Here is a 57,447-nt window from a genome sequence, read left to right as displayed (position 1 = left end):
CGCTCACCGGAGCGAACGACCGAGACGCCGTGGCGCACCGGCGCCGCGGACCAACCCCGGGCCGAGGGCACCGGTCGTTCCCGGGTGGTGAACACATACCCGTGTCCCTGCGGCAGTTGTGTTGCCATGCCGCGGGATTGGGCCCGCAGCCGTTGTTCGACGAGCAGGAACTCGCCACCGGTGTAGTCGGTGTCGGGATTGCTCAGATTGATGACCACCTGGAGCGGAAAAACCAACTCACCGTACAGATCCCGATGCAACGCATTCCAGTCGCCCGCACCGTATTTCAGCATCAGCGCGGTTGATCTACCCTGGCCGGCCGCGTGACAGGTCGCCAGCCAGTCGTCGAGGCTGTCCGGCCAAGGTGCTTCCCGGCCGAGCTTGCCCCACCAGTCGCGCGCTATCGGCAGCAGCCGGGGGTAGAGCGCCTGTTTGAGCCGTTCGATCGGTTCGGGATAGGGCGCGCGGAAATAGCGGTATTGGCCTGCGCCATAGCGTTTGGGCGCCATGTCGATGGTCGAGCGGAACAGGTCGTCGTGGGCGTAGAGCCTGCGCAGCCGGGCCGCTTCGGCGGGCGTGACCAGCCGCGGCAACAGCGCGCCGCCGTATTCGTCGGCCGCGGTGGCGATGGCGTCCCAATCGCCTGTGTCGACGCGCTTTTTCCACTGGTCCATCTGGTCCACCATAGAGCCGCGCCAGCGGTTGTTGCTGGCACCGGCATGCCGCAGGTAGTACCGTGGTTCGTCGCGGACGAGTTGGCCGGGCGGCCGCGGACCGCGCAAGCGGTTCGAGGAAAGTCCGGACTTCACAGAGCAGGGTGATTGCTAACGGCAATCCGAGGTGACTCGCGGGAAAGTGCCACAGAAAACAGACCGCCACCCCCGCGGTGGTAAGGGTGAAACGGTGCGGTAAGAGCGCACCAGCATCCCGGGTGACCGGGGTGGCTAGGCAAACCCCACCCGAAGCAAGGCCAAGAAGGCCGCACCGGAAGGTGCGGCCGCGCAGGCGTTCGAGGGCTGCTCGCCCGAGCCTGCGGGTAGGCCGCTCGAGGCACCCGGTGACGGTGTGTCCAGATGGATGGTCGCCGCCGCGCCGCCGTTGCTTATGCGCGGCGGCGGGGAACAGAATCCGGCTTACAGGCCAACTCGTCCGCCTCCTAATGCCCCGCCTTGCGGACCGCCTTGGCGAGTTTGCGCAAGGCGTCGTCGAGTTCGTCGCGGCACCGGTCGGCCAAGTCGGCCTCGCGCTGATACAGCAGCCCGTAGGTGAAGGTGTCCTCGCCGGCGGCATGCGCGGCTTCGGCCTCCTGACGCAGATGCTCGCGGCTGACGACGCTGTCTTGATGGTCACCGAGCAGCGACTGCACCGCCTTGGCCTCTTCGGACACCCCGACGGCGCCGGTGGCGGCGGCGGTATAGCGAAGTCGCTTGGCGCGCTTACGGATTCGATGTATTGCCTCGTCGCGTTGGTGCCGGTCGTCCGGGTGTTCTCGGTCGACCCGCGCGGCGGCCTTCTGAGCCTTGCGTACCTTCTTATACGCGGCGTCGATGGTTACCGGGGCCTGTTCGTCGACCACGGCGGCGCCGGGGGTCTCGGCCGCTATCAGATCGAGGGAGTCCAGCAGGCGGAAGTATCGCTGCGACCGCATGGCGATCAAGGACCGGCGCAGCCCGATCTGGTAGCGCCGCTGGGCACCCCCGACCAGGCGTTCGCGCACCGGTCCGCGCACCAATTCCGGTGCGAGCGCGTCCAAACCGCGCTCGTATCGCTCGGCGAGCACCTCGGCGTCGCGGGCCACACCCAGGATTCCGGCGAGCTCCCGCAACTCGTCCATGACCCACCCCTCGTCGGGCAGGGCGAACGACTCCTGGTAGTCGCGCAGCAGGCTGCGCAGTTTGCGGGTGGTCACCCGCATCTGGTGAATGGCGTCGTAGGCGTCGGCACGAACGGCGCGATCCCACACCACAAGCTCGCGAACCTGCTCGGCGATCGCGCGCTGCAGCGGATCCTCGGACGGCTGGGCGCCGTCGGGCGGCGCGGCGCCGAGCACGCGCGCCAGCTTGGACCCGTGACCCGCCGGTACGGCGCCGGCGTCCAACAACCGGTTGCCCAATCGGTTCAGCAGCTCAACGCCGGCTGTCCCGTTGGCGAGCCCGCTCGCTTCGAGGAGCTCCAATTCCCACTCCCGCCATTCCTGTTCGGTCGGCGCCGAGTCGGTGTCGTCGGATCCGCGGGTCGACCACGCGGTGACATGGTCGTTGCTGAACTCGGCCAGCGCGGTGCCCGCGGCGTCGTAGAGCACTTGGCTCTCGCGCCGGGTGGTGATGCGCGCGACCGGCTGCATCGGACGGTCGCGGACGATTGCCAGCACCACATCGGTCAGCTCGTTGGGCACCGAATCGTTTCCGCCCGAGGCGTCCAGCGGGAGGCGGACCTCGGTTCGGGAGTCCGGACCGGCCGGCAGCTTCAGGTGCCAGCCCGCGTCCGAGCCACCGGTACGGCGGCGCAGTGTGATCTTGTTGCGCGCCAAATCGTGGATGGGGGTGTCGAAGTACGTCGCGTCCAGGGTGTGCGCCGGCGACTTCTCGACGTGGGCAACCGCGGCGATCCCGTCGAACGAGGGTGACACGGTGGATTCCACTACGTCGAATTTGCGCTCGACCTCGAGATAACGCGAGGGCTGCGGCGCTTTTGCAGGCATCTTCTTCGGCTCCGTTGCGGACGCGTCACGGCGGCCGTGAACATGGTGGACGGTGGGAGATGAGCACCCATAGCCTGCCATACCGAAGCGACGCGCCCGCCGCGGATCGGACGGTCAGTGAGGCGCCCAGCCGTAACGGCGGCCGCTGACCGATCGTTCTCAGCCGGCCGGTGGTGGCGGCGGCTGCAGGTGCATCGCCAGGTCGCTCAACTCCAGAATCGTCTGCATCTCGGCGTCGCGGAATGGCCGTCCGTCCGGGCCCAGCAGGTCGTGAAACCACTCCTGCGGCATCGCCGGGTCCGGGTCCGGGCGGTCCCAGGAATCCCAGGGGAAGAAGGTCTGCGTCTTTCCTGCGACCAGACCCCAATTGAACGCGCCCACTCCGGCACGCTTCGCGATCGGCAGGATGCCCTGCACCGTGCTGCCCAGCGGGCGGGCCATGTACTCGGTGCACAGGATCGGGCGGCCCAGCGGGACGAGCTCGGCGATGCGTCTCTCGAACTCCGCCGGCTCGCCATAGTTGTGGAACGTGATGACGTCGGAGTTGTCGAGCTGGATGCCACTGATGACGCTGCGGCGTCCCACGTCGGCCCACTCGCCGTGCCAGACGCCACTGGTCAACGGCTGGCAGGGATCAACCAGCCGCGCCCACTCGAACACCTGGGGCAGCAACTGGGCGACCAGGTCCACCTTGTCTTTGCGTTCGACCGAGGCGTAGGCGTCCGCGGGGTTATCGGGCTCGTTCCACAGATCCCAGCCCAGGATGCGATCGTCACCGCGGAACTGCGTCAGTACTCCGGTGACATAGCCGCGCATGGTGTGCAGGTAGCCGCGATCGTCCAGGCGCGCCGCGCCCGGGCTCTGCACCCAGCCGGAGTTGTGGATGCCCGGCCGAGGCGCACGCTGTGGACCCGCCTGGGGGAACGGATCCCAGCACGAATCGAACAAGACGAACAGCGGTTTGATCCCGTGACGGGCGGCGATGTCGACGAACTGGGCGAGACGGCCCTGAAACCCGCGATGATCCTGCGCCCAGAGCTGGTCGTGCAGGAAGACCCGGATCGCGTTGAACCCGTTGACCCGCGCCCAGCCCAGTTCGGTGTCGATGCGCCGGGGGTCGAAGGTTTCGCGCTGGAACATCTCCAGCTGATTAATGGCATTGGAGGTGATGTAGTTCGCGCCGACCGGCCAGCCTTGCGCCTGATACCAGCGGTTGGCGCGCTCGGGCGACCACCTGCTTGCTTGCGGCGAGGTTCGAGGCGGTTCGGCGGACGCCCGCGGTGTTGGGGCCAAAGCCATGCCTCCCGCCATCAGCAGCGGCAACGTCAGCACCATTCGACGGTGCACGAAGTCACCGCGGTTCCCCCGGTCGATGTGGTCCACCCCTGATAGTTCGGATCGCCCCCGCGAGCCATCGTACATCCATGTACCGCAACGCTTTTCAGCGGTTTGGTTGCGACGGCAATAACGTGGTCAACCAGGCGCTGACCGTGAATCGCAGCCAGGAGCGTGCAAACTAGCGCGTTGACGCGCCAGGGGTGGATCTAAAAGCAGTGCTCGTCGGCGGGGAACATCCCGGCGGCCACCTCTTGGGCATATTGCGTTGCCGCGCGGCGCAATTCCCCACCGATGTCCGCGAACCGCTTGACGAAGCGGGCCGCTTTGCCGCCGCTCATACCGGCCATGTCCTGCCAAACCAGCACCTGGCCATCGCAGTTCGGTCCGGCGCCGATCCCGATGGTCGGGATGGTCAGCTTGCCCGTGATCTGGGTGGCCAGCTCGGCCGGCACCATCTCCATGACGACGGAGAACGCGCCGGCCTCGGCGACGGCGATCGCGTCGTGCACCGTCTGCTCCGCCGCGTCACCGCGTCCCTGCACCCGGAACCCGCCGAGGCTGTTGACGCTCTGCGGGGTGAATCCGATGTGCGCCATCACCGGGATGCCGGCGGCGGTCAGGCAAGCGATCTGCTCGGCCACCCGCTCGCCGCCCTCCAGCTTGACCGCGTGCGCGCCGCCCTCCTTCATGAACCGGGTGGCGGCGGCCAGGGCCGCGGCGGGCCCGGCCTCGTAGCTGCCGAACGGCAGGTCGGCGACGACGAGCGCGTGCGGGGCACCCCGCACCACGCCGCGCACCAGCGGAATCAACTCGTCCATCGACACGGGCACGGTGGTGTCGTAGCCGTAGACCACGTTGGCCGCGGAGTCGCCGACCAGCAGGACCGGGATGCCCGCCTCGTCGAAAATGCGGGCGGTCGAATAGTCGTAGGCCGTGAGCATGGCCCACTTGTGGCCTTCGGCCTTCATCTTCTGCAGGTGATGGGTGCGGATCTTGGGTCTCGCCTTTTCGGGCTGCGCGGGCGAGTTGGCACCGTAAACGTTGTGCTCAGACATCATTGTCCCTAAGGGTGGTCGGTTCGATCCTCGAGGCCTATCAAGGTCCCCGGGTTCGTTTGACCCTCTGATTCTGCCATTTCTTCTGCGCGGTCGCACCGTCGCGGCGGTGTGAGACATACCATGCGCGCCGGTTGCGGGCGATGGGGGAGCTGCTCGCTCGCGGGGTGACCGGGCGGCGGGTGCCGCTAATCATGATCTCAGGTTTCCTCTGGCAGCATAGGTTGGCATGGGGCTGTCTCGCCGCGGCGATATCGCGCGCACGCTGCTGATCTGGACGTCGATGGCTGCCGTCGCGCTGCTGCTGGCGGGCTGTGTCCGCGTCGTGGTGGGACGCGCCGTCATGTCCGGGCCGAAGCTGGGCCAGGCCGTCGAGTGGACGCCGTGCCGCGCCGCGAACCCCAAGGTCAAACTCCCCGCCGGCGCGTTGTGCGGCAAACTGGCCGTGCCGGTCGACTACGACCACCTCGACGGCGACGTGGCAACGCTGGCCATGATTCGTTTCCCCGCGACCGGAGACAAGATCGGCTCGCTGGTGATCAACCCCGGCGGGCCGGGCGAGTCCGGCATCGAGGCGGCGCTGGGCGTCGTCCAGTCGTTGCCGAAGAAGGTTCGCGAGCGATTCGACCTCGTCGGCTTCGACCCCCGCGGGGTGGGGTCGTCGCGGCCGGCGGTCTGGTGCAACTCCGACGCCGACAACGATCGGCTGCGCACGGAGCCCAACGTCGACTACAGCCCGGCCGGCGTCGCCCACATGGAGGACGAAACGAAGCAGTTCGTGAGTCGCTGCGTCGACAAGATGGGTAAGGACTTTCTGGCCAATGTCGGCACCGTCAACGTCGCACGGGATCTCGACGCCATCCGCGCGGCGGTCGGTGACGAAAAGCTCACCTACCTCGGCTACTCCTATGGCACCCGGATCGGCTCGGCCTACGCGGAAGCCTTCCCGCACAACGTGCGGGCCATGATCCTGGACGGAGCCGTCGACCCCAACGCCGATCAGATCGAAGCCGACCTTCGTCAGGCCAAGGGATTCCAGGACGCCTTCAACAACTACGCCGCCGACTGCGCGAAGCAGCCGACCTGCCCGCTGGGCACCGACCCGGCCAAGGCGGTGGACGTCTACCACAGCCTGGTCGACCCGCTGGTCGACCCGAACAACCCCATGGTCGGCCGGCCCGTCCCGACGAACGATCCCCGCGGCCTGGGCTACAGCGACGCGATCATCGGCACCATCATGGCCCTGTATTCGCCGAACCTGTGGCATCACCTGACCGACGGTCTTTCCGAACTCGTCGACCACCACGGCGACACCCTGCTCGCTCTGGCCGACATGTACATGCGCCGCGACTCGCACGGCCACTACACCAACGCGACCGACGCGCGGGTCGCGGTCAACTGCGTCGACCAGCCGCCGATCACCGACCGCGCCAAGGTGATTGACGAAGACCGCCGCTCCCGCGAGGTCGCACCGTTCATGAGCTACGGGCAGTTCACCGGCAACGCGCCGCTGGGCACCTGCGCATTCTGGCCGGTGCCGCCGACCAGCAAGCCGCACACCATTTCCGCGCCCGGCCTGGCGCCCACGGTGGTCGTGTCCACGACCCACGATCCGGCCACCCCGTACAAGGCCGGCGTCGATCTGGCCAACGAGCTGCGCAGCTCGCTGCTCACCTACGACGGCACCCAACACACCGTCGTCTTCCAGGGCGACGGCTGCATCGACAACTACGTGACGGCGTATCTGGTCGGCGGTTCCATTCCGCCCGACGGCGCCAAGTGTTAGGCAGGCCGCTGGCGCCGAACGTGCACTCACGGCGAGCTTTTCGCCGATTCTTCGCCGTCAGTGCACGCTCGGCGACGCCGGCAGCCGAGACCAAGGCGTAACCGTTTCGCGCTGCCACGGGTACCCGGGCCTGCAACGATGACAGCCATGTCGCGCCTGAGATCGTTGAGCTCGGCGCTGTTCTCCTTGCTGATCGTCAGTGGCCCCTGCGTCGTCATGTCGCCCCCTGCCGGCGCCACGCCGGAACCGGGTGCCGGGCAGACGCCGACCCCGAATCCGCCTTCGGCCGCGGTGCCGCAAGGGTGGGGCAGCTGCAGCCAATTCGTCGGTGACACAAGCGATATCCCCACCGCGCAGTGCACCACCGTGTCGGTACCGATCGACTACAGCAACCCCGCCGGCGCGCAGGCCAAGCTGGCGGTGATCCGGATACCCGCGACGGGACAACGGATCGGATCCCTTCTGGTCAATCCCGGCGGTCCCGGCGGCTCGGCGGTCGACATGGTGTCCTCGATGGCCCCGAACCTCGAGGACTCTTCAATCAGGCGCAATTTCGACCTGGTCGGCTTCGATCCGCGCGGCGTGGGCCATTCGACCCCCTCGCTGCGCTGCCGCACCGACGCCGAATTCGACGCGTACCGGCGTGAGCCGATGGTCGACTACAGTCCGGGCGGCGTGGCGCACATCGAGCAGCTCTACCGCCAGCTGGCCCAGCAATGCGCCGACCGGATGGGGACGGCGTTTCTGGCCAACGCCGGCACCGCCTCGGTCGCCCGCGACATGGATGCCGTCCGCCAAACGCTGGGTGACGACCAGATCAACTACCTGGGCTACAGCTACGGCACCGAGCTGGGCACCGCCTACCTGGAGAAGTTCAGCAACCACGTGCGCACGATGGTGCTCGACGGCGCCATCGACCCGACCGTCGGGCCGATCGACGAGAACGTCAACCAAATGGCGGGATTCCAAACTGCTTTCAACGACTACGCCGCCGACTGCGCCCGCTCAGCGGGCTGCCCGCTGGGCACCGACCCGGCCCAATTCGTCAACCGGTACCACGCGCTGGTCAACCCGCTGGCGACCAAGCCCGGTCGCACCGCGGACCCGCGCGGCCTGAGCTATGCCGACGCGACCACCGGCACCATCAACGCCCTTTACACGCCCGCGCACTGGAAATACCTGACCAGCGGCCTGCTCGGCCTGGCCCGCGGCACCGACGCGGGCGACCTGCTGCTGCTCGCCGACGACTACGACGGCCGCGACAAAGACGGGCACTACTCCAACGACCAGGACGCATTCAACGCGATCCGCTGCGTCGACGCGCCGAACCCGACCGACCAGGCCAGCTGGGTGAGTGCCGATCAGCGCATCCGCCAGGCCGCGCCGTTCCTGAGCTACGGGCAGTTCACCGGCAACGCTCCCCGCGATGTCTGCGCGCTGTGGCCGGTGCCGCCGACGTCGGCGCCGCACGCCGCGCCGCCGATGGCGCCCGGCAAGGTCGTCGTCGTCTCCACCACGCATGATCCGGCAACGCCGTATCAGGCCGGCGTGAACCTGGCCCACCAACTCGGTGGGCCGCTGATCACCTATGACGGCACGCAGCACACCGCGGTTTTCAACGGCCACCAATGCGTGGACGACGCCGTCGTCCGGTATTTGGTCGCCGGAACGCCGCCGCCGGCCTCCTACCGCTGCCAGCCCTGACGACCGCCGGACCGCGCGATCGGCGTCGAATCGTTTGCTGATTATCCGGGGTGAGGGCTGGGTATTCCCCTGACCATGCGTTTCATCTATCTCGCTGTCACGGCCGGGCTAGCCGTCGCCGTCCTGTTGATCGCCCCGGCTGTGCTGATGGCCGCGTCTGCTCACGCTGATTTCAGTGGTTACCGCCGCTGCGTGGGCAAGATTACGGAACCGATCGGGGAAGCCGACCCGCAGAACTTGCAGCTCATCGGCGAAATCAAGCAGGATCTCAATTCCGGTGTCACACCGGCTGCTGAAGCCCAAAAGGTTTCCCACAAGGGATTCAACCCTCAGCTCGCCAACGGGATCGTTCAGTGCGTCATCGAGGAGCGCCCGTAGACGGGCGGTCGGTCCGCAAGAGCGGCTCGAGTCCGACCTCGAGGCCAGGTCACAGCACATCCGTACTGATCCGGTAACACAGAATTAACAGCAGTTGCATACTGTTCGGGATATGGATCGACAGAAGGAATTCGTCCTCCGCACCCTCGAGGAACGGGACATCCGCTTCGTTCGGCTGTGGTTCACCGATGTGCTCGGTTTCCTCAAGTCGGTCGCCATCGCCCCGGCCGAGCTCGAAGGCGCCTTCGAAGAGGGCATCGGCTTCGACGGATCCTCGATCGAGGGCTTCTCGCGGGTCTCGGAATCCGACACCGTGGCCAACCCCGACCCGTCCACCTTTCAGGTGCTGCCGTGGGCCTCGCCCAGCGGCCACCACCACTCGGCGCGGATGTTCTGCGACATCACCATGCCGGACGGATCGCCGTCGTGGGCCGATCCGCGGCACGTGCTGCGCCGGCAGCTGCAGAAGGCCAACGACCTGGGCTTCTCCTGCTACGTCCACCCGGAGATCGAATTCTTCCTGCTCAAGCCGGGCCCCGACGACGGGACGCCCCCGGATCCCGTCGACAACGCCGGCTACTTCGATCAGGCCGTTCACGACTCCGCGTCGAACTTCCGCCGCCACGCGATCGAAGCCTTGGAATTCATGGGCATCTCGGTGGAATTCAGCCACCACGAGGGCGCGCCCGGCCAGCAGGAGATCGACCTGCGGTTCGCCGACGCGCTGTCGATGGCCGACAACGTGATGACGTTCCGCTACGTCATCAAGGAGGTCGCGATCGAGAACGGCGCCCGCGCGACCTTCATGCCCAAGCCGTTCGGGCAGCATCCCGGCTCGGCGATGCACACCCACATGAGCCTGTTCGAGGGTGACGTCAACGCGTTCCACAGCCCCGACGACCCACTGCAGCTCTCGGATGTCGGTAAGTCCTTCATCGCCGGGATCCTCGAGCACGCCTCGGAGATCAGCGCGGTCACCAACCAATGGGTCAACTCCTACAAGCGATTGGTGGGGGGCGGCGAGGCGCCCACCGCGGCATCGTGGGGTGCGGCCAACCGGTCCGCGCTGGTGCGGGTGCCCATGTACACGCCGCACAAGACGTCGTCGCGGCGCGTCGAGGTCCGCAGCCCCGACTCCGCGTGCAATCCGTACCTGGCCTTCGCCGTGCTGCTGGCCGCCGGACTGCGCGGGGTGGAGAAGGGCTACGTGCTTGGCCCGCAGGCCGAGGACAACGTGTGGGACCTGACCGCCGAGGAACGCATCGCGATGGGCTATCGCGAGCTGCCGACCAGCCTGGACAGCGCGCTTCGCGCCATGGAGTCCTCCGAGCTGGTCGCGGAAACCTTGGGGGAGCACGTATTTGACTTCTTCCTGCGCAATAAGCGCACGGAGTGGGCCAACTATCGCAGCCACGTCACCCCGTACGAACTGAGGACGTACCTCTCGCTGTAGCCCGTATCGGGCGCCGATCAGGCTGAAGATCGGCTGGTTGCGCTACGGTCGTGGTCGTGACCAAACCCGCGACGCAGCGCCCCAGGCTGCCCAGCGTCGGCCGGCTCGGGTTGGTCGATCCGCAAGCGGCCGAACGCATGGCGCAGCTGGGTTGGTACGAGCACGACGATCAGGCCCACGTCGACCTGCTCTGGTCGCTGTCTCGGGCGGCGGATCCCGACGCCGCGCTGCTCGCCCTGGTCCGGTTGTCGGAGAACCCCGATGCCGGATGGGATCAGCTCAATGCCGCGTTGCTCGCCGAGCGCCCGCTGCGCGGCCGGCTGTTCGGCGTGCTCGGCTCGTCGCTGGCCCTCGGTGATCACCTGATCGCCCAGGCTGGCTCCTGGAAACTCTTGCGCGGCAACGTCAAACTCCCCACCCACGACGAGCTGTGCGCCATGTTCACCGAGTGCGTCGACGAATCGCTGGCGGCGCCGGGCTCGGCGATGGTGCGCCTGCGCACGCTGTACCGCGACCAACTGCTGATACTGGCGGCGCTGGATTTGGCCGCGACGGTCGAGGACGAACCGGTGGTCCCGTTCACCGTGGTGGCGGCCCACCTGTCGGACCTGGCCGATGCGGCGCTGGCCGCCGCGCTGCGGGTGGCCGAGAACAGCGTGTGCGGCGACCGGACGCCGCCACGGCTGGCGGTCATCGCGATGGGCAAATGCGGTGCCCGAGAACTGAATTACGTCAGCGACGTCGACGTCATCTTCGTCGGCGAGCAGGCCGACGCGGTCACCACCCGGGTGGCCAGCGAGATGATGCGGCTGGCCTCCGAGGCGTTCTTTCAAGTCGACGCCGGGCTGCGGCCGGAGGGGCGCAGCGGTGAACTGGTTCGCACCGTCGAGTCGCACATCGCCTACTACCAGCGGTGGGCGAAGACCTGGGAGTTCCAGGCGCTGCTGAAAGCCCGTGCGGCGGTGGGCGACGCGGACCTCGGGCGGCGCTATTTGGACGCGCTGATGCCGATGGTCTGGGTCGCCTGCGAGCGTGAGGACTTCGTGGTCGAGGTGCAGGCCATGCGCCGTCGGGTCGAACAACTGGTGCCCGCCGAGGTCCGCGGCCGCGAGATCAAGCTCGGCAGCGGCGGATTGCGCGACGTGGAATTCGCCGTGCAGCTCCTGCAACTGGTGCACGGCCGCGGCGACGACTCGCTGCACGTGGCGTCGACGGTGGACGCGCTCGCCGCGCTGGGCCAGGGCGGCTACATCGGACGCGAGGACGCGGCCAACCTCACCGCCTCCTACGAGTTCCTTCGGCTACTCGAGCACCGGTTGCAGCTGCAGCGGCTCAAGCGCACCCACTTGCTGCCCGAGGCCGACGACGAGGAGGCGGTGCGCTGGCTGGCGCGGGCCGCCCACATCCGGCCGGACGGGCGCCACGACGCGGCCGGGGTGCTGCGCGAGGAATTGCGACACCAGAACCTGCGGGTTTCCCAGCTGCACGCCAAGCTCTTCTATCAGCCGCTCCTGGAATCGATCGGCCCGGCCGGGCTGGACATCGCCCGCGGCATGACCTCCGAAGCCGCCGAGCGCCAACTGGCGGCGCTGGGTTACGAGGGCCCGCAGACCGCGCTGAAGCACATGTCGGCCCTGGTCAACCACAGCGGGCGGCGCGGCCGCGTGCAGTCGGTACTGCTGCCCCGGTTGCTGAACTGGATGTCGTACTCGCCCGATCCCGATGGCGGGCTGCTGGCGTACCGGCGGCTGTCCGAGGCGCTGTCCGGCGAAAGCTGGTATCTGGCCACGCTGCGCGACAAGCCCGCGGTGGCCCGCCGGCTCATGCACGTGCTGGGGACCTCGGCGTACGTGCCGGACCTGCTGATGCGCGCGCCGCGGGTCATTCAGGATTACAGCGACGGGCCGTCCGGCCCGAGGCTGCTCGAGACCGAGCCCGCCGCGGTGGCCCGCGCGCTGGTCGCATCGGCCGGCCGTTACTCCGACCCGGTGCGGGCGATCGCCGGGGCGCGCACGCTGCGGCGCCGCGAGTTGGCCCGCATCGCATCCGCCGACCTGCTCGGCATGCTCGAGGTCACCGACGTGTGCGCGGCGCTGACCTCGGTCTGGGTGGCGGTCCTGCAGGCGGCGCTGGAGGCGATGATCCGGGCCAGTTTGCCCGTGAACGGGAAAGCGCCGGCCGCGATCGCGGTCATCGGCATGGGCCGGCTGGGCGGCGCCGAGTTGGGTTACGGATCCGACGCCGACGTCATGTTCGTGTGCGAACCCGCCTCCGGTGTCGAGGATTCGGTGGCGGTGCGCTGGGCGACGGGTGTCGCCGAGCAGGTGCGGGCGCTGCTGGGGACGCCCAGCGTCGACCCGCCGCTGGAGGTCGACGCCAACCTGCGGCCCGAGGGCCGCCAGGGTCCACTGGTGCGCACCCTGGCCTCCTACGCCGCGTACTACGAGCAGTGGGCGCAGCCGTGGGAGATTCAGGCGCTGCTGCGGGCGCACTCGGTTGCCGGCGACGCAGAGCTGGGGCAGCGGTTCCTGCTGATCGCCGACAAGACGCGGTACCCGTCGGACGGGGTGTCCAGCGAAGCGATGCAGGAGATCCGGCGGATCAAGGCCCGTGTGGATTCCGAGCGGTTGCCGCGCGGCGCGGACCCCAACACCCACACCAAGCTGGGGCGTGGGGGACTGGCCGACGTCGAGTGGACCGTGCAGCTGCTGCAATTGCGGCACGCTCACGAGATCCCGGCGCTGCACAACACGTCGACCTTGCAGTGCCTCGACGCGATCGCCGCGGCCGACCTGGTGCCCGCCTACGAGGTGGAGCTGTTGAGGCAGGCCTGGCTGACGGCGACGCGGGCGCGCAACGCGCTGGTGCTGGTCCGCGGTAAGCCCACCGACCAGCTGCCCGGCCCCGGCCGCCAGCTCAACGCGGTCGCCGTGGCCGCGGGCTGGCCGACGGATGAGGGCGGCGAATTCCTGGACAACTATCTACGGGTGACACGACGAGCAAAAGCGGTGGTGCGCAAGGTGTTTGGAAGTTGAGTCAGGAGGCCGGCGCGTTGGACGCCATATTCGAGGTGCTCAGCGCGGCGGAGGCCGAGCGCGTGACCGCGCTATACGCTCCGCTGGCCGGTGCGGTCCGCGAGCTCGTCGACGCCACCATCCGGACCGAGGCGGACGACGAGGTTGTCGCCGAGGCCAGGAAAGCGATCGAGGCCGTCACCGCATCGTTGCGGCAGCGCACCCGCCCGCTCGGGGTGAGCTATCGCGTCAACGGACGCCCGCTGCCGTTGGGCAACGCAGCCATCGGCGTCTGCAACCCCATCGCCCCGCCGATCGTCGTGCAGCACGAGGGCGAGGGCCGCTGCTGGAGCGAATTCACCCTCGGTTCGGCCTACGAGGGGCCGCCCAAACTGGTGCACGGCGGCGTCAGCGCCCTGGTGCTCGATCACATGCTCGGCGAGGCGGCCAGCGAGGGGCTGTCGAAGGCGCGTTTCACCGGAACCATCACGGTGAAGTATCTGCGCGGCACCCCGCTGGGCCCGCTTCGCTGCGAGGCGTGGGTCGACGGCAAGGAGGGCCGCAAAGTCTTTGCGCGCGGCACCATTTCGGATGCCGCCGGCGTCACGGTCGAGGCCGAGGGCGTCTTCATCGAGCCGGCCTGGGCGCAGGAGACGCAGTGAAGTTCTACATCAGCAGCGCCTTTCTGAACACCCGCGAGATCATCGAGCTCGCCAAGGCCGCCGACGAGCTGGGCTATGACGGGATCGGTATCCCCGATCACGTCGTCAATCTGGAGACCCTGGACACGCCGTACCCGTACACCAAAGACGGCCAGCGGCGCTGGCAGCCCTTCACCGACTGGCCCGATCCCTGGGCCTCGTCGGTGCGCTGGCGCAGGTCACCACGAGGTTGCGGTTCGTCAACACCGTCTATATCCCCGCGATGCGCAACCCGTACTCGGCGGCGAAAGCCATTGGCACCGCGGCGGTTTTGGCGTCCGGCCGGGTGGAGCTGGGTATCGGCGTGGGGTGGTGCCGTGAGGAATTCGCCTTGATGGGCGAGCAATTCGAGGCTCGCGGCAAGCGCACCGACGAGATCATCGAGCTGATGCGGGCGCTGTGGGCGCCGGGCTGGACGGAGTTCGAGGGCCAGTTTTATCGGGCGCCGCGGCTCGAAATGCAGCCGACGCCGCCACCGATTCCGGTCTATGTCGGCGGCCTGTCCGACATCGCGCTGCGGCGTGCGGCCCGCAACGATGGCTGGATCGGTGATCTGATCAAGTCCGAGCAGGCCATCGACGCGGTCGGGAGGCTGCGGGAGATGCGCGCCGAAAACGGTTTGGCCATGGACGATTTCACCATCCTGACGCCGCTGACCGACGCGTTCACCACCGCCGACTATCAGCGGGTCGAGGATGCGGGCATCACCGGCATCATCACGATGCCGTGGATGTTCTACGCCGGGCCGCACGCCAGCCTGGACGACAAGATCGATGCCATGCAACGCTTCCGCAAGGATCTGGCACTCGACGGCTAGCGGCGCGACATGAAAAGTGGCGCAGGGGCCTGGCTATTGTCGCGGGGACCCCGAGTCGGCCCGCTCACGGCACGAAAAATCGGAGCATAATTGGGCCATAGGCCGAAGCCGGCTTTGCTCATGACCGGGCGGCTTCGGCCAGATTGGAAAAGCATGATGACCGACCATTCCAATGCGAGTCAGCTCTCGCCCGCTGAGCTCATCGAGCAAGCCCTCGACGTCATCATGAACCGGTTCGATCTCGACGCCGAACAAGCGATGAAAGTGCTTCGCACCATCTCACGCGAAACGTGCACGCAGATGTGCGTGGTCGCCGAGCAACTAGTCAAGGACAACGGCACTGTGGACCCGGTGCACCCTGAAAAAGATGCGCTGCTGCGGCTGGTTCGTCGCGACGAAACAATAGCTTGACGGCCATTGCCGTTGCGGACTCAACAAATGCGATTAACAACGCGGTCGGCGGGTAAACACACGCAATGGCGCGTGATATCAGGATTATCGACGCCGAACTGCGATCCGTTGCGGCACTGCGCCGTGCGGCTCGAGAACACGGCGGTCCGTTGCCGTCGATAGACGCGGCGGATGCGCTGCTCGACGAACGCTACGAGCTGACGCGCTTCACCCCTGTCCGAGAAGTCGCGAAGGCGTAGGGGTTCTCCGACCGGCCCGTCAGGTGGGCCGGTGGCGGATACCGGGGCGCTCTCCGGTAGCCCAAATGTCGTACTCGAATGCCGGCGGCATAGGCGCGTACTTCGAGCCGTCAACAAACGGCCTCACCACCGTTTCGCCCAATATTGCACACACGCCCAATGGCAGCGTTAGCATCCAATGGTCGCGGCACTTAAGGTGCCCCGGACGATTTCGCTGGAAGAAAGGTGTGATCGATGAGGACGAAGAGCACCAAGAAGATGCTGAAAGTTGTCGCATTGGCCGCAATGCTGACCGGTGTGATGTTGGGGTCTACGGGCTGCATAACGATCGACCTCGCCCCCGCTCCCGTCTACGTCGCGCCAGCCGGCTGATTGACGGCTGAATGACGATTCTCGCCGGTTCGTCGTCGACCTGACGACCGACGTCGAGATTTGCTGCCGGCAGGGCGCGGGCAGTCGCACCAAATCGCCCGGGCCCTTGACTCCGGCGAGCGTCCCTGCCGGCTGAGATTCGGATATCGCCTCCCTGGTCGTCGGGTTGCGTTAAAGTCTGCGCGGTCAGGGAAGGAGTTCACACATGACCAAACTGTCGTTGACCAGACTCGGTATTGCGGTTGGTGGTTTGACGCTGGTGTTCACCGCTGGGGCCGGGGTCGCGTCTGCAGACCCCGACTTGAGTCCCGCCGTCAACACCACCTGCACGTATGACCAGCTCGTCGCTGCCTTGAACGCGCAAGACCCAACGCTCGCCGCGATTTTCAACAATTCGCCAGATGCGCAGGCAGGTTTGCGTCAATTCATCGCCGGGTCGCCCAGCCAACGGAGGCAATTGGCCCAGCAGATAGTGAGCGATCCGGATAGCCAGCCATACATCGGAGTTCTGCAGCGAAGCTTCGATACCTGCAACAACTTCTAAACGGCTCGGGGGGCTGCCGATGCGAACGCGCAACGGCTTCTGGAACAGTCACGGCTTCGCACCCGACTCGCCGCTGGCCCCGAAATCTATTGGTGCGCAGCGGAACTGGCCCGGCAGTACAGAACGTCGTCAACGCTTCTCTGACATACACCACAGCGGCGCCGGATTGCACCGGCAGACCACCGGCCGCACTCGCAGCATGCCGATGAGTCCACCCGCTCGGCGATCGGTGTGGTGAGCGCGAAGCGGATGGACCCACTCGGAACTACTGCGGACGCTACGACTCAGAGCGTTCCGGCTCGTAGCCGTCAGCCGGCTTACACGTCGTAGTACAGCGCGAACTCGTAAGGGTGCGGCCGGATCTGGACCGGCAGGATTTCGTTCTCGCGCTTGAAGTTGATCCACGTCTCGATGAGGTCGGGCGTGAACACGCCGCCCTCGGTGAGGTACTCGTGGTCTTCTTCCAGCCGGTCGATTACCGCGGACAGCTGCGTGGGCGCCTGCGGGATGTTGGCGGCCTCCTCGGGCGGCAGCTCGTAGAGGTCCTTGTCGACCGGCGCCTGCGGCTCGATCTTGTTCTTGATGCCGTCCAGGCCGGCCATCAGCATGGCCGAGAACGCCAGGTACGGGTTGCCCGACGAGTCGGGGCAACGGAACTCGAGCCGCTTGGCCTTCGGGTTGGTGCCGGTGATCGGGATGCGGACACACGCCGACCGGTTGCGCTGGCTGTAGACCAGGTTGATCGGCGCCTCATAACCCGGCACCAGACGCTTGTACGAGTTCACCGTGGGGTTGGTGAACGCCAGCAACGACGGCGCGTGGTGCAGCAGGCCGCCGATGTAGTGGCGGGCGGTGTCCGACAGGCCGGCATACCCGGTCTCGTCGTACATCAGCGGGCTGCCGTCCTTCCACAGCGACTGGTGGGTGTGCATGCCGGAGCCGTTGTCGCCGAACAGCGGCTTGGGCATGAACGTGACGGTTTTGCCGTTCTGCCAGGCCGTGTTCTTGACGATGTACTTGTAGAGCATCATGTCGTCGGCCGCGTGCAGCAGCGTGTTGAACTTGTAGTTGATTTCGGCCTGGCCGCCTGTGCCCACCTCGTGGTGGCCCTTCTCCAGGCTGAAGCCGGCCGTGATGAGGTTGGACAGCATCTTGTCGCGCAGGTCGACGTAGTGGTCGACGGGCGCGACGGGGAAGTAACCACCCTTCGGGCGCACCTTGTAACCGCGGTTCGGGCTGCCGTCGAGCTCGTTCGGCGAGCCGGTGTTCCACCAGCCCGCGATCGCGTCGATCTCGTAGAACGAGCCGTTGGTGCGCGAGTCGAAGCTCACGGAGTCGAAGATGTAGAACTCCGCCTCGGCGCCGAAGTAGGCGGTGTCGGCCACGCCGGTGCTGATCAGGTAGTTCTCGGCCTTGCGGGCGATGTTGCGCGGGTCGCGCGAGTACGGCTCGAGGGTGAACGGGTCGTGCACGAAGAAGTTGAGGTTCAGCGTCTTGGCTTCGCGGAACAAGTCGATCTGCGCGGTCGCGGGATCGGGCAGGAGCAGCATGTCGGATTCGTGAATGGACTGGAATCCGCGAATCGACGAGCCGTCGAAGGCCAGGCCGTCCTCGAAAACGCTCTCGTCGAAGAACGAAATGGGGATTGTGAAGTGCTGCATGATGCCGGGCAGGTCACAGAACCGGACGTCGACAAATTCGACGTTTTCGTCCTTGGCGAGCTTGAAGACGTCGTCGGGCGTCGTTTCCGTCACAGAGTGCTCCTTTACTTGGTGAGATCCGCGGCCTGACGCTATGGAGCAGATGTTGCCCGTCAGTCAACCCGATGTTGCGCGCACGTTACGTGACCATGCCACACGCTAGAAGTGGCCACTTCGGCGGCGGGTTCTATTGTGGGGCCATGGATCGCAAGATCGTATCTTTTCCGGTGTCCAGGCGCACCGTCCGCCCTACTTACCAGGCCGTTGCGGCCGGTTATTCGGACTCCGGTCCGCGTCGATGATGGCGGAATCGCGATCCGCATATCCCGGGGAAAAGCTGGGATTTCCACAGAGCGGACCGGGCTCCCTGGCGCCGATGGGGCGGCGACTGGCCGCGTTGACCATCGACTGGCTGATCTCGTACGGTCTGGCCGCGCTGGCCATGCGTTTCGGCTTGTTCTCCCAACCGGTGCTGGCCACCGCGGTCCTGGTGGTCTGGTTCGTGCTGGGCGTGGTCTTCCTACGATTGTTCGGATTCACCCCCGGGCAGCTGGCGCTACGCCTACAGGTCGTGACGGTCGACGGCCGTGGGCCGGTCGGCCTGGGCCGCGCGGCGGTGCGTGGCGTGCTGGTCGGCGCCGTCGTCCCGGCGTTGTTCACCGACTGGGACGGTCGCGGAATCCAAGACCGACTGACCGCGACGGCCGTGGTGCGCCGCTGAGCTGATGGCGCCGACCCGCGGCGCCCGGCTTCGCCGCGCTTGCGATCGACGCTGATTCGATGGCGAGCTACTTGCGGCGCACCGTGCGCTGCACGCCGCGCATCTTGCCCGAGTTGGGCAGCGGCCCCTTGGGCAGAACGGCGGCGCCGGCCCGTGATCCCAGCGCGGCCAACCGCGACTCCAGCGTGTCCATCTGTTTGACGGTGATGTTGGCCGGCAGCCGGGTGAGGTGGCGCTCCAGCTTGGCCAGCGGCACCTCGTCCTGCCCGTTGCCGACGATGATGTCGTAGATCGGCACGTCCCCGATCAGCCGGGCGGTGCGCTTCTTCTCCTGCGCCAGCAGCGGTCGAACCCGCGTGGCGGCTCCCTCGCCGACCAGGATGACGCCGGGCCGGCCGATCACCCGGTGAACGGCGTCTAAGTGGCCGGTCGCGGCCACCCCCGGGGTCACCCGCCACTTGCCCCGCAAATTATCCAAAGCCCATGCGGCAGCCCCGGTTTGGCCTTCGGCTTTGCGGTAGACCGATTTCTGGGCGCGGCGGCCGAACACGATGAAGGCGACCAGGCCGCCCAGCACCACGCCGAGCGGGATCAGGGTGATCATCGTCAGCCCGCCGGCCCAGATACCGACCCCGACCGAGATACCGACGATCAGCAGGAAGGCGCCGATCATGTAGGGCAGGAGGCGCTTGTCCTCTTGGCGCTGAATCTTGAACGCCTGCCACAGCTGGGTGCGGCGCTCCCGCGCGGCGGCCTTGCGGGCAGCCTGCGCCTCCGCCCGGGCGGCCTTGTTCTCAGCGGCATTGCGGGGTTTAGCCATAGTCAAAGAATACGTAGGGCCGAGACCGGCCGACGCCGCTACCGTGCCGCGGCGTCGTCGGCGCGGCTGCGGGCGGCTTGCTCGTAGAGCCGTCCCGCGCGGTAGGACGAGCGGACCAGCGGCCCGGCCAGCACCCCGGCGAAGCCCAACTCCTCGGCGTAGTGCGCGAACTCGACGAATTCCTCCGGCTTCACCCAGCGCTCCACGGGGTGGTGACGCGCCGACGGGCGCAGGTACTGGGTGATGGTGATGATGTCGCAGCCGGCGTCGTGCAGGTCGGCAAGCGCGGTGCGCACCTCGTGCGGGGTCTCGCCCATACCGAGGATGAGGTTGCTCTTGGTGACCAAGCCGAAGTCGCGCGCCGCGGTCAGCACGTCGAGGCTGCGCCGGTAGGTGAAAGCCGGCCGGATCCTTTTGAAGATGCGTGGCACCGTTTCGACGTTGTGCGCCAACACTTCCGGGCGCGACTCGAACACCTCGGCGAGCCGGGTGGGCTCGCCGTTGAAGTCGGGGATCAACAGCTCGACGCCGGTCGACGGGTTGAGTTCCTTGATGGCGCGCACGGTCTCGGCGTACAACCAGGCCCCGCCGTCGGGCAGGTCGTCGCGGGCCACCCCGGTGACGGTGGCGTAGCGCAGGCCCATCGTGCGCACGCTGTCGGCGACCCGCCGGGGCTCGTCGCGATCCAGCTGCGCGGGCTTTCCGGTGTCGATCTGGCAGAAGTCGCAGCGGCGGGTGCACTGATCACCGCCGATCAGGAAGGTGGCCTCCCGGTCCTCCCAGCATTCGAAGATGTTGGGGCAGCCGGCCTCCTCGCACACCGTGTGCAGCCCTTCGCGCCGGACCAGGCTTTTGAGCTGGGTGTACTCCGGCCCCATCCGGGCCCGCACCCTGATCCACGGCGGTTTGCGCTCGATGGGGGTCTCGGCGTTGCGCACCTCCAGGCGCAAAAGCTTGCGTCCCTCCGGTGCGACAGTCACATCGCTGATGCTACGCGCGCGGCGAGGTGGTCACGGACCGGCAGCACTCCGTCCAGGGCGTCACAGACGGCGTCGCCGACCGCCGTCTGGACATCGTCGACCGACACCGGGCGGCGCAGCTCGGCCGACAGTGACGTCACCCCGGCGTCGCTGATGCCGCACGGCACGATGGCGCGGAACGCCTTCAGGTCGCAGTCGCAGTTGAGCGCGAACCCGTGCAGGGTCGTCGCGCGCGACACCCGGACGCCGATGGCGGCCACTTTGCGGTCGGGCCGGCCCTCGTCGCCCGGCACCCACACCCCGGATCGCCCGGGAACCCGGCCAGCGTCCAGGCCGAGGTCGGCGCAGACCTTGATCAGCGCCTCTTCCAGGCGCCGCACGTAGTCGACCACGTCGAGCGGTTCGGCCAGCCCGATGATCGGATACCCGACCAACTGGCCGGGACCGTGCCAGGTGATCTTGCCGCCACGGTCGGTGTCGACGACGGGCGTGCCGTCGACCGGCCTCTCGTGCGGCTCGGTGCGCCGCCCCGCGGTGTAAACGGCGGGATGCTCCAGCAGCAGCAGTGTGTCGCTGCCGCCGGCCACCCGGGCCTCGGCCAGATCGCGCTGCTGCTGCCAGGCCACGCGGTAGTCGACCGTGCCCAAGTGGCGGACATCGATCAAGGCCTGGCTGGACCGGATGGAATCGATCACGTTCGCGACGCTACCCCTGCGGCGGGTGCGATGCGCGTCACGCTGGTGCCACGCTGGTCCGGCGGCGTCACGCTGGCGTGTCCCCAGCTCGGCGCGCGGAGTACACGCAAGCGCGGAGCTAGTCGTGGTCACGCCGGGCGGTCGCGTAGGCGAGCGCCTCGCCAATGGTGTTGTGGTGGAAGGCGAAACCGGCACGCTCCAGCGCGGACGGGATGGCGCGCTGCCCCATCAGCAGGCCCTCGTCGGCGAACTCGCCCAGCGCGGCCCGGATCGCAAAACCGGGCACCATCAACGGGGTTGGGCGGTTGACCGCCCTCCCGAACGCGGTGGTGAACTCGGCGTTGGTGACCGGAGCGGGCCCGGTCATGTTCACCGGGCCGGTCAGCTCGGGCTCGAAAATGGCGAACAACAGCGCACGCACTTCGTCTTCGAGCGTGATCCACGACATGTACTGCCGCCCGCTGCCCAGCCGGGCGCCCAGCCCGGCGCGAAACAACGGCCGCAACCGGCCCAACGCGCCACCGGCGGAGGAGAACACCAGCCCGGTGCGGGCCAGCACCACCCGGGCGCCGCCGTACTGGGCGGGCAGCGTGGCGGCTTCCCAGTCCTCGCACAGCCTTGCCAGGAAACCCGTTCCCGCACGGTCATTTTCATCGACAACGCGGTCCTTGGTGTTGCCGTAGAAGCCCACCGCGCTGGCGTTGACCATCGTCGCGACACCAGCGTCGGCGACCGCACGCGCCAAGACTTCGGTGGGGGTGATGCGGCTGTCGCGCAGACTCTGCTTGAACGCGCCCGACCAGCGCCGCCTGCCGATGTTGACACCGCACAGGTTGACGACGGCGTCGACGTCGCCGAGCGTATCGGGATCGAGGTCACCGGTCTCGGGATCCCAGTGCAGCTCGTCGGCGTGCGCCGGGGCCCGGCGCACGATGCGCAACACCCGGTGATCGGCGGCGCGCAGGGCGGCGGTGAGGGCGGAGCCGATCAGGCCGGACGAACCCGCAATCGCGATGACGGCGTTCTGACCAGCGCGAGCCACGTTTCGCTTGTCCTTCTTATAGGCCGAGGTCGGCCTCGAAGGCTCCCTCTTCGAGCCGGTGCTTGATGGTGGTCAGGAACCGGCCGGCGTCTGCGCCGTCGATGAGCCGGTGGTCATAGGTCAGGGGGAGGTAGCAGATCGAGCGGACGCCGATCGATTCGTTGCCGAACTCGTCGACGATCACCCGCGGGCGCTTGACGATCGCGCCGGTGCCCAGCATGGCGGCCTGCGGCGGAACCAGGATCGGGGTGTCGAACAGCGCGCCCTGGCTACCGATGTTGGTGATGGTGAAGGTGCCGCCGGACAGCTCGTCGGGCTTCAGGTCGCCCGACCGGGCACGCGCGGCGATGTCGGCGATCGCCCTGGCCAGCCCGGCCAGGGACAGGTCGCCCGCGTTGTGCACGACGGGGGAGAGCAGGCCCTGTTCGGTGTCGACCGCGAAGCCGAGGTGTTCGGCGTCGTAGTAGGTGATCTGCTTGGTGTCCTCGTTGTAGCTCGCATTGACGTTGGGGTGGACCTTCAGCGCGTCGATCACCGCCCGGGCGATGAACGGCAGGAAGGTCAGATTCACCCCCTCGCGCTCGGCGAAAGCCGCCTTGGCCCTGGCCCGCAACCCGACCAGCCTGGTCATGTCGACCTCGTGGGTCTGGGTGAGTTGGGCTGTCGCCTGCAGGGATTCCCGCGTCTTGTTCGCGGTGATCTGCCGGATCCGGCTGGCCTTCTGGGTGGTGCCGCGCAGGTGCGCCAGCGCTGGAGCCGGCGCGGGCGCCGCGGCGGGCTTGGGGGCGGCGGCCGCAGGGGCCGGCGCGGCGGCGGGCGCCTTGGTGGCCTGTTGCTTCTGTTCGGCGGCGGCCAGCACGTCTTGCTTGCGGATGCGGCCGCCCACCCCGGTGCCCGTGACCGAGTTGAGGTCGATGTTGTTTTCGGCGGCCAGTTTTCGCACCAGCGGCGTCACATACGGAGTGCCGTCGGTCCCGGAGCTTGCCGGCTGGGCCGCCGGTTGGGGCTGCGCCGGTTGGGCTTTCGGCTCCGGCGCGGGCTTGGGCTGCGGCGCAGGGGCCGGCGTGGGTTCGGGCTTGGGCTGCGCCTGGGGCTGGGGCTGGGGCCCCGGTTGCGGCTTGGGTTCGGGAGCCGGCGCGGGCGGGGGCGCAGGAGCGGCGGGTGCCGCGGGCGCGGCGGCGTCGGAACGGGCGCCGACGCGCGCCAGCTCGCCGCCGACCGGCACGGTGGCGTCTTCCTCGGCGGTGATGCTGATCAGGACACCCGCCACCGGTGACGGGATCTCGGTGTCGACCTTGTCGGTGGACACTTCCACCAGGGCGTCGTCGACCTGGACCGAATCACCGACCTTCTTGAGCCAGCGGGTCACGGTGCCCTCGGTCACCGACTCGCCGAGTTCGGGCATCAACACCGGAGTCGCGTCGCCGCCACCGGAGCTTGGCTGGGTGGGCGGGGACGCCGGCTGCGCCTGGGGCTGCGGCTCCGGCTGGGACTCGGGCTCGGGCTCGGGCTGCGCCTGCGGCTCCGGCTCGCTGGGCGCCGGCGCGGCCGGCTGCGAGTCGCCACCCGCCGCGTCACCCTCGGAGGCGTCGCCGATGACGGCGAGCTCGCCGCCCACCTCGACGGTGTCGTCCTCCTGAGCGACGATCTTGGTCAGCACACCCGCGGCAGGCGACGGGATTTCGGTGTCGACCTTGTCGGTGGACACCTCGACGAGCGGCTCGTCGAGCTCGACCGTGTCGCCTTCCTGCTTGAGCCAGCGGGTGACCGTCCCCTCGGTGACGCTCTCACCGAGTGCCGGCATCTGGACGGAGAAGGCCATCGTTGTTGACTCCTCGATCGCTCGTGGGTCGGGCGGGTCGATCAGCTCGCTTGCGGAAGGCGCAGTCGCAATCCAAACTATCCTGTCACTGCGCCCTCGTCGGCACACATCCAGGGCAGATACCCCGCGTCGGGCGGGTGACACCGATCACGCTTGCTACGGTGTGGCCACTGCAGCCAGAGCGGGGAGGTCGGAGATGCCGCCAACACAACAACTACCGCAGCGTTTCGTCGACAGCGCCGACGGCGCCCGCATCGCGGTGTACGAAGAGGGCAACCCCGAGGGCCCGACCGTCGTGCTGGTGCACGGCTTCCCCGATTCGCATGTGCTGTGGGACGGGGTCGTGCCGCTGCTGGCCGACCGATTCCGGATCATCCGCTACGACAACCGCGGTGTCGGCATGTCGTCGGTGCCCAAGCCGGTGTCGGCCTACAGCATGGACCGCTTCGCCGACGACTTCGCGGCGGTGACCGGCGAGCTGAGCCCGGGCCGGCCCGTGCACGTGCTGGCCCACGACTGGGGCTCGGTGGGGGTATGGCACTACCTGAAGCGCCCGGGCGCCAGTGACCGGGTCGCCACGTTCACGTCGGTGTCCGGCCCCGCTCAGGACCAGCTGGTCGATTACATCTTCAGCGGCCTGCGCGCACCCTGGAAGCCGCGTACCTTCATCCGGGCGATCAGCCAGGCGCTGCGGCTGACGTACATGATCTTCTTCTCGATCCCGGTGCTCGCGCCGCTGTTGCTGCGGCTGACTCTGTCGGTGCCGGCGCTGCGGCGCAACGCCGTCGACAACATCCCCGTCGAGCAGATCCACCACTCCGAGAAACTCGCCAGGGATGCCGCGCAATCGGTGAAGACCTACCCCGCCAACTACTTTCGGTCGTTCTCCGGTCGCAAGCAGGGCGTCGCGGTCATCGACGTGCCCGTGCAACTCATCGTCAACACCAAGGACAAGTACGTGCGGCCCTACGGCTACGACCACACGCCGCGCTTCGTGCCGCGGCTGTGGCGCCGCGACATCCAGGCCGGTCACTTCTCGCCGATGTCGCATCCTCAGGTGATGGCGGCCGCGGTGCGCGAGTTCGCCGACCAGGCCGAGGGCGGGCAGCCCAGCCGCGCGCTGCTGCGCGCGCAGGTGGGGCGTCCCCGCGGCTCGTTCGGGGACACCCTGGTGTCGGTCACCGGAGCCGGCAGCGGAATCGGCCGCGAGACCGCGTTGGCCTTCGCCCGCGAAGGCGCCGAGCTGGTGATCAGCGACATCGACGAAGCCGCCGTCAAGGCGACCGCAGCCGAGATCGCCACCCGCGGTGGCGTCGCGCACGCGTATGTGCTCGACGTGTCCGACGCGCAGGCGGTGGAGTCGTTCGCCGAGCGGGTCAGCGCCGAACACGGCGTGCCCGACATCGTCGTCAACAACGCCGGCATCGGGCACGCGGGTGGATTCCTGGACACCCCCGCCGAACAGTTCGACCGGGTGCTCGACGTCAACCTGGGCGGTGTGGTCAATGGGTGCAGGTCGTTCGCGCGGCGGATGGTCGAGCGCGGCACCGGCGGCTACATCGTCAACGTGTCGTCGATGGCGGCCTACGCGCCGCTGCAGTCGCTGAGCGCGTACTGCACGTCGAAGGCGGCGACCTACATGTTCTCGGACTGCCTGCGCGCCGAACTCGACGCCGCCGGGGTGGGCCTGACCACGATCTGCCCCGGGGTCATCGACACCAACATCATCAACACCACGAGATTCGACGCGCCCGCGGGCAAGCAGGCCGACGCCGTCGACGGCCGGCGCGGCCAGCTGGGCAAGATGTTCGCGTTGCGGCGCTACGGCCCCGACAAGGTCGCCAACGCGATCCTGTCGTCGGTCCAGAAGAAGAAACCGATTCGTCCGGTGGCGCCGGAAGCCTATGCGCTGTACGGGCTTTCGCGCGTCGCGCCGCAGGGGCTGCGCAACGCCGCGCGCATCCGGGTGATCTGAGGCGAACTAAACGCCAGGTGCTGCCGCCCCGCGACGTCCCGTCAACAACGTCGCGCCGATCGCGATGACCCCGAGCACGGCCAGCGGTATCGCCCACGCGCGCCTGCTGCCAACCGACGATTGGCACTGCGCGACGTAATCGGTGTGGGGGATGATCTGGTTGAGAATGGGGATATTGGACCCATTGCTGTTGTTGGCGCTTCTGGCCGCGGAAAGGTCGGTCGCGACGGCGTTTCCGCAGCCGACCGAATGGCCGTTGCTGTCGGAGACCGACACTGGCGCCAGCAGTCCGATGATTCCGGCCAGCAGCAGCACGGCGCCCACACCGATGATCAACCGTCGCACCGTCATGGTTTCGCCTTTCGTCGTCCAGCATTTCGACCGCTAGGGAGTTTATCCGCAGGCACCCGCCGGTAAACCCGAGGCTGAGGTCGAATAACCCCTCGATTGCCGGGTATCCGCCGCGGTAACGAAAGACATGAGGGGATTTACAGGTGATCACTGCAACGCGCGAGGTGCCCGAGTCGTGTGAGCGGGTGTGGGAGGTGTTGGCCCAGGGCTGGACCTACACCCAGTGGGTGGTGGGGAACAGTCGTATGCGGGCCGTCGATCCGAACTGGCCGGAGCCGGGATCCTCGATCAGGCATTCAATCGGGATTTGGCCGCTGGTGATCAACGACGCGACCATCGTCGAGGAGTGCGAACCGCCCCACAAGCTGGTGCTGCTTGCCCGGCTCGGTCCGCTGGGTGCCGCGCGAATCACCATGCTGTTGCACGAGATTCCCGAGGGCTGCCGGATCGAGATGATCGAGGTGCCCGCCGAAGGGCCGATGGCAGCCGTTCCAGATTCGCTTGCGCTGGCGGCGGCCTATCCGCGCAACAAGGAGTGCTTGTGGCGGTTGGCGGCTCTGTCGGAACGCCTGGAGCCGAGCCAGGTGAAGTGACCGTGGGCGACACCGCTGACGCCGTAGTCATCGGGGCGGGACACCACGGTCTGGTGGCGGCGTCGATGCTGGCCGACGCGGGCTGGGACGTGCTGGTGCTGGAAGCCCAGCCCGAACCGGGCGGAGCCGTACGCAGCGCCGAGCTGACGCCGGGGTACATCACCGACCTGTTCAGCTCCTACTATCCGATGACGGTGGCATCGCCGGCGATGACGGCGCTGCACCTGGAGGACCACGGGTTGCGGTGGTCGCATGCGCCCACGGTGGTTGGTCACCCGCGCAGCGCCGCCGACGACGACCCGCCCATCGTCTACCACGATCCGGCCCAGACGGCAGCGGAATTCGCGCGGCGAGCACCCGCCGACGGCGAGAACTGGTGGCGGCTGGTGGAGCTGTGGAACAAGATCAAGGCCCCACTGCTGGACGCCATGCTGGCACCCTTCCCGCCGGTGCGTCCGCTGCTCGGACTGCTGCGCAGGCTCGGCACGCCGGAAGCGCTCCGGGTGGCGCGTCTGCTGGTGCAGCCGGCCAACGCCATGGCCAGCCAACTGTTCGAGGGTGAGGCGCCGCGAGTGTTGCTGTTGGGCAATGCAATGCACGCCGACGTTCCGCCGGACGCGCCGATCAGCGGCGCCATGGGTTTCCTGATGACGATGCTGGCCCAGGATCACGGCTGGCCGGTGCCGGTCGGCGGATCGGGACAGCTCACCGCGGCGCTGGTGAATCGCGCCCGCTCGGCCGGCGCCCGAATCGAGTGCAATGAGAACGTTTCTCGCATCCAGGTGCGGGGCGGCCGGGCGGTCGGCGTGACCACCGCGCAGGGCCGATCGGTGGCTGCCCGCCGCGCCGTGGTGGCCGACGTGACGGCCCCGCGATTGTTCTGTGACATGTTGCCCGCGGACGCGGTGCCGCCGGCACTGCGTCGCGACCTTCGACATTACGAGTGGGATCCGCCGGTGGTGAAAGTCAATTATGCGCTGGCAACACCAGTTCCATGGCGAGCCCAGAATCTGCGGTCGGTGGGCACCGTGCACTTGGGAGCCGACGGGGACGGGCTGGTGCGCTGGATGGCCGACCTGAACACCCGCGTCATCCCCGAGCATCCGTTCATGTTGTTGGGCCAGACCACCACCGCGGATCCCAGCAGATCGCCGGCCGGAACCGAAAGTGTCTGGGCCTACACGCATTTGCCGCGAAATGTATTTGACGACGCTGCAGCGGAGAAGTTGGCCGCGGCGGTGGACCGGGTCATCGAAGAGCACGCGCCGGGCTTCGGTTCGGCGGTGGTCGACCGGTTCGTGCAGCGGCCGTCGGATCTCGAGGCCAGCGACGCCAACCTGCATCTGGGGGCGCTCAACGGCGGAACCGCGCAGCTGCAACAGATGTTGGTCTTCCGGCCCGCGCCCGGCATGGGCCGCGCCGAAACACCGATCGAGCGGCTCTATTTGGGTAGCGCGTCGGCGACGCCGGGTGGCTCGGTGCACGGTGCGTGCGGGCGTAATGCGGCGAATGCCGCACTGGCCGCCGACGGCGCCACCGGCTGGCCACGCCGCAAATTGGGGCGCGCGGTGATCAGAAGGCTGACCGGCTAACCGTTTTCGGCGATGTCCTCGAGCACCGCGAACATGGTCCGTGTCGGCACGCCGGTGGAGCCTTTGGGGGAGTAGCCCCACGGGCTGCCGGTGTTGTAGGCCGGTCCGGCCACGTCGATGTGGGCCCAGCTCACGCCGTCGGCGACGAATTCACGCAGGAAAACTCCGGCCACCAGCATGCCGGCGAAGCGTTGCCCGCTGATGTTCGACAGGTCGGCGACCGTGGACTTCAGGTCTTCCTTGAGTTCGTCGGGCAGCGGCATCGGCCAGCCGTTCTCGCCGACCTGCTGCGAGATCGACGCGACGCGGTCGCGGAACTCGTCACTGCCCATCACCCCGGGGATCCGGGCGCCCAGCGCCACCGTCTGCGCGCCGGTCAGCGTGGACGTCTCGATCAGGTAATCGGGGTTGTCCTCGCACGCCCGCACGATGGCGTCGGCCAAAATGAGCCGGCCCTCGGCGTCGGTGTTCTGCACCTCGACCGTGATGCCGCCGTACTGCGTCAGGACGTCACCCGGGCGCTGCGCCGTGGCCGACGGCATGTTCTCGGCCATCGGCACGGTGGCGATCACGTCGATCGGGAGTTTGCGCTGCGCGGCCAGTGCGACGGTCGCGATCACGGCGGCTGCACCGCCCATGTCCGAGGTCATGTGGTGCATGCCCGCGGCCGGCTTGATCGAGATGCCGCCGGTGTCGAACGTGACGCCCTTGCCGACCAGCGCGACTCGCTTGGTTTGCTTCGATTTCTTGGCCAGCTTCGAACCGCGGTGGGTCAGGCGGACCAGCCGTGGGGGACGCGACGAGCCCTGCCCGACGCCGATGATCCCACCGTAGCCGCCCTTCTGCAGCGCCTTATCGTCCAACACTTCCACCTCGAGGCCGACGGACTCGCCCAAAGCTTTTGCACGCCTGGCGAATTCGGCGGGGAACAGGTGGCTGGGCGGAGTGTTGACGAAGTCGCGCGCGGTGGCGACGGCGGTCGCCACCGCGGCCGCGTGGGCGGCGTCGTCCTTGGCGTCCTTCGCGGTGGCGAGCACCGTGATCTTGCCCAGCCCCTGGTCTTTCGGGGCCGTCTTGTCGCTGCGGAATTCGGTGAAGCGGTAGCTGCCCAGGATCAGGCCCTCGACGGTGGCCGCAACGACGCCCGCGCCGGGCAGTTCGGCCAGCGTGGTGATCACCGCTTCGGTCTTGCCGAGCGAGCGCGCGGCGACACCGGCGGCCCGACGGATGGTGTCGGCCGGCCACTCCGACCGCGGTTTGCCCAGGCCGATCGTCAGCACGCTGGACACCGGCAGCGACGGCACCACCAACCGATGCACCTGTTCGGCGCCGCCGGTGGCCTCCAGCGCACGCAGACCCGATTCGATCTCAGCGACCGCCCCGGACGACAGGAACGGCTCGGCCCCCGCAACGGCGGCCCCCGGCTTGTCGTCCTCGCCGGTCGAGACGACGGGCACGATCAGCACGGTGGACGCGGCGGCCCGCCGGGGCAGCGAGGAGGCGACGGTGACGGAAGGGGCCTGATATCCGGGTTCGGTACTCACGCGTAACCACCCTAGTCACCGCGGAGCGGTCTTAGCTCGGTGGCGTCCGGCCCCTCAGCTCGAAAGCCGGCACCGGGTCGTCAAACCCCTTGAGCAGCAACGGGCCGTAAGCATTCGCGGGCCAGTCCGGCAACTCGTCGTGCAGCGCCGAGTCGGCAAGAATTTGGTTCGGATTCGCGGCCGCCACGAGTCGCGCCGCCAAGTTGACCGGGCCGCCGAAGTAGTCCCCGTTGATGGCCAGGACGCTGCCGTAGGCAAGGCCGGCGCGCACCTGCAGGCCTTCCTCGCGCGCCCGCGGATGGTCGACGAGATCGACCGCCGCCCTGACGAGTTGCTCGGGCGACGCGCTCACCCACATCACCTCGTCGCCGATGAACTTCACCACCCGGCCGCCATCGCGAAGGACGACGTCTGAGACGGTTCCGGCGAACTCGTTCAGCAGGTCGGACAACTGCGCGGGGGTAAGTGCGTTGGTGAGCACGGTGAAGCCGGACAGGTCGGCAAAACCGATCCCGCACACCACGCTTGCCGAGGTGTCGCGAAGGACGCCCTCGAAGTGGGTCCGGGCGCCGGTCAGGTGGTGGCGGTGCACGACGTCGATCAGCGGACCGATGCGGGGGACGAACTCCGCGACCGCGCGGTAGGCCTGCGCCGTGGCGAGCTCGTCGTGGGTGTGGGTCATCTGGATGTCCGGCGTCCCGGCGCGGATCGCCGTCGACTCGGCCTCCGCGAGCCGCGCCATCGCGGCGCCGAGGACCCGCAGCATGCCGTGCGCGCCGTCCTCACCGACCACCACCTTGAGCGCGACCCAGGTCGACAGGGCGTCGACGTCGGCCTGGCTCAGCACGGGAACGTCGGGACCGGCGACCGTCAGGCCGAGCAAAGCCCAGGCGTGCGCCACCTCTTCGGCCGGTATGCCGAGTTGGGAGGCCGCGGCTTGCACGGTGTAGATCGGGCGGCCCGACCAGGCCAGGACATCACCGGCAAGCCCGAACAGCCGGCCGCGCCGCTCGGCTTCGACCATGTCGTCGACCGTGAAGCCAAGATCGCCGAGGTACTTGATCAGGTCGGCGCGTTCCCGCGGGTTCGCGATCCCGGCGGCCGCAAGCTCGTCGAAGTCATACGACTCGGACACCTGCCCAAGTGTGCCAGCATCGGAGCGGATTAGGGTGGGACGCCGTGAGCGAGCTGCAGCACGGACCGCTGGAAGACCGTCATCGCGATCTGGGCGCGAGCTTCGCCGAGTTCGGCGGCTGGCTCATGCCGGTGTCGTATGCCGGCACCGTCAGCGAGCACAATGCGACCCGCAACGCGGTCGGCCTCTTTGATGTCAGCCATCTCGGCAAGGCGGTGGTCCGCGGCCCGGGGGCGGCGCAGTTCGTCAACGCCGCGCTCACCAACGACCTGAATCGCATCGGGCCGGGCAAGGCGCAGTACACGTTGTGCTGCACCGAATCCGGCGGCGTCGTCGACGACCTGATCGCCTACTACGTCGACGACGACGAGATCTTCCTGGTGCCCAACGCCGCCAACACCGCCGCCGTCGTCGACGCGCTGCAGGCCGCCGCGCCGACCGGGCTGACGATCACCAATCAGCACCGCGCGTACGCGGTGCTGGCCGTGCAGGGACCGCGATCGGTCGACGTGCTCGGCGAGCTGGGTCTGCCCACCGACATGGATTACATGGCGTACGCGGACACGTCGTTCTCCGGCGTGCCGGTGCGGGTCTGCCGCACCGGCTACACGGGAGAGCACGGCTACGAGCTGCTGCCGCCGTGGGACTCCGCAGGTGTGGTGTTCGACGCCCTGGCCGCGGCGGTCAAGGCTGCCGGGGGCGAGCCGGCCGGCCTGGGCGCGCGCGACACCCTGCGCACCGAGATGGGTTATCCGCTGCACGGCCACGAACTCGCACTCGACATCTCCCCGCTGCAGGCCCGCTGCGGCTGGGCGATCGGCTGGAAGAAGGAAGCGTTCTTCGGCCGCGACGCCCTGCTGGCCGAGAAGGAGGCGGGCCCGACGCGGCTGCTGCGCGGGCTGCGGATGGTGGGCCGCGGCGTGCTGCGCGCGGGGCTGACGGTGCTCGCCGGCGACACTCCGGTGGGAGTCACCACCTCGGGCACGTTCTCCCCGACGCTGCAGGCCGGGATCGCTCTGGCGTTGATCGACACCGATGCCGGGGTCCAGGACGGTCAGGAGATCACCGTCGACGTCCGCGGCCGTCGCGTCGCGTGTGAAGTCGTGCGCCCGCCGTTCGTCGCGGTGAAAACGCGTTAGCCGCGCCGCTTGCGCGGCGAAATCCGATTCGTTTGGCGGATATACAATCGGCCAATGACCAGTGGCTCCCTCGAGTTCACGGTTTCGCGCTCGGCAAACCCGGCAACCGATGACGAACGCGAAACCATCCTGGCCGAGCCCGGTTTCGGCAAGTACTTCACCGATCACATGGTGTCGATCGACTACGACGAGACCGGCGGAGGTTGGCACAACGCCCGGGTCATCCCGTACGGCCCCATCGAGCTGGACCCGTCAGCGATCGTGCTGCACTACGCGCAGGAGATCTTCGAGGGACTCAAGGCCTACCGCTGGGCCGACGGCTCGATCGTGTCGTTTCGCGCCGAGGCCAACGCCGCCCGGCTACGGTCCTCGGCGCGCCGGCTCGCCATCCCGGAGCTGCCCGAAGAGCTGTTCATGGAGTCGCTGCGCCAGCTCATCGCCGTCGACAACGCATGGGTTCCGGCCGCCGGCGGCGAGGAGGCGTTGTACCTGCGCCCGTTCGTCATCGCCACCGAGCCCGGATTGGGGGTGCGTCCGTCCAAGCGCTACCGATACCTGCTGATCGCCTCGCCGGCCGGCGCCTACTTCAAGGGGGGCGTCAGCCCGGTCACCGTCTGGGTGTCGACGGAGTACGTGCGGGCCAGCCCGGGCGGGACGGGCGCGGCAAAGTTCGGCGGCAACTACGCGGCCTCGCTGTCGGCGCAGGCCGAGGCCGCGGTCAACGACTGCGATCAAGTGGTGTGGCTGGACGCCGTCGAGCGGCGCTTCGTCGAAGAGATGGGCGGGATGAACATCTTCTTCGTGTTCGGCAGCGGCGGATCGGCGCGGCTGGTCACGCCGGAACTGTCCGGCTCGCTACTTCCCGGCATCACCCGAAACTCGTTGCTGCAGCTGGCCATTGACGCCGGGTTCGCTATCGAGGAACGTAGGATCGACATCGACGAATGGCAGAAGAAGGCCGCCGCCGGGGAGATCACCGAGGTGTTCGCCTGCGGCACCGCCGCGGTCATCACCCCGGTCTCTCAGGTGAAGTACGGCGACACCGAGTTCACCGTCGCCGACGGCCAACCCGGCGAGGTGACGATGGCGCTGCGCGATACCCTGACCGGCATTCAGCGTGGCACGTTCGCCGACACTCACGGCTGGATGGCAAAGCTGGGCTGACGCGCTCAGCTAGAACCGCACCAGGCCCGCGAGCAGCACCGCGGCCACCGTCACGGTCAATTCGATCGCGGCGCCCAGCACGTCACCGGTGATGCCGCCGAACCGGCGAACGCAGTGCCGCACCAGCAGCGCCCCGCAGCCCAGGCCCGCCAGCACCGCCACCGGTCCCTGCCACGGCCGCGGCCCGGCTACCACCGAAACGGCCAGCAGCGCCGCGACCCAGGCCGCCACCACCGCGGTCGGCTGGCTTGCGGCGACCCGCGCTCCCAGGGCGCTCCCATCGGCCGCCGGCACCGACCGGTGGCCGGCCAGTACCGCGGCCACCCGGCCCGCGAAAACCGCCACGGCCACCGCGGGGAGGGCTCGACCCGTGGCCCCCAGCGCCGAAAACGCCAGCGCCTGCAGCAGGATCACCATCACCACGGCGGCGACGCCGAACGGCCCGGTCGATCCTTCGCGCATCACCGCCAGCGCGCGCTGCGGCGGCCCGTAACAGCCCAGGCCGTCGGCGGTATCGGCGACGCCGTCGAGATGCAGGCCACGGGTCACCAGCAGCAGCACCGCGATCGCGAGCACTCCGGGCAGCGGGCTGGACCGGCCGAACGCGTGAGTCCCACCCCAGGTCACCGCCGCGGCCAACGCCCCGAGGGCGGCGCCTACCGCCGGCAGCGCGGTCATGGCGCCGCGACCCATCGGGGCGTTACCCGGAACGGGCAGCACCGTCCCGAACGCGAAAGCCGTTGCCAGAGAACGGATCACGACGAACGAGCGGCCCGATTTGGGCCGTCGGCGCGGTTGGATACACCGGCTTGGGTGAAGGTCGCCATCGACGACAGGGCGGCCACCGCGGCGCGCAGCACCGGCAGCGCGAGCGCAGCGCCGGTGCCCTCACCCAGGCGCATGCGCAGGTCGAGAATCGGCTCCAAATCCAGCGCCGTCAGCGCCAGCGGGTGAGCGGGTTCGGTGGACCGGTGACCGGCCTGCCACCACAACCGGGCGCCCGGCGCCAGGTGCTCGGCGACCAGCGCGGCCGCCGTCACCGCCATGCCGTCGAGCAGCAACGGCGTGCGCCGGACCGCGGCCTGCGCGCAGAATCCGGCCATCGCGGCCAGGTCGGCGCCGCCCGCGCTGCGCAGCAGCGCGACCGGATCCGGCAACACCTGCTGCGCCCGAAACAGGGCATCGCGCACCGCGGCCGTCTTGCGGGCCCACCCGGCGTCATCGATCCCGGTGCCGAACCCCACCGCGACGACCGGCTCGGCGTTCGTCAACGCCGCCACCAATACCGTTGCGGCCGTGGTATTTCCGATCCCCATGTCGCCGGCCATCAACAGGTCGGCCCCGGCGTCGACCTCCTCGTCGGCGATGGCGGCGCCGGCCTCGAGCGCCCGCGCCGTCTCCTCGTCGCTCAACGCGTCCTCGACCCGGATGTCGCCGCTGGCGCGTCGCACCTTATGGGCGCCGATCCGTTCGGTCAGCGGGTCCGCGTCCACAGCCAGGTCGGCGACCCGCACCGTCGCCCCGGCGATGTCGGCCAGGGCGTTGATCGCGGCCCCGCCGGCATCGAAGTTGGCGACCATCTGCGCGGTCACCTCCGGTGGGTACGCCGACACCCCCGAGCGGGCGACACCGTGGTCACCCGCGAACACCACCACCCGGGCGCGCTCGAATTGCCTTGGCGGGCACTGTCCTTGGCACGCTGAGACCCACACCGACAAATCTTCGAGGCGGCCCAGCGCGCCCTTGGGCTTGGTCAGGGTGTCCTGGCGGGCACGGGCGACGGCGGCGACCCCGGCATCGGGCGGTGACACGGCGGCGAATTCCATCAGGCCCCCGACGGTTTGATCCGGACCGGCTGCCCGGCCACCACCAGCACCACTCGATCGCACAGCCGCGCCAGGCGCTGGTTGAGGCTGCCCAGTTCGTCGGCGAACCGGCGTCCGGACGCGGTGGCGGGAACGATCGTCAGCCCGACCTCGGGGCTGACCAGCACCAGTGGGGAAGCGAAGTCGCCGACCGCGGCCAGCACCTCATCGACGAGGGCCGCCACCGAGCCGTCATCCCAGGCGTTGGTGCGGTCCAGGGCGCCGGTCAGCCAGGTGCCCAGATCGTCGACCAGTGTGGGGGTGTCCGGCGATTGGCGCAATTGCGTTGCGATGTCGTCGGTTTCGATCGTCGACCAGTGCGCGGGCCGGCGGCTGCGATGCTCGGCGATCCGGTGCGCCCAGGCCGCATCGTCGTGGCCGGCCGGCCCGGGCGCCAGGTAGTGAACCGCCTGCCCGGCCCGCAACCCGTCGGCAATGGCTTTTTCCGCCCACCGCGATTTGCCTGACCTGATCCCGCCGAGCACCAGGGTGCGCACCGGTGTCAGCCCGCCTTCCGGCGAACTTTAATCGACACTGGCGCCGTGCTTGACCTGGGCCCGTGGCGTCCGCATCCGGCGCATCTGAGACGCCCGGCCGGCGGCGTAAAGGCCTAGCTTCCAACGGCTTTCGGTGTTGCTCGGGAATTTCGTGTCGACCAGCCTGCTCACCTTGCGGCCCAGGATCAGGCCATCGATGCTCATCACGGCCATCAACACCAACATGGCCGGCGATATCCACAGCTGCAGCTGCGGCACGCCGAACATGATGAACATCAAGAACAGGGTCGACGGCATGAACAGGCCCAGCAGATTGCGCCGGGAGTCCACCACGTCGCGAACGTAGCGGCGGATGGGCCCCTGGTCGCGTGGCAACAGGTAGCCCTCTTCGCCGGCCATCATCCGCTCCCGGCGCTCCGACATGCGGGCCCGGCCGGCGGCTTTGTCCGCGCGGCGCTCCTCGCGGCTGAGCTTGGGACCGGCCAGTGATTTGCGGCGCGCCCGCGCCTCGGAGGCCGTCATGGGCGCGGGCGCGATCGGTCCCTTTTTGGCGTTGCGGCGGGCCTCATTGCGTTTGGGCGTGGGCCGCCCCTTGGGGCCCGTCCGCTGCGCATCGCGTGCGGCGCCTGACGCGCCGGCAAGGCCGGAGGCGGCCGGCGCGGCGGCGCTTTCGTCGAGCTCGGTGTCCTGGCCTTTCTTGCGGCCCAACAGCTTCACAGTGGCCAGGTTACTTCGCGGACGGTTCGCGCCGGAATTCGCCCGGAATGCCTTCCTATTAGACCTGCTTGGTGACTCGCTTGGCCCTACTCTTACACGAGATGAACGGCTGCCTTTGATGGACAACGGGTCAATGGGCTCCGACGGGGGTCCCGGCCTGGCCCCCGGCCGTCTTCAATTGCCCGCTATGCAAGTTCTGGTGGCCCCGGACTGCTACGGCGACAGCATGTCGGCCCTGGAGGCCTCCGCCGCCATCGCGACCGGCTGGACGCGGTCGCGTCCCGGCGACCGGTTCATCGTCGCCCCGCAATCCGACGGTGGCCCCGGCTTCGTCGAGGTCCTGGCCAGCCGGCTGGGGGAGATGCGGCGGCTGCGGGTGACCGGACCGCTGAAAGCCACCGCCGAAGCCGATTGGGTGTTCGATAGCGGCTCGGCCACCGCCTACCTGGAGTGCGCGCAAGCGTGCGGTTTGGCGTTGATCGGCCGGGCGCCCAGTCCGGAGACCGCCATGGCGGCGCACAGCAAAGGCGTGGGACAGCTGATCGCCGAGGCGTTGCGGGTGGGGGCGACGCGGATCGTGGTCGGGCTGGGCGGCAGCGCCTGCACCGACGGCGGGCAGGGCATGATCTCCGAACTCGGCGGGCTGGAGTCCGCCCGCCGGAAACTGGCGGACGTGGAACTGATCGCTGCCTCCGACACCGAATACCCGCTGCTGGGACCGTGGGGGGCGGCCCGGGTGTTCGGACCGCAGAAGGGCGCCGACACGGCAACCGTGGCCGCACTGGAGGTTCGCCTGCAGGCGTGGGCGCTGATCCTGGAGGCGGTGGCCGGGCGCGACGTGAGCGCCGAGCCGGGCGCCGCGGCCGCAGGCGGCATCGGCGCCGGGCTCTTGGCGCTCGGCGGGCGCTGCGAGTCCGGCGCGGCCATCATCGCCGAACACACCCGGCTGTCCGACGACCTGGACACCGCCGAGATGATCGTCACCGGTGAGGGCCGGTTCGACGAGCAGTCCCTGCACGGCAAGGTGGTCGGATTTCTCGCCGACGCGGCCCGGCCGCGGGGGATTCCGGTGGTCGTGCTGGCCGGCCAAGTCGGCCTGGACAACGCGACCGTGCGCTCGGCGGGGATCATGGCGGCGTTATCCATCGCCGAGCACGCCGGATCGGTGCGCCTGGCGCAGGCCGACGCCGCCAACCAGCTCATGGGGCTGGCGTCCGTAGTTGCGGCGCGACTCGGGAATACCGGTCCTGCAAGGTACCGTTGATGGAGTGGACTTTCGGGCGGTCCGGATCGCCCGGCGCAAGCCGGCGATTGCGGGCTTGATCGACCCCACCCAACGATGAGGCATGTAGGAGAAGCAATGACGGTGCAAAACGAGTCGAACGCCACCACGACCCACGGCGTGATCCTGACCGAGGCCGCCGCCACCAAGGCAAAGTCCCTGCTGGACCAGGAGGGCCGCGACGACCTCGCGCTGCGCATCGCGGTGCAGCCCGGCGGGTGCGCCGGCCTGCGCTACAACCTCTTCTTCGACGACCGCGCGCTGGACGGCGACCTGACGGTGGAGTTCGGGGGAGTGAAGCTGACGGTGGACCGGATGAGCGCGCCCTACGTCGAAGGCGCGTCCATCGACTTCGTGGACACCATCGAGAAGCAGGGCTTCACCATCGACAACCCCAACGCCACGGGATCGTGCGCCTGCGGCGACTCGTTCAACTGATCGACTAGACCCCGCAACTCCGTCAGCCGGGCCGTGTGGTCCGGCTGACGGAGTGTGTCTAGTACGAGCCGCCGGTGCGCAGCACGTACGAGCACACCATGATCTGACCGCGCTGGAACAGCAGCTGCGCGATGCCCTGTACCTGCCCGTGCATCGGGCCGCCGGTCACCGGTGAAACCCGCATGGTGAACAAGGCCTGCGCCTGGTACTGCGACAGGTACACGATCTTGTCGATCGAGGTCAGCTCGACCTCGGAGAACTGCTTGCGGAACGCGTCACTGCTGAGCTTGGCCAGGGCCTGGTCGGATCGTTTGTCCTGGACGCCGTCGTACAAACCGCACAGCGCATTGCGGGCGATCTCGTCGATGTCGCGGTGCTCGAGCGCGTCCAGATAGCCCTGGATGGCCGTCTTGGCCGCGCCCTCGGAGAAGGTGGCCCCGGTGTTGGCCCCGTTGGTGCGGACCCCGTACACGATGGCCACCGTCAGCACCGCGACGAGCGCGATGGCCAGCGCGATGCCGACGATCAGCCGCCGCTTGGATCGCGGGTACGGGACCGGCGCGGGCGGCTGCCCGGCATAATTGGCGGCACCAGGTCCTGCCTGCGGAGCCGAGGTGAAGCCCGCGGCGTCATCGGGAAACTCGAGTGGCTGGGATTGGCTTGATGGCTCAGGTCCACTCGGTCCGCCATCGCCGCCGCCGACGGTGTGGTTCGGCGAGTGCGGACCTGCCATCGTGGTTCTCCTACGGTGGTAGACGGGACTGCAATCGGGTTGCGGCCCGAGCAATGTGATCCCGGCGACTTGAGTGAGTTCCCTAGGGAGGCTAGCGCACTGCCTCGCGCCGGCCGCGCACACAGCGACGGTCGGGGCCCGTGAGTAAGCTAGATAACCTTACTAACGAAGGATGGAGTTTTCGTGACGATCGCGGTGACAGGTTCGATTGCAACCGACAATCTGATGCGGTTCCCCGGCCGGTTTTCCGAGCACCTGCTGGCCGAGCACCTGCAGAAGGTGTCCCTGAGTTTTCTGGTTGACGACCTGGTGATCCACCGCGGCGGCGTGGCGGGCAACATCGCCTTCGCCATCGGCGTGCTGGGCGGCGACGTGGCGCTGGTGGGTGCGGCCGGCGACGACTTCGGCGAGTACCGCGAATGGCTGCAGTCCCACGGCGTCAACTGCGACCACGTGCTGATCTCGCAGACCGCGAAAACCGCACGCTTCGTCTGCACGACCGATGAGGACATGGCCCAGATCGCATCCTTTTATCCCGGTGCCATGTCGGAGGCCCGCAACATCAAGCTCGCCGACGTCGCGTCCGCGGGCAAGCCGGACCTGGTGATCATCGGCGCCAACGACCCGGACGCGATGGTGGTGCACACCGAGGAGTGCCGCAAGCTCGGCCTGCCGTTCGCCGCCGACCCGTCCCAGCAGCTGCCGCGCCTGTCCGGCGAGGAGATCGACAAGCTCGTCGACGGGGCCGCCTACCTGTTCACCAACGACTACGAGTGGGAACTGCTGCTCTCCAAGACCGGCTGGTCCGAGGCCGACGTGCAGAAGAAGGTCGACCTGCGGGTGACCACGCTGGGCGCCAAGGGCGTCGACATCGTCGAGCGCGACGGGACGACCACCCACGTCGGCGTGGTGCCCGAGACCAGCCAGACCGACCCCACCGGCGTCGGCGACGCGTTCCGGGCCGGCTTCCTCACCGGCCGGACCGCCGGGCTGAGCCTCGAGCGGTCGGCTCAGCTCGGCTCGCTGGTCGCCGTTTTGGTGCTGGAGTCCACCGGAACCCAGGAGTGGACGTGGGACGCCGCGGTCGCCAAGACCCGGCTGGCCGACGCCTACGGCGACGAGGCGGCCGCCGAGATCGCCGCGGTCCTCGCCTAGTCAGTTCGGCGAGCGGTCATAACTCGACGGGGTACACCGGCTCGCTGATCTGTGGCACCACGCTGTGCTCGACGAAGATCGCGTGCCAGAGCATGAAGATCAGCAGTGTCCACAGCCGACGGCTGTGATCGCTGACGCCGTTGCGATGCTCGTCGAGCATCCGGCGCACCGCGGCGAGGTCGACCAGGCGATCGGCCTGCCCGTCCTTCGCGGAGTCCACCATCGCGTACGCCCACTCCAGCAGCTCGCCCGCGCGCAACCAGTGCCGGATCGGGACCGGGAACCCGAGCTTGGGCCGGTGCAGCACGTGCGCCGGAACGATCGGCTCCAGCGCGCGCCGCAGCGCGTACTTCGTCGTCGCGCGGGTGATCTTGGCCTCGACCGGCAGCCGCGAGGCGACGGCGAACACCTCGGGATCCAGGAACGGCACCCGAAGCTCCAGCGAGTTGGCCATGGTCATCTTGTCGGCCTTGACCAAGATGTCGCCGCGCAGCCAGGTGAACAGGTCGATGTGCTGCATGCGGGCCACCGGATCCCAACCGGCCGATTCGGCGTACAGCGACGCGGTGACGTCGGTGTGGGTCCATTCCTGGCGGAAGATGGGCAGCACGTCGCGCAGCTGCGCGTCGGAGAAGCTGCGGGCATTGCCGTAGTAGCGCTCCTCGAGCGTCAGCGAGCCGCGGTGCAGCAGGCTCTTGCCCCGCATGCCCTCCGGCAGGGGTTTGGACACCTTGCCCATCGACCGCCGCAGCGGCCGCGGCAGGTAGTTGAAGGGCTTCAGCGACAGCGGCTCCCGGTAAATCGTGTAGCCGCCGAACAGCTCGTCGGCCCCTTCGCCGGACAGCACCACCTTGACGTGCTTGCGGGCCTCCCGGGCGACGAAGAACAGCGGCACCAGCGCGGGGTCGGCCACCGGCTCGTCGAGGTACCAGACGATCTCCGGTAGGGCCGCGACGAACTCGTCGGGCTTGACCACCTTGGCGATGTGGCGGGCGCCGATCGCCTCGGCCGAGGCCACCGCGACGTCGATCTCGGAGAAGCCCTCGCGCTCGAAACCGGTGGTGAACGTGATCAGCCGGGGGTTGTGCCGGATGGCCAGCGCCGCGATGGCGGTGGAGTCGATCCCCCCGGACAGAAACGCCCCGACGGTCACATCGGCACGCATGTGCTTGGCCACCGAGTCCTCGAGCACCGCGGTGATCTCGTCGTAGCGGGCCTGTTCGGTGTCGCGGGTCATCGGAACGGCGGTAAAGCGTGGCGCGAAATACCGGGTGACCTCCGGCTGCAGCCGGTCGGGACGGATTCGGGCGTAGCAGCCCGATTCCAGCCGGCGCACCCCGCGGTGCAGCGTCTCGGGCTCGGGCACGTACTGCAGGACCGTGTAGTGCTGCACCGCCCGCTCGTCGATCCCGGTGTCGAACCCGATCAGCTCGGCGAGGTCCAGCAGGCACTTCTTCTCACTGGCCACCGCGGTGCCGCCGGCGCCGGTCGCCATGAACAGTGGCTTGATGCCGAAAGGGTCTCGCGCGCAGAACAATTCACGCGTCTCTGTGTCCCATAGCGCGAACGCGAACATGCCGCGCAGCCGCGCCAGTACGTCGGTGCCCCAGTAGTGATAGCCGACGACGATGGCCTCGCCGTCGCCGTCGGTGGCGAATGCGGCGCCGTGTCGGGTGGCCAGTTCGTCGCGCAGCTCGAGGTAGTTGTAGATCTCGCCGTTGAACACCAGCACGTAGCGGTCGGGTGCCTCGGGCGGCCCCCAGCGCAGCGGTTGATGCGAATGCGCGATGTCGATGATGGACAGTCGGTTGAAGCCGAAAACGGCGGAGCCGTCGGTGTCCGGGTCCACCCACGTGCCGGGCTCGTCGGGCCCGCGGTGGCGCATCGAATGCGACGCGCGCGCGACGGCGGCGTCGGCTCGGGCGGCGTCGGCTTCATCATCCGAGCCCTCCGGGGCGGCAACGAACGCGAGCAGACCACACACGGCGCCCCAGTATGCCGCACTTTCCCGGCGTGCGTGGACGTCACACCCGGCACGTGGGCTATGGCCGGGCAGACTGGCGGGCCGGGGTTTCGTCGCCGGGCTCAGGAGCGTGGTCTACGCTGCGTAGTATTCGATATCCGAGCAGGAGGCGCTAACGTGACCCCTCGCGAGCAGGACCGTTCGCACCGTTTGTCGCAGGGCAGCTTTCGGCGCCGTTCCGGGGGCGCGGGGCAGGGCCTTTCGCGTCGTTTTCGGCCCTTCGCGCTCGCCTTGACGTTGGGCGTGCTGGCGTTGTTCCTGAGCGGATGCAGCGGCTGGGCGGACGCGCTGGCCCTGGGCTGGCCGCGGGGCATCACCCCGGAGGCGCACCTCAACCGCGAACTGTGGATCGGCGCGGTGATCGCCTCGCTCGTCGTCGGTGGCATCGTGTTCGGACTGATCTTCTGGGCGTCCGCCTTCCACCGCAAGAAGGCGACCGACACCGAGCTGCCCCGCCAGTTCGGCTACAACATGCCGCTGGAGCTGGCGCTCACCGTGACGCCGTTCCTCATCATCTCGGTGCTGTTCTATTTCACCGTGGTCGTGCAGGAGAAGATGCTGCACCTGGCCAAGGACCCCGAGGTAGTGATCGACGTCACGGCCTTCCAGTGGAACTGGAAGTTCGGCTATCAACGCGTCGCCTTCAAGGACGGCACGCTGACCTACGACGGCACGGACCCCGAGCGCAAGAAGGCCATGCTCTCCAAGCCGGAGGGCAAGGACGCGCACGGTGAGGAGCGCGTCGGTGCCGTCCGCGGCTTCAACACCTCGGACCGCCAATACCTGAACTTCGACAAGGTCGAGACGCTGGGTTCCAGCGACGAGATCCCGGTGCTGGTGTTGCCCACGGGCAAGCGCATCGAATTCGATCTGGCGTCCGCGGACGTGGTTCACACGTTCTGGGTGCCCGAGTTCCTGTTCAAGCGCGACGTCATCCCGAACGCCGACGCGAACAACTCGGTGCACGTTTTCCAGACCGAGGAGATCCAGACACCGGGCGCGTTCGTGGGCCACTGCGCGGAGTTCTGTGGCACCTATCACTCGATGATGAACTTCGAGGTTCGGGTGGTGACGCCCAACGACTTCAAGGCCTACCTGCAACAGCGGATGGGCGGAAAGAGCAACGCCGAGGCATTGCAGGCGATCGGGCAGGCCCCGCTCGCGGTGACCACCCACCCCTTCGACACCAAGCGCGGTCAATTGGCCGGAAGCCAGTAGGTTAGGACACCAAATGCATATCGAAGCCAGGCTATTCGAATTCATTGCCGGGTTCTTCATTGTGGTTGCGGTGCTCTACGGGGTGCTGACCGCGATCTTCGCCACCGGTGGCGTGGAGTGGGCGGGCACCACCGCCCTGGTGCTGACCGGTGGCCTTGCGATGATCACGGCGACCTTTTTCCGCTTTGTGGCGCGCCGGCTGGACACCCGGCCGGAGGACTACGAAGGCGCTGAGATCAGCGATGGAGCAGGCGAATTGGGCTTCTTCAGCCCGCACAGCTGGTGGCCGATTCTGGTGGCGCTGTCGGGCTCGGTGGTCGCGGTGGGCATCGCGCTGTGGCTGCCGTGGCTGATCGTCGCCGGAATCATGTTCGTCCTGACGTCGGTGGCCGGGCTGGTCTTCGAGTACTACCTCGGTCCCGAGAAGCACTGAATCGCGGCATAAAGGTCACAATCAGATCACGTGATTGGTGGGCCCTTCGCCACGACGGCTTTGCCCCTTTGGGGTTCGGTAGTGTTTTGCCCAGGCAAATGAGGAGCGTCCCAGCGCGCCCGCAACGATGCGATCGCGGATTCTTGCGCGCGGGTGAGGCAGTCGAACAGGGTAGGCAAAGGCAGAGATGAGCGGGTCGAGACCCCCGGGATGGGATCCTGACGAACCCGACCCTGCCGACCCGGTCAGCCACGAACCGCCTTCGGGCGATGCGCTGGGCGACGATCTGCAACCCGGTTCCGGCGGCGATGTCGAGGGCGAGCCGGAACCCTTCGCGGACAGTGCCGAGCAGGCCGCCGCCAACCAGACCGACGAGACGGACGTGTACTCGAGGGCCTACTCGGCTCCGGAGTCCGAGCATTTCAGCACCGGCCCCTACGTGCCGGCCGATCTGCGGCTCTACGACTACGACGACTTCGACGAGTCCTCCGACGCCGACCACGGGCGCAGTACCGCGCGCTGGCCGTGGGTGGTGGGGGTCGCCGCCATCGTGGCCGCGATCGCGCTCGTCGTGTCGGTATCGCTGCTGTTCGCGCGCACCGATACCACCAAACTCGCCAACCCCGGAACCACCACCGCCCCGTCCACGCCGCCGCTGCAGGACGAGATCACGACCACCAAACCGCCACCGCCGCCCCCGCCGCCGTCCACGACCGAACCGCCGCCCCCGCCGGCAACGGAGACCCAGACTGTGACGGTGACGCCTTCTCCGGCACCGCCGCCCCCGCCCGCCCCCGCGCCGGCGCCACCGCCGGCGACGTCCACAGCGGCCGCGCCACCGCCGCCCACCACGCCGGCGGGACCGCGTCAGGTCACCTACTCGGTGACCGGCACCAAAGCCCCAGGAGACATCATTTCGGTGACCTACGTCGACGCGTCCGGCCGGCGGCGCACCCAGCACAACGTGTACATCCCGTGGTCGATGACGGTCACGCCGATCTCGCAATCGGACGTGGGCTCGGTCGAGGCGTCCAGCCTGTTCCGCGTCAGCAGGCTCAATTGCTCGATCACCACCAGCGATGGAACGGTGCTCTCGTCGAACAGCAACGACTCCCCGCAGACGAGCTGCTGATGGTCAGCAGATATTCGGCTTACCGGCGCGACGTCGGTGACGACACCGTCGCGCCCGAGGTCGTGGACCGCATCCTGATGGGCGCGTGCGCCGCCATCTACCTCGTGCTGCTGGGCGTCAGCGTGGCGGCCGCCGTCGCACTGGCGGACCTGGGCAGGGGCTTTCACAAGGCGGCCAGCAGCCCGCACACCACCTGGGTGCTGTACGCCGTCATCGTCGTTTCGGCGCTGATCATCGCGGCCGCGATCCCCATCCTGTTGCGCGCCCGGCGGATGTCGCAGTCCGAGCCGGCGGCTCAGGCGATGACCGCGCCCGCGCGTGGACCGGCAAGGCCGTCGATGCGCCTGGGGACCGGTACCCCGCGCACCGGAACCGCCACGGCGCAAACGGCGACGCCCGCCTCGGGGGCCGAGTGGTCGGGCGAGGCGGTGGACCGAATCTGGTTGCGCGGCACCGTGATACTGACCGGCACCATGGGCGCCGCACTGATCGCGGTCGCCACGGCGACCTATTTGATGGCGGTCGGTCATGATGGCGCGTCGTGGGTCGGATATGGGTTCGCCGGCGTCATCACCGCGGCCATGCCGGCGGTGGAGTGGCTGCACATCCGCCAGCTGCGCGAGGCCGTCGCCGAGCAGTAGCCACCCGAACCGGGGCGGGCGCCTCGGCCTGGTTGGCGTCGGGGGTTCGCGCGGCGGCGGCGTCGACACGTAAACCACACAGACGACACGCCGTGCGGCGTCGCTATGGCTTAAGTCTCGCGGTCACAAGCTGCCGGTACGCCGCCCACGCAATCGCGGGCGGCGTCGCTCGGTAGGGAAATGGGCTAGTGCTCGGCGCCTTCGCCGTTCGTCGAACCGTTCGTCGAGCCGTTCGTCGAGCCGTTCAGGCCGTCCTGGTGTTCGCGGAGTGCGGTCAGGGCGCGTCGCTCAGAGCCGTGCGCCGCCTCTCGCAACGCCGCATCCTCGGACAACGGGTCGGCGCGCAGGAAGCTGCCGCTGCCCGGAGTTCCGCCCGAGCCCAGCTTGTTCATCTTCTTGGGCAGAGCCGCCCCCTGGTAGGCCAGCGGCAGCGGGTGGCCGTGGTCGTCGACCGGGCCGAGCGGCTGGTGCAGCTCGATGTAGGCACCGTGCGGCAGCCGCTTGATGATGCCGGTCTCGATGCCGTGCTCGAGCACCGCGCGGTCGCTGCGCTGCAGTCCGATGCACCACCGGTAGGTGATGAAATAGACAACCGGCGGAACGATCACCATGCCGATGCGCCCGATCCACGTCGTCGCGTTCAGCGAGATGTCGAACTTGAACGCGATGATGTCGTTCATCGCGCACAGCGTCAGCAACATGTAGAACGCGATCGCCATCGCGCCGATCGACGTGCGCACCGGCACGTCGCGCGGCCGCTGCAGCAGGTTGTGGTGCGCGTAGTCACCGCTGAACCGCTTTTCCAGGAACGGGTAGATGATCAGCAGGACGAAGATCAGGCCCATGATCAACGCCACCCACACGGCCGCGGGGACGGTGTGGTGCCAGAAGTAGAACTCCCATGGCGGCCAGATACGCGCCAGGCCTTCGGTCCACATCATGTAGAAGTCGGGCTGCGAACCGGCCGAGACGTGAGAAGGCTTGTAGGGGCCCAGGTTCCAGATCGGGTTGATCTGCAGCAGGCCACCCAGCAGGCCCAGCACGCCGACGATCGCGGCGAAGAATGCGCCGGACTTGACGGCGAACACCGGCATCACTCGCACGCCGACCACGTTGTGCTCGGTGCGTCCGGGTCCGGGGAACTGGGTGTGCTTCTGGAACCACACCATGGCCAGGTGCAGCCCGATCAGCGCGAGGATGACGCCCGGCAGCAGCAGGATGTGCAGGGCATACATCCGCGGGATGATGTAACCCGCTGTGGCGCATTCGTTTCCGACGCCACCGCAGGGGAAGTCACCGCCGAACAGGGCCCAGTGCAACCAGGTGCCGATCACCGGCATACCCAACGTGATCGAGGACAGCGCGGCGCGCAACCCGATGCCCGACAACAGGTCGTCGGGGAGCGAGTAACCGAAGTAACCCTCGAACATGGCCAGGATCAGCAGCAGCGAGCCGATCACCCAGTTGGCCTCGCGTGGCCGCCGGAAGGCGCCGGTGAAAAAGATGCGGGCCAAGTGCACCATGATCGACGCGGCGAAAATCAGTGCGGCCCAGTGGTGGACCTGCCGGACGAACAGACCGCCGCGCACCTCGAAGGAGATGTCGAGCGTCGATGCGAAGGCCTTCGACATGTCCACGCCGCGCAGCGGCTGATACGCGCCGTTGTAGGTGATCTCACCCATCGACGGATCGAAGAACAGCGTCAGGTACACACCGGTGAGCAGCAGCACGATGAAGCTGTACATCGCGATCTCACCCAAGAGGAACGACCAGTGGGTGGGGAACACCTTGTTGAGCTGTCTGCGAACCGCCGCCGACGGGTGGTAACGCGTGTCGATGTCCTCGCCCTGACGGGCCAGGACATCGCCGATCTTCGGGGGGCTGAATTTCGGACTCATGTTGTCGTCCTCTCCCAGAATGCCGGTCCGACGGGCTCGACGAAGTCACCGTTGGCGACCAGATACCCGTTGGTGTCGATCGTGATCGGCAGTTGCGCCAACGCACGCGCGGCCGGCCCGAAAATCGGCTTGGCGAAGTGCAGCGCGTCGAACTGCGACTGGTGGCATGGGCACAAGATCCGGTAGGACTGCTCCTCGTACAGGGATGCGGGGCATCCCAGGTGCGAGCAGACCTTGGTGTAGGCGAAGAATTCGCCGAAGTTAAAGCTTTCCTGGCCCTGTCGCTTGACCACGCGGCCCATGTCGGTGGGCCGAACTCGGATGAGCATCACGGGGTTTCGCACACCCTGGTTGATGGCCCGCAGCCTCTCCTGCGATTCCGGGGTGGTGCCGTCGCCGTCGGACTCCCGCCAGGGGAAGACGGTTTCCATGCCGCCGGCGTCGAGATCCTCAGGCCGCATCTTGACGAACGGCGACGTCGAGGCGGAGCCGGTGGCGCGCGCCAGATAGATCGTTTCGCCGTGATAGCGCGGGGTCCACCCGGAGGTGAACAGCACGGCCTTCTTGCCGTCGGCGGTCTGCACCACCGGCTTCCACGGGTTCTTGATCAATCCCCCAGCAAACGCCACCAGGGTGGAAAGCCCGAACGCGCCCAGCCCCATCCCCAGCGAAAGGCCGATCAGCTTGCGCCGCCCGACGGTCGAACCCCCGTACGCGTCGGCCAGGTTCGCCACCACCGTTTTGCGGTCGACGTCACGCGAGGCGCCGTCGTGGCGCTCCTGGATCGAAATCTCTTCCGGGATAAAGCGTTTCTGATACAGGATGACGCCGATCCCGATTGACAGGATCGCCATCCCGAACGTCAGCCCGTACAGCGGGGTGGTCAGGTCGTAGAGGAAGCTCCCGGCCTCCTCCTTGGGCTTGTACTCCCACGGCCAGAACAAGAAGATCAGCAGCAGTGCCAGCCCGAAGAAGCCACCCAGCAAAAGCCAGAGGGCAACCCCGCGCTCGGCGCGCTTTTCGGCCTTGGTGCCCTCGATAGGCCAACGGGGTTCCTTGAACACCGTTTCGACGCCGTCCAGCTTGCCGCCCAACGCCACCAGTTCCTGCTGCGACATGGCGGCCAGCGCCGCGTCGTCGGGCTCCCTCTGGCCGACGCCGTGCGGGCTCCCGCCGGTGTCAGAGCCGCGACCGGCTCCCTGATCCAAGGCGTCGCTCATTTTGCGCCGCTCCTCCTCATCGCTGCGCTCTGCATCGTCTCGGCGCGGCTCATGCTCGTGCCCCAATCCACAGTGCCAGCCCGATGGCGGCGACCATCCCGATGATCCAGGCGGCCATACCCTCGGGTGCGGGCCCGAATCCACCCAGGCCGTAGCCGCCCGGCTGGCGCTCCTCGGTCACCGCCTTGATGTAGCCGATGATGTCCTTCTTAGCCTCGAAAGACAGCTGACGGTCGGAGAATTTCGGCATGTTCTGCGGGCCGGTCCGCATGGCCGCCAGGATCTGCTGCTCGTTGGCGGGCTCCAGATCCGGCGCGTACTTGCCCGACGACAGCGCCCCGCCCTTGCCGGTGAAGTTGTGGCACGACGAGCAGTTGAGCCGGAACAGGTCGCCGCCGCGGCCCAGGTCCTGGCCACGCAGCGAGCGCATCGCCAGGCTGCCGTCCGGGTTACGCACCGTGGTCGGGCCGCCGCCGTTGGCCTGGACGTAGGCGCCCAGAGCGTCGACCTGACCCTCGTCGAAGATCGGTTCCTTGCGCGGCGCCTGAGCCTCACCGGTCATCGCCGGCATCCGGCCGGTCGACACCTGAAAGTAGACGGCTTCCTCGCCGACGCCGATCAGGCTGGGCCCGCGGTCGGGGACGCCCTGCAGGTTGGCCCCGTGGCAGGACACGCACGACGTGTCGAACAACTGCTTGCCGGTGCGCAGCAGTGCCGAGTTCGACTCGTCGGCGACGGCCACCTGCGGCCGCGGAGTCAGGATGGCGGCCAAACCGCCGGCGATGGTCAGCGCTATCAGCAGCAGCAGACCGCCGGACAGCCGCCGACGCAGCCGCCGCCGCGAACGGTCACGCTGCCCGTGTGGCGGCTTGGCCGCACCGGATCGGGTAGATCCCAGTTTCTTCAACCGAGCACTCCTGTTCGTCCAGCGCCTGCTCATCGGATGAAATAGATCACGGCGAACAGCGCGATCCACACGATGTCGACGAAATGCCAGTAGTACGAGACGACGATGCTGGCCGTAGCCTGCGCCGGTGTGAACTTGCTCATCGCGGTGCGGGCCAGCAAGAAGATGAAGGCGATCAACCCGCCGGTGACGTGCAGGCCGTGGAATCCGGTGGCCAGGTAGAACACGCTGCCGTAGGCGCTCCCGGGGATGGTGGTCCCGTGCGACATCAGGTGGTAGTACTCGTAGCCCTGGCCGCAAACGAAGAACAGGCCCATCAGGAAGGTCAGCACGTACCAGCGGCGCAGCCCGAACACGTCGCCGCGCTCGGCCGCGAACACCCCCATCTGGCAGGTGAACGACGACGCGATCAGCACCAATGTGACCGGGACGGCCTGGTACAGGTTCAGCTCGGTCGGCGGCGGCGGCCACTTTCCACCCGATTGGGCGCGTGCGGTGAAGTACATCGCGAAGAGACCAGCAAAGAACATCAGCTCGCTGGAAAGCCAAACGATGGTGCCGACGCTGACCATGTTGGGTCGGTTCAGCGAATGCACCCGCGACGTAATTGCAGTACCCGAAGTAGCGGCAGCGCTGGTCACATCCGCAAGTATGACGCTTTGTAGTTGTTGAACTCCACCCGGGGCGGCAATTGATGTCCAACGCGTCGCGCCGGAAGGCTCGCGGTGGAGTTGGGGCTACGCGTGGTCCGCGTGGGACCATCGGCGCGTGGCTTTGTCATCTGAGGCGCCCGGAGCGTCCGCGACATCGTGGCCGCGGGTCCTTTCTCGGCTGACCGGCGGTCAGGACCTGGCGCGCGGGCAGGCCGCCTGGGCCATGGACCAGATCATGACCGGCGATGCCAGCCCCGCCCAGATCGCGGCCTTCGCGGTGGCGATGCAGGTGAAGATCCCCACCTCGGCCGAAGTCATCGAGCTGGCCGACGTGATGCTCAACCACGCGCTGCCGATGCCGGCCGGGGCCATCCGCGACGACACCGTCGACATCGTCGGTACCGGTGGCGACGGCGTCAACACCGTGAACCTGTCCACGATGGCGGCCATCGTCGCCGCGGCCGCCGGCGTGCCGGTGGTCAAACACGGCAACCGGGCGGCCTCGTCGCTGTCCGGCGGCGCCGACACGCTCGAGGCGCTCGGCATCCGGATCGACCTCGGGCCCGAAGACGTCGCACGCAGCCTCGCCGAGGTTGGCATCGGGTTCTGCTTCGCGCCGCTGTTCCACCCGTCCTACCGGCACACCTCCGCGGTGCGCCGCGAGATCGGCGTGCCGACGGTGTTCAATCTCCTTGGGCCGCTTACCAATCCGGCCAGACCGCGGGCCGGATTGATTGGCTGCGCGTTCGAGGGCCTCTCCGAGGTGATGGCCGGTGTGTTCGCCGCCCGACGGTCCAGTGTGCTGGTGGTGCACGGCGACGACGGGCTCGACGAGCTGACGACCACCACGACCAGCACGATCTGGCGGGTGCAGGCCGGCACCGTGGACAAGCTGACCTTCGATCCGGCCGGATTCGGTTTTCCCCGAGCCGATCTCGACGACCTGCTGGGTGGCGACGCGCAGGCCAACGCGGCCGAGGTGCGAGCGGTGCTGGCCGGCGGCAAGGGCCCGGTGCGCGACGCCGTCGTGCTCAACGCCGCCGGCGCGATCGTCGCGCACGCGGGGTTATCCAGCCGCGCTGAATGGTTGCCGGCGTGGGAGGACGGGCTGGCCCGCGCCGGTAAGGCCATCGACTCGGGTGCGGCCGAACAACTGCTCGCGCGATGGGTGAGGTTCGGACAGCAGGTCTGATCCCCGGAGTTCCTGCGCCGAAAGCTGTTCTGCGGCCAGTCGCGCCGAGCGCGCCGACGCGGCCCACGCCGACCAGGCGCCCGCCGATCGCAGGGGAGACGCCCAGCCGTCCTCGGCGACCCGAACGATGCGCGCCCCCGCCGTCGTCAGCCAGCGCATGATGAGCGCGGTCTCCTCGACCAGTGCGCCGCCCAAAGGGCCGGGTGTGAGCAAAATCGCTTGTGCCCCAGCGACGATCGCGTCGATGACCGGCATCGGCGGCACCCCACGCCGGGCGCAGCCCGCCGCGGCGAGTTGGCCATGGCGGATGACGGCCAGGTGATAGCCACCCTGCCCATCGGGGGCGGCGGCGACCAGCTCGGGCAACGCAACCAGGGCGCGTAGCCGTTGGCCGCGCCATAGCGTCTCGATCGCGGTGACGGCGCGGTCGCGCAGCCGCGCGGCGCTCTCGAAGTGATGCCGCTCGGCGAGCGCGCCGACCTGGTCCACGGCCGCGGCCAGCGCGGCGTTGTCCGCGCCGTCGATCAACGCCGCGACCCGCGCCACGGCGGCGGCGTACTGAATGGCGGTGGCGTCACGCGCGGCCGGACAGGGCGACACCACCGCCTCGGCGCACAGCGGCCCGTGCAGCGCCGAGCGCCCCAGCCGGTTGGTGCAGGTGCGCAACCCGGTGAACCGGGCCAGCAGGGCGGCCACGTCCGCGGCGTCGGCGCGGGCCCGGAACGGACCGACGGCGCGGTCGTGCCGCGGCGCCCGCACCACCGCCAGGCGGGGGAAGGCCTCCTCGGTCAACGCCACCCACCACCATCGGTGCGGGAATCGGGACCGCCGGTTGTACGGCGGGGCGTGGGCGGCCAGCAGCCGCAGTTCCCGCACGCCGGCCTCCAGGGGGTGGGCGCATTCGACGTGGTCGACCGCGCCGGCCAGCGCGACCATCTCCTTCATCCGGCCCCGGGGGTCGGCCCCGGTGAAGTACTGATTGACCCGTCGTCGCAGGTCCACCGCGGTGCCGATGTACAGCACTTCGCCCGCCGGCCCCCGGAACAGATACACGCCGGGCCGGCGCGGCAGGCCCTCGGCGAGCAGCCGCTTGCGGCGCTGAGTGGGTGTCACGTCCGGCAGGTAGGCGCGCAGGTCGGCATAGGTGTGCACGCCCTGGTTACCCACTCGCTCGATGAGGGCGTGCAACACGTCGACGGTGGCGCGCGCGTCGTCGAGGGCGCGGTGCGTGGGTTGGGTGGTTACCGCGAACAGCCGCGCCAGGGAGGCGAGCCGCACGCTGGGCGCTTCCTCCCGGCTGAGCACCCGGCGGGCCAGCCGGACCGTACACAACACCGGCGGCCGCGGCCACGCGATATCGCACTGCTGCGCGGCGGCGCGCAGGAAGCCGGCGTCGAACCCGGCATTGTGGGCGACGAGCACGGCTCCGCGATCGAACCCGGCGAACTCCAAGAACATCGGCAGCACCGCGTCGATGGTCGGCGCGTCGGTGACCATTGCGGTGGTGATCCCGGTGAGCTGCACGATCTGCGGCGGAATGCTGCGCTGCGGGTCCACCAGGGTGGCGAACTCGCCGAGCACCGCGCCGCCGCGCACCTTGACCGCCCCGATTTCGGTGATCGCGTCGGGAACGGCTCCGCCGGTGCTTTTGGTGCGCCCGCCGGTGGTCTCCAGGTCGACCACGACGAACGTCGTTTCGCGCAGCGAGAGTTCGTCGGGCGTGAACGGCGACCCCACGTCGGCGAAGCTCAGCTGGGTCGCACCCCTGGAAGCCACGGCGGTGACGTTAAGGGCGCCGACCGACACCAGCGCGCCTGCCACGCCGGGCGCGGGCGGAATGCGGGGCGGATACGTGTCGGTGCCCGCGGTTACGGTTCGGTCAGTGCGGCGCGGTGTGCGCCGAAGTCAGAGCGAGAGGACCGATCCGATGGCACCAAGACCTGGACCTAACGACATCGGGATGACGCCGCCGGAGCCGGGGACGCCGGTGGTGATCGATTGCGACGAGTGTGCGGTGCGCGGCCCCGGCTGCCGCGACTGCGTCGTCAGTGTGATACTCGGGGTCCCGGATACTTTATTGCAGGATGAACGGGCGGCTTTGGAGGTTCTTGCCGAGGTTGGCCTGGCGCCGCGACTTCGTCTGGTCCCGATTCGTCGGGATCGAGGATCTGGTGTAGCCTAATTGCCTTGTCCCACAAAGGTCCTCGAGCCAGCGAAGCGATTCACATAGAAATGACAGAATTCTTTCTAATTTCTTAACCGCTCGCTTTGGACAAACGCCGATATCGTTTCGTAACCTGTTTGAGACCTAAACCAGCTCGACGACCCGAATTCGTCGATGGCCGTTTAAGGAAGCAAATCTTGAGGCTTGACTCTAGGTACCCGGTTGCGCGTGTCCTCACACGTTCGGCCATAGGGGCACTAGCTGGCTTCGCGATCTTCTCCGGCGTCATCACCGGCCCCGCGTGGGCCGACCCGGCCGAAGACGCCACGGCAAAACTCAACGAACTGTCCCGCCAGGCCGAGCAGACCACCGAGGCGATGCACAGCGCGCAGCTCGACCTGAACGACAAGCTGGCCGCGCAGCGCGCCGCGGACAAGAAGCACACCGACGACCAGGCCGCGGTCGACGCGGCCAAGGCGCATCTGTCGTCGTATCAGGATTCGGTCAACAAGCTGGCAGCCGCGACCTACATGGGCGGCCACGTCGACGGCATGGAGGCCATCCTGACCGCCGGCTCGCCGCAGGGCCTGATCGACAAGTTGGCGGTGCAGCGGGTGATGGCCGCGCAGATGGCCAGCCAGATGAAGAGCTACCGGATCGCCGGGGAGCAGGCCGCCAAGGCCGAGCGCGAGTCCGCCAAGTCGGCCGCCGACGCCAAGAGCGCGGCCGAGCAGGCCGCCGCGGTGCGGGCCAGCCTGCAGTCCAAGCAGAGCCAGCTGCAGGTGCAGATCGCCGTCGTCAAGTCGCAGTACCTTTCGTTGACCGCCGACCAGCGCACCGCGCTGGCCAATCCGGGACCCGCTGCGCCGGCGGCTGCACCCGGCCCGGGTGCCCCGGCGCCGGAAGCGGCGCCCCCGGGCACACCCCCAGGGCAGGCGCCAGGTGAGGCTCCGCCCGCCGGCGGGATGCCGGGCATGCCCGGCATGGCGCCCGGCGGTGTCGGCGGCGGCGACCGCGCCACCGTCGTGCAGGCCGCGCTGACCCAGGTCGGTTCGCCCTATGTGTGGGGTGGCGCCGCGCCCGGCGGATTCGACTGCTCCGGGCTGGTGATGTGGGCGTTCCAGCAGGCCGGTATCTCGTTGCCGCACTCCAGCCAGGCGATGGCCCACGGCGGTCAGCCGGTGGCGCTGTCGGATCTGCAGCCCGGTGACGTGTTGACCTTCTATTCCGATGCGTCGCACGCTGGGCTCTATATCGGTGACGGCATGATGATCCACTCGTCCACCTACGGTGTGCCGGTGCGGGTGGTGCCGATGAACTCCTCCGGCCCGATTTACGACGCTCGTCGTTACTAGACACCTCCTATCGCGTCGGCGGCTCCCGCTGCTGCTGGCTTGGCTGTTCGTCCTCGAGCTCCTTGTGGTCGCGGCCGTGCCGTTCGATGCCGTGCGCGAGAGCCGGATCCGACCCGCCCAGCTGGTCATGCCCGCCCGCAGCCAGATCGGTGCGTCAACCAAGTCGATCACCGTCGGTGATCGCATCGTGCGGTTGTTGGGCCTCGGCGGGCCCGCCAGTGACCGGTTGCTGGCTCGGGTGGCCGCGGACATGGGTGCCGCGATCACCGCGGTCGAGTCGTTTTGGGGCGGCGACTGGCCCCGCGAGATCTCCGTGGTCGCGGCCGGAACGGACGAGGAATTCCGCGCCGCCGCCGGCGGGGGACCCGCGTCCCAGTGGGCCGATATCGCGGCCGTGACGGTCGCCGACCGCGTCGACCCCGTCCGCCGCGTTGCCGTCGGCCAGCGGATCGTGTTCGCGCCGGGCGCCGCCGGGATGAGCGCCGCCTCGTTGCGAATCGTGTTGACCCACGAGCTGTTTCACTACGCTGCCCGCACCGACACCGTCTCGGATGCACCCCGCTGGCTCACCGAGGGGGTGGCCGATTTCGTCGGCCGCCCACCTACGCCGATGCCCGCCGACGGCTTGCTACCCATGACGCTGCCCGCCGACAGTGACCTGGACGAGCCGGGGACGCAGCGCTCGCTGGCCTATGACCGCGCGTGGTTGTTCGCCCGATTCGTCGCCGACGCCTATGGACCGCCGAAGTTGCGCGACCTCTACCTGGCCACCTGCGGCATCCGGCACGCCGATATGGCCTCCGCTAGTCAAGACGTGCTGGGCACCAGCCCGGCGGCCCTGCTCACGCGCTGGCAGCAGTGGCTTTCCCACTAGGCCTTTCCCACTAGGCCCGCCCGCCCGGCGCGCGACCGCGGCCCAGCTCGGACCGTCTGCATGGCCCCCGTCGTCGCCAAGCTAGCCTGGCGCAGGTGAGTCGGGTCCTGCTGGTAACCAACGACTTTCCGCCCCGACCGGGCGGCATCCAGTCGTATCTCGGCGAGTTCGTCGGCCGGCTGGCCGCCGCCGGGTCGCACTCGGTGACGGTGTACGCGCCGCACTGGAAGGGCGCCGAGGCTTACGACGAGGCGGCCAAGTATCGGGTGGTGCGCCACCCGGGCACACTGATGCTGCCCGGCCCGGCGGTCGATGCCCGGATGCGGCGGCTGATCGCCGAAGAGGACATCGACACCGTCTGGTTCGGCGCGGCCGCACCGCTGGCGCTGCTGGCCCAGCGCGCCAGGGGGGCCGGGGCGAGCCGGGTGCTGGCCAGCACGCACGGCCACGAGGTCGGGTGGTCGATGCTCCCGGTCGCGCGCTCGGTGCTGCGCCGCATCGGCGACGACACCGACGTCGTCACCTTCGTCAGCCGCTACACCCGTTCGCGCTTCGCGCCGGCGTTCGGCCCCAAGGCTTCGCTGGAGCACCTGCCGCCCGGAGTGGACATCGATCGGTTTCGGCCCGATCCGGCGGGCCGCGCGCGTTTGCGTGAGCGCTACGGGCTGGGGGAGCGGCCCACCGTGGTGTGCGTGTCCCGGCTGGTGCCGCGTAAAGGCCAGGACATGCTCATCAGAGCCCTGCCGTCGATCCGGCGCCGCGTCGAGGGCGTCGCCTTGGTCATCGTGGGCGGCGGCCCCTATGCGGATTCGCTGCGCGCGCTGGCACGCGAGTGCGGGGTGGCTGACGACGTGACCTTCACCGGCGGTGTACCGGCAGCCGAGTTGCCCACGCACCACGCGTTGGCGGACGTGTTCGCGATGCCGTGCCGCACCCGCGGCGCCGGGCTGGACGTCGAGGGACTGGGCATCGTATTCCTCGAGGCGTCGGCAACCGGGGTGCCGGTGATCGCCGGCAAATCCGGGGGAGCGCCAGAAACGGTGCAGCACAACAAGACCGGGCTGGTCGTCGACGGCCGCAGGGTCGACGAGATCGCCGACGCCGTCACCGGGTTGCTGACCGATCGCGACCGGGCCGCCGCGATGGGCGCGGCCGGGCGCGACTGGGTGACGGCCCAATGGCGCTGGGACGCCCTGGCGGAGCGGTTGGGCACGCTGCTCGGCTGAATCGCGCGCCGGCGTCACGCCAGCGTGACGCTCACACG

Annotated in this window: 51 protein-coding genes, 1 other RNA gene and 2 pseudogenes (1 of these 54 only partly in view); 30 read left to right on the top strand and 24 right to left on the bottom strand. The window is 68.5% G+C overall.

Annotation, left to right across the window (positions count from 1 at the left end; all coding sequences use genetic code 11):
• Window positions 1–674, bottom strand: the 5' portion of a protein-coding gene (locus AC5Y7E_RS21335; protein ID WP_499950649.1) for a 2OG-Fe(II) oxygenase. 37 nt of this gene lie to the left of the window's left edge; 674 of the gene's 711 nt are visible here — the first part of the coding sequence; it begins with the start codon at window positions 672–674; the stop codon falls past the left edge of the window.
• A gap of 77 nt (window positions 675–751) precedes the next feature.
• Here AC5Y7E_RS21335 and rnpB point away from each other — a divergent pair.
• Window positions 752–1,152, top strand: an RNA gene (gene rnpB, locus AC5Y7E_RS21330) — RNase P RNA component class A.
• Between the two features lie 4 nt (window positions 1,153–1,156).
• Here rnpB and AC5Y7E_RS21325 read toward each other — a convergent pair.
• The 3 genes from AC5Y7E_RS21325 to panB all read right to left on the bottom strand — a co-directional run bounded on the left by AC5Y7E_RS21325 (window position 1,157) and on the right by panB (window position 5,094).
• Window positions 1,157–2,701, bottom strand: a complete 1,545-nt coding sequence (locus tag AC5Y7E_RS21325; RefSeq protein ID WP_499950648.1) for a CYTH and CHAD domain-containing protein — start codon at window positions 2,699–2,701, stop codon at window positions 1,157–1,159.
• Window positions 2,702–2,860: 159 nt separating this feature from the next.
• Window positions 2,861–4,048 carry a glycoside hydrolase 5 family protein gene (locus AC5Y7E_RS21320; protein ID WP_499950736.1) on the bottom strand — a complete coding sequence of 396 codons (1,188 nt, stop codon included), beginning with the start codon at window positions 4,046–4,048 and terminating at the stop codon, window positions 2,861–2,863.
• Between the two features lie 197 nt (window positions 4,049–4,245).
• Complete coding sequence (gene panB / locus AC5Y7E_RS21315; protein WP_499950647.1) at window positions 4,246–5,094, bottom strand: 3-methyl-2-oxobutanoate hydroxymethyltransferase; 849 nt, start codon at window positions 5,092–5,094, stop codon at window positions 4,246–4,248.
• A gap of 229 nt (window positions 5,095–5,323) precedes the next feature.
• Between panB and AC5Y7E_RS21310 the strand changes: the two genes are divergently transcribed.
• The 11 genes and pseudogenes from AC5Y7E_RS21310 to AC5Y7E_RS21260 all read left to right on the top strand — a co-directional run bounded on the left by AC5Y7E_RS21310 (window position 5,324) and on the right by AC5Y7E_RS21260 (window position 16,513).
• On the top strand, window positions 5,324–6,880 hold the full coding sequence (locus tag AC5Y7E_RS21310; protein WP_499915883.1) for an alpha/beta hydrolase: 1,557 nt from the start codon (window positions 5,324–5,326) through the stop codon (window positions 6,878–6,880).
• A 138-nt stretch (window positions 6,881–7,018) separates the two neighbouring features.
• A complete protein-coding gene (locus AC5Y7E_RS21305) occupies window positions 7,019–8,584 on the top strand; it encodes an alpha/beta hydrolase (protein WP_499950646.1) in 1,566 nt (521 codons plus the stop codon).
• A 75-nt stretch (window positions 8,585–8,659) separates the two neighbouring features.
• Window positions 8,660–8,962, top strand: a complete 303-nt coding sequence (locus AC5Y7E_RS21300) for a hypothetical protein (RefSeq protein ID WP_499950645.1) — start codon at window positions 8,660–8,662, stop codon at window positions 8,960–8,962.
• Window positions 8,963–9,074: 112 nt separating this feature from the next.
• Entirely contained in the window at window positions 9,075–10,415 is a 1,341-nt protein-coding gene (gene glnA, locus AC5Y7E_RS21295) for a type I glutamate--ammonia ligase (protein ID WP_499915889.1), read from the top strand.
• Between the two features lie 50 nt (window positions 10,416–10,465).
• Entirely contained in the window at window positions 10,466–13,450 is a 2,985-nt protein-coding gene (locus AC5Y7E_RS21290; RefSeq protein WP_499950644.1) for a bifunctional [glutamine synthetase] adenylyltransferase/[glutamine synthetase]-adenylyl-L-tyrosine phosphorylase, read from the top strand.
• A complete protein-coding gene (locus tag AC5Y7E_RS21285; RefSeq protein WP_499950643.1) occupies window positions 13,447–14,091 on the top strand; it encodes a PaaI family thioesterase in 645 nt (214 codons plus the stop codon). Before AC5Y7E_RS21290 ends, AC5Y7E_RS21285 begins: the two co-directional genes overlap by 4 nt.
• A pseudogene (locus tag AC5Y7E_RS21280) lies at window positions 14,088–14,947 on the top strand (TIGR03619 family F420-dependent LLM class oxidoreductase). Before AC5Y7E_RS21285 ends, AC5Y7E_RS21280 begins: the two are co-directional and overlap by 4 nt.
• Window positions 14,948–15,100: 153 nt before the next feature.
• Window positions 15,101–15,358 carry an ANTAR domain-containing protein gene (locus AC5Y7E_RS21275; protein ID WP_499950642.1) on the top strand — a complete coding sequence of 86 codons (258 nt, stop codon included), beginning with the start codon at window positions 15,101–15,103 and terminating at the stop codon, window positions 15,356–15,358.
• Window positions 15,359–15,423: 65 nt separating this feature from the next.
• Complete coding sequence (locus AC5Y7E_RS21270; RefSeq protein ID WP_499915899.1) at window positions 15,424–15,597, top strand: hypothetical protein; 174 nt, start codon at window positions 15,424–15,426, stop codon at window positions 15,595–15,597.
• A 234-nt stretch (window positions 15,598–15,831) separates the two neighbouring features.
• A complete protein-coding gene (locus AC5Y7E_RS21265; protein WP_499915901.1) occupies window positions 15,832–15,969 on the top strand; it encodes a hypothetical protein in 138 nt (45 codons plus the stop codon).
• 205 nt (window positions 15,970–16,174) lie between these two features.
• The gene (locus AC5Y7E_RS21260) at window positions 16,175–16,513 is read left to right on the top strand and encodes a hemophore-related protein (protein ID WP_499950641.1); all 339 of its coding nucleotides are present in this window, start codon (window positions 16,175–16,177) and stop codon (window positions 16,511–16,513) included.
• Window positions 16,514–16,830: 317 nt separating this feature from the next.
• On the opposite strand, the gene glnA (AC5Y7E_RS21255) is transcribed toward AC5Y7E_RS21260, so the two are convergent.
• Window positions 16,831–18,267, bottom strand: coding sequence for a type I glutamate--ammonia ligase (gene glnA / locus AC5Y7E_RS21255; RefSeq protein WP_499915905.1), 1,437 nt, complete (start codon window positions 18,265–18,267; stop codon window positions 16,831–16,833).
• Between the two features lie 244 nt (window positions 18,268–18,511).
• Here glnA (AC5Y7E_RS21255) and AC5Y7E_RS21250 point away from each other — a divergent pair, with 244 nt between their 5' ends.
• On the top strand, window positions 18,512–18,934 hold the full coding sequence (locus AC5Y7E_RS21250) for an RDD family protein (protein WP_499950640.1): 423 nt from the start codon (window positions 18,512–18,514) through the stop codon (window positions 18,932–18,934).
• Between the two features lie 67 nt (window positions 18,935–19,001).
• Here the strand turns inward: AC5Y7E_RS21250 and AC5Y7E_RS21245 are convergent, their stop codons facing one another.
• The 5 genes from AC5Y7E_RS21245 to sucB all read right to left on the bottom strand — a co-directional run bounded on the left by AC5Y7E_RS21245 (window position 19,002) and on the right by sucB (window position 24,293).
• Window positions 19,002–19,754, bottom strand: coding sequence for a DUF4191 domain-containing protein (locus AC5Y7E_RS21245; protein ID WP_499950639.1), 753 nt, complete (start codon window positions 19,752–19,754; stop codon window positions 19,002–19,004).
• Between the two features lie 38 nt (window positions 19,755–19,792).
• Window positions 19,793–20,734 (bottom strand): lipoyl synthase, encoded by a 942-nt coding sequence (gene lipA, locus AC5Y7E_RS21240; RefSeq protein WP_499950638.1) that lies wholly within the window; start codon window positions 20,732–20,734, stop codon window positions 19,793–19,795.
• Window positions 20,731–21,429 carry a lipoyl(octanoyl) transferase LipB gene (gene lipB / locus AC5Y7E_RS21235; protein ID WP_499915911.1) on the bottom strand — a complete coding sequence of 233 codons (699 nt, stop codon included), beginning with the start codon at window positions 21,427–21,429 and terminating at the stop codon, window positions 20,731–20,733. The genes lipA and lipB overlap by 4 nt, the downstream gene beginning before the upstream one ends.
• 118 nt (window positions 21,430–21,547) lie before the next feature.
• Window positions 21,548–22,471: a TIGR01777 family oxidoreductase gene (locus tag AC5Y7E_RS21230; RefSeq protein WP_499950637.1), complete on the bottom strand. Its 924-nt coding sequence runs from the start codon at window positions 22,469–22,471 to the stop codon at window positions 21,548–21,550.
• 16 nt (window positions 22,472–22,487) lie between these two features.
• Window positions 22,488–24,293, bottom strand: a complete 1,806-nt coding sequence (gene sucB / locus AC5Y7E_RS21225; protein WP_499950636.1) for a 2-oxoglutarate dehydrogenase, E2 component, dihydrolipoamide succinyltransferase — start codon at window positions 24,291–24,293, stop codon at window positions 22,488–22,490.
• 196 nt (window positions 24,294–24,489) lie between these two features.
• Between sucB and AC5Y7E_RS21220 the strand changes: the two genes are divergently transcribed.
• Entirely contained in the window at window positions 24,490–26,268 is a 1,779-nt protein-coding gene (locus AC5Y7E_RS21220) for an SDR family oxidoreductase (RefSeq protein ID WP_499915916.1), read from the top strand.
• Between the two features lie 6 nt (window positions 26,269–26,274).
• Here the strand turns inward: AC5Y7E_RS21220 and AC5Y7E_RS21215 are convergent, their stop codons facing one another.
• Window positions 26,275–26,619: an aminopeptidase gene (locus tag AC5Y7E_RS21215; protein WP_499915918.1), complete on the bottom strand. Its 345-nt coding sequence runs from the start codon at window positions 26,617–26,619 to the stop codon at window positions 26,275–26,277.
• Window positions 26,620–26,762: 143 nt separating this feature from the next.
• Here AC5Y7E_RS21215 and AC5Y7E_RS21210 point away from each other — a divergent pair, with 143 nt between their 5' ends.
• Together AC5Y7E_RS21210 and AC5Y7E_RS21205 are read left to right on the top strand one after the other, a co-directional pair.
• A complete protein-coding gene (locus AC5Y7E_RS21210) occupies window positions 26,763–27,212 on the top strand; it encodes an SRPBCC family protein (RefSeq protein WP_499950635.1) in 450 nt (149 codons plus the stop codon).
• On the top strand, window positions 27,209–28,804 hold the full coding sequence (locus tag AC5Y7E_RS21205; RefSeq protein WP_499950634.1) for a phytoene desaturase family protein: 1,596 nt from the start codon (window positions 27,209–27,211) through the stop codon (window positions 28,802–28,804). Before AC5Y7E_RS21210 ends, AC5Y7E_RS21205 begins: the two co-directional genes overlap by 4 nt.
• On the opposite strand, the gene AC5Y7E_RS21200 is transcribed toward AC5Y7E_RS21205, so the two are convergent.
• Window positions 28,801–30,348: a leucyl aminopeptidase gene (locus AC5Y7E_RS21200; RefSeq protein WP_499950633.1), complete on the bottom strand. Its 1,548-nt coding sequence runs from the start codon at window positions 30,346–30,348 to the stop codon at window positions 28,801–28,803. The genes AC5Y7E_RS21205 and AC5Y7E_RS21200 overlap by 4 nt on opposite strands.
• A 31-nt stretch (window positions 30,349–30,379) precedes the next feature.
• The gene (locus tag AC5Y7E_RS21195; RefSeq protein ID WP_499915925.1) at window positions 30,380–31,483 is read right to left on the bottom strand and encodes an adenylate/guanylate cyclase domain-containing protein; all 1,104 of its coding nucleotides are present in this window, start codon (window positions 31,481–31,483) and stop codon (window positions 30,380–30,382) included.
• A 44-nt stretch (window positions 31,484–31,527) separates the two neighbouring features.
• On the opposite strand from AC5Y7E_RS21195, the gene gcvT reads away from it, so the two are divergent.
• Window positions 31,528–32,622 carry a glycine cleavage system aminomethyltransferase GcvT gene (gene gcvT, locus AC5Y7E_RS21190; RefSeq protein WP_499915927.1) on the top strand — a complete coding sequence of 365 codons (1,095 nt, stop codon included), beginning with the start codon at window positions 31,528–31,530 and terminating at the stop codon, window positions 32,620–32,622.
• A 54-nt stretch (window positions 32,623–32,676) separates the two neighbouring features.
• Complete coding sequence (locus tag AC5Y7E_RS21185) at window positions 32,677–33,786, top strand: branched-chain amino acid aminotransferase (RefSeq protein WP_499915929.1); 1,110 nt, start codon at window positions 32,677–32,679, stop codon at window positions 33,784–33,786.
• Between the two features lie 9 nt (window positions 33,787–33,795).
• Here the strand turns inward: AC5Y7E_RS21185 and AC5Y7E_RS21180 are convergent, their stop codons facing one another.
• From AC5Y7E_RS21180 to AC5Y7E_RS21165, 4 genes are read right to left on the bottom strand one after another with little or no spacing between them, the layout of a single operon-like run.
• Window positions 33,796–34,545 (bottom strand): adenosylcobinamide-GDP ribazoletransferase, encoded by a 750-nt coding sequence (locus tag AC5Y7E_RS21180; RefSeq protein ID WP_499950632.1) that lies wholly within the window; start codon window positions 34,543–34,545, stop codon window positions 33,796–33,798.
• Window positions 34,542–35,615 carry a nicotinate-nucleotide--dimethylbenzimidazole phosphoribosyltransferase gene (cobT, locus tag AC5Y7E_RS21175; RefSeq protein ID WP_499950735.1) on the bottom strand — a complete coding sequence of 358 codons (1,074 nt, stop codon included), beginning with the start codon at window positions 35,613–35,615 and terminating at the stop codon, window positions 34,542–34,544. The genes AC5Y7E_RS21180 and cobT overlap by 4 nt, the downstream gene beginning before the upstream one ends.
• Window positions 35,612–36,148 (bottom strand): bifunctional adenosylcobinamide kinase/adenosylcobinamide-phosphate guanylyltransferase, encoded by a 537-nt coding sequence (locus AC5Y7E_RS21170; RefSeq protein ID WP_499950631.1) that lies wholly within the window; start codon window positions 36,146–36,148, stop codon window positions 35,612–35,614. The genes cobT and AC5Y7E_RS21170 overlap by 4 nt, the downstream gene beginning before the upstream one ends.
• Before the next feature lie 27 nt (window positions 36,149–36,175).
• Entirely contained in the window at window positions 36,176–36,865 is a 690-nt protein-coding gene (locus tag AC5Y7E_RS21165; protein WP_499950630.1) for a DUF3043 domain-containing protein, read from the bottom strand.
• 187 nt (window positions 36,866–37,052) lie between these two features.
• Between AC5Y7E_RS21165 and AC5Y7E_RS21160 the strand changes: the two genes are divergently transcribed.
• Together AC5Y7E_RS21160 and AC5Y7E_RS21155 are read left to right on the top strand one after the other, a co-directional pair.
• Window positions 37,053–38,129 carry a glycerate kinase family protein gene (locus AC5Y7E_RS21160; RefSeq protein WP_499915937.1) on the top strand — a complete coding sequence of 359 codons (1,077 nt, stop codon included), beginning with the start codon at window positions 37,053–37,055 and terminating at the stop codon, window positions 38,127–38,129.
• A 96-nt stretch (window positions 38,130–38,225) separates the two neighbouring features.
• On the top strand, window positions 38,226–38,585 hold the full coding sequence (locus AC5Y7E_RS21155; protein ID WP_067125889.1) for a HesB/IscA family protein: 360 nt from the start codon (window positions 38,226–38,228) through the stop codon (window positions 38,583–38,585).
• A 58-nt stretch (window positions 38,586–38,643) separates the two neighbouring features.
• Here AC5Y7E_RS21155 and AC5Y7E_RS21150 read toward each other — a convergent pair whose 3' ends face one another.
• The gene (locus AC5Y7E_RS21150) at window positions 38,644–39,318 is read right to left on the bottom strand and encodes an Rv0361 family membrane protein (protein WP_499950629.1); all 675 of its coding nucleotides are present in this window, start codon (window positions 39,316–39,318) and stop codon (window positions 38,644–38,646) included.
• Window positions 39,319–39,501: 183 nt separating this feature from the next.
• Here AC5Y7E_RS21150 and AC5Y7E_RS21145 point away from each other — a divergent pair, with 183 nt between their 5' ends.
• Window positions 39,502–40,473, top strand: coding sequence for a carbohydrate kinase family protein (locus tag AC5Y7E_RS21145; RefSeq protein WP_499950628.1), 972 nt, complete (start codon window positions 39,502–39,504; stop codon window positions 40,471–40,473).
• A 16-nt stretch (window positions 40,474–40,489) separates the two neighbouring features.
• On the opposite strand, the gene asnB is transcribed toward AC5Y7E_RS21145, so the two are convergent.
• Window positions 40,490–42,457, bottom strand: a complete 1,968-nt coding sequence (gene asnB / locus AC5Y7E_RS21140) for an asparagine synthase (glutamine-hydrolyzing) (protein WP_499950627.1) — start codon at window positions 42,455–42,457, stop codon at window positions 40,490–40,492.
• A gap of 156 nt (window positions 42,458–42,613) precedes the next feature.
• Here asnB and ctaC point away from each other — a divergent pair, with 156 nt between their 5' ends.
• The 4 genes from ctaC (at window position 42,614) to AC5Y7E_RS21120 (ending at window position 45,920) form a co-directional block, all read left to right on the top strand.
• Complete coding sequence (ctaC, locus tag AC5Y7E_RS21135) at window positions 42,614–43,714, top strand: aa3-type cytochrome oxidase subunit II (RefSeq protein ID WP_499950626.1); 1,101 nt, start codon at window positions 42,614–42,616, stop codon at window positions 43,712–43,714.
• A gap of 13 nt (window positions 43,715–43,727) precedes the next feature.
• On the top strand, window positions 43,728–44,147 hold the full coding sequence (locus AC5Y7E_RS21130) for a cytochrome c oxidase subunit 4 (RefSeq protein ID WP_499915947.1): 420 nt from the start codon (window positions 43,728–43,730) through the stop codon (window positions 44,145–44,147).
• A 187-nt stretch (window positions 44,148–44,334) separates the two neighbouring features.
• Window positions 44,335–45,279 (top strand): MmpS family transport accessory protein, encoded by a 945-nt coding sequence (locus AC5Y7E_RS21125; protein ID WP_499950625.1) that lies wholly within the window; start codon window positions 44,335–44,337, stop codon window positions 45,277–45,279.
• On the top strand, window positions 45,279–45,920 hold the full coding sequence (locus AC5Y7E_RS21120) for a DUF2561 family protein (protein ID WP_499950624.1): 642 nt from the start codon (window positions 45,279–45,281) through the stop codon (window positions 45,918–45,920). Before AC5Y7E_RS21125 ends, AC5Y7E_RS21120 begins: the two co-directional genes overlap by 1 nt.
• 185 nt (window positions 45,921–46,105) lie before the next feature.
• On the opposite strand, the gene qcrB is transcribed toward AC5Y7E_RS21120, so the two are convergent.
• The 4 genes from qcrB to ctaE are packed head-to-tail and all read right to left on the bottom strand — an operon-like array spanning window position 46,106 to window position 50,586.
• Entirely contained in the window at window positions 46,106–47,818 is a 1,713-nt protein-coding gene (qcrB, locus tag AC5Y7E_RS21115) for a cytochrome bc1 complex cytochrome b subunit (protein WP_499950623.1), read from the bottom strand.
• Window positions 47,815–49,038 carry a cytochrome bc1 complex Rieske iron-sulfur subunit gene (gene qcrA, locus AC5Y7E_RS21110; RefSeq protein ID WP_499915955.1) on the bottom strand — a complete coding sequence of 408 codons (1,224 nt, stop codon included), beginning with the start codon at window positions 49,036–49,038 and terminating at the stop codon, window positions 47,815–47,817. Before qcrA ends, qcrB begins: the two co-directional genes overlap by 4 nt.
• 49 nt (window positions 49,039–49,087) lie before the next feature.
• Window positions 49,088–49,945 (bottom strand): cytochrome bc1 complex diheme cytochrome c subunit, encoded by an 858-nt coding sequence (qcrC, locus tag AC5Y7E_RS21105; RefSeq protein ID WP_499915957.1) that lies wholly within the window; start codon window positions 49,943–49,945, stop codon window positions 49,088–49,090.
• 29 nt (window positions 49,946–49,974) lie between these two features.
• Window positions 49,975–50,586, bottom strand: a complete 612-nt coding sequence (ctaE, locus tag AC5Y7E_RS21100) for an aa3-type cytochrome oxidase subunit III (protein WP_082971318.1) — start codon at window positions 50,584–50,586, stop codon at window positions 49,975–49,977.
• A 127-nt stretch (window positions 50,587–50,713) separates the two neighbouring features.
• On the opposite strand from ctaE, the gene trpD reads away from it, so the two are divergent.
• Entirely contained in the window at window positions 50,714–51,790 is a 1,077-nt protein-coding gene (trpD, locus tag AC5Y7E_RS21095; protein ID WP_499950622.1) for an anthranilate phosphoribosyltransferase, read from the top strand.
• Here trpD and AC5Y7E_RS21090 read toward each other — a convergent pair.
• Window positions 51,728–53,566, bottom strand: a pseudogene (locus AC5Y7E_RS21090) (DEDD exonuclease domain-containing protein); the annotation flags it as partial. The gene trpD and the pseudogene AC5Y7E_RS21090 sit on opposite strands and share 63 nt — an antisense overlap.
• 151 nt (window positions 53,567–53,717) lie before the next feature.
• Between AC5Y7E_RS21090 and AC5Y7E_RS21085 the strand changes: the two are divergent.
• From AC5Y7E_RS21085 to pimB, 4 genes are all read left to right on the top strand, one after another.
• Window positions 53,718–53,972: a hypothetical protein gene (locus AC5Y7E_RS21085; protein WP_499950621.1), complete on the top strand. Its 255-nt coding sequence runs from the start codon at window positions 53,718–53,720 to the stop codon at window positions 53,970–53,972.
• A 179-nt stretch (window positions 53,973–54,151) separates the two neighbouring features.
• Entirely contained in the window at window positions 54,152–55,309 is a 1,158-nt protein-coding gene (gene ripC / locus AC5Y7E_RS21080; RefSeq protein ID WP_499915963.1) for a peptidoglycan hydrolase RipC, read from the top strand.
• 43 nt (window positions 55,310–55,352) lie between these two features.
• Complete coding sequence (locus AC5Y7E_RS21075) at window positions 55,353–56,183, top strand: hypothetical protein (RefSeq protein ID WP_499950734.1); 831 nt, start codon at window positions 55,353–55,355, stop codon at window positions 56,181–56,183.
• Between the two features lie 95 nt (window positions 56,184–56,278).
• On the top strand, window positions 56,279–57,409 hold the full coding sequence (pimB, locus tag AC5Y7E_RS21070; RefSeq protein ID WP_499950620.1) for a GDP-mannose-dependent alpha-(1-6)-phosphatidylinositol monomannoside mannosyltransferase: 1,131 nt from the start codon (window positions 56,279–56,281) through the stop codon (window positions 57,407–57,409).
• Window positions 57,410–57,447: the final 38 nt, after the last annotated feature.

The organism is Mycobacterium sp. NGS17 (genome assembly GCF_059813205.1).
Note: the sequence above shows the minus strand (reverse complement) of the source record. Positions and strands in the feature narration are given on the sequence as shown.

Bases quoted from the DNA above. Each gene is read 5' to 3' on its own strand.
- AC5Y7E_RS21325 (WP_499950648.1), bottom strand. From the start codon at position 2,701: ATGCCTGCAAAAGCGCCGCAGCCCTCGCGTTATCTCGAGGTCGAGCGC.
- panB (WP_499950647.1), bottom strand. From the start codon at position 5,094: ATGTCTGAGCACAACGTTTACGGTGCCAACTCGCCCGCGCAGCCCGAA.
- AC5Y7E_RS21310 (WP_499915883.1), top strand. From the start codon at position 5,324: ATGGGGCTGTCTCGCCGCGGCGATATCGCGCGCACGCTGCTGATCTGG.
- AC5Y7E_RS21305 (WP_499950646.1), top strand. From the start codon at position 7,019: ATGACAGCCATGTCGCGCCTGAGATCGTTGAGCTCGGCGCTGTTCTCC.
- AC5Y7E_RS21300 (WP_499950645.1), top strand. From the start codon at position 8,660: ATGCGTTTCATCTATCTCGCTGTCACGGCCGGGCTAGCCGTCGCCGTC.
- glnA (WP_499915889.1), top strand. From the start codon at position 9,075: ATGGATCGACAGAAGGAATTCGTCCTCCGCACCCTCGAGGAACGGGAC.
- AC5Y7E_RS21275 (WP_499950642.1), top strand. From the start codon at position 15,101: ATGATGACCGACCATTCCAATGCGAGTCAGCTCTCGCCCGCTGAGCTC.
- AC5Y7E_RS21270 (WP_499915899.1), top strand. From the start codon at position 15,424: ATGGCGCGTGATATCAGGATTATCGACGCCGAACTGCGATCCGTTGCG.
- AC5Y7E_RS21265 (WP_499915901.1), top strand. From the start codon at position 15,832: ATGAGGACGAAGAGCACCAAGAAGATGCTGAAAGTTGTCGCATTGGCC.
- AC5Y7E_RS21260 (WP_499950641.1), top strand. From the start codon at position 16,175: ATGACCAAACTGTCGTTGACCAGACTCGGTATTGCGGTTGGTGGTTTG.
- AC5Y7E_RS21250 (WP_499950640.1), top strand. From the start codon at position 18,512: ATGATGGCGGAATCGCGATCCGCATATCCCGGGGAAAAGCTGGGATTT.
- AC5Y7E_RS21245 (WP_499950639.1), bottom strand. From the start codon at position 19,754: ATGGCTAAACCCCGCAATGCCGCTGAGAACAAGGCCGCCCGGGCGGAG.
- sucB (WP_499950636.1), bottom strand. From the start codon at position 24,293: ATGGCCTTCTCCGTCCAGATGCCGGCACTCGGTGAGAGCGTCACCGAG.
- AC5Y7E_RS21220 (WP_499915916.1), top strand. From the start codon at position 24,490: ATGCCGCCAACACAACAACTACCGCAGCGTTTCGTCGACAGCGCCGAC.
- AC5Y7E_RS21215 (WP_499915918.1), bottom strand. From the start codon at position 26,619: ATGACGGTGCGACGGTTGATCATCGGTGTGGGCGCCGTGCTGCTGCTG.
- AC5Y7E_RS21185 (WP_499915929.1), top strand. From the start codon at position 32,677: ATGACCAGTGGCTCCCTCGAGTTCACGGTTTCGCGCTCGGCAAACCCG.
- AC5Y7E_RS21160 (WP_499915937.1), top strand. From the start codon at position 37,053: ATGCAAGTTCTGGTGGCCCCGGACTGCTACGGCGACAGCATGTCGGCC.
- AC5Y7E_RS21155 (WP_067125889.1), top strand. From the start codon at position 38,226: ATGACGGTGCAAAACGAGTCGAACGCCACCACGACCCACGGCGTGATC.
- AC5Y7E_RS21150 (WP_499950629.1), bottom strand. From the start codon at position 39,318: ATGGCAGGTCCGCACTCGCCGAACCACACCGTCGGCGGCGGCGATGGC.
- AC5Y7E_RS21130 (WP_499915947.1), top strand. From the start codon at position 43,728: ATGCATATCGAAGCCAGGCTATTCGAATTCATTGCCGGGTTCTTCATT.
- AC5Y7E_RS21125 (WP_499950625.1), top strand. From the start codon at position 44,335: ATGAGCGGGTCGAGACCCCCGGGATGGGATCCTGACGAACCCGACCCT.
- AC5Y7E_RS21120 (WP_499950624.1), top strand. From the start codon at position 45,279: ATGGTCAGCAGATATTCGGCTTACCGGCGCGACGTCGGTGACGACACC.
- qcrB (WP_499950623.1), bottom strand. From the start codon at position 47,818: ATGAGTCCGAAATTCAGCCCCCCGAAGATCGGCGATGTCCTGGCCCGT.
- qcrA (WP_499915955.1), bottom strand. From the start codon at position 49,038: ATGAGCGACGCCTTGGATCAGGGAGCCGGTCGCGGCTCTGACACCGGC.
- AC5Y7E_RS21085 (WP_499950621.1), top strand. From the start codon at position 53,718: ATGGCACCAAGACCTGGACCTAACGACATCGGGATGACGCCGCCGGAG.